This window comes from Martelella mediterranea (assembly GCF_004342225.1).
Lineage (GTDB): Bacteria > Pseudomonadota > Alphaproteobacteria > Rhizobiales > Rhizobiaceae > Martelella > Martelella mediterranea_B.
Genome location: NZ_SMAR01000005.1, coordinates 1 through 56,438, shown reverse-complemented (window position 1 = coordinate 56,438; position 56,438 = coordinate 1). Strand labels below are relative to the sequence as shown.

The following is a 56,438-nucleotide window of genomic DNA, read 5'->3' as shown; positions in this document are numbered from 1 at the left end:
ATTTTCTCCTGCCACTGGCCTGTGTGATTTTTGGCGCGATTATGCCGATTATGGAATTTGTCCCGTTCTCGTCATCTGTCACTGGTTTGGCGGTCACGCTGATCGCGTTTTCGATGCTCACCCGAGACGGTTTGTTTGCACTTCTGGCGCTGGTGCCTCTTATCGCTGTCACATGGGGCATTCAGACCGTCCTCGCAGCAGCCACCTGAACTGCAAGCTAACGCTACAGCATCGTCCTTTGTGCATCCGAGTGGATGCACAAAGGACGCTCTAAGCGGAACGACGCAAGCATCCGGACGTTGGTCGAGAGACATTCCGACACAGCGAGGACACCGTGAGCGCAGAGAAAACCAGAGAAAGCCAACAGCACCCACTGACGAATATCGCCCGGCAGGCCCTGAGCCAGACGCAAGGTGATCAGGTTTCAGTCGGTGATATGGTGCGGGCATTCGGCCATGCTTCATTTGTACCACTGCTGATCATACCAGCGCTGCTTGTGGTATCTCCGCTTGGCGGCGTTCCGGGGCTTTCTTCACTTTTCGGCATCATCATTGTTCTGATCGCTGGCCAGAGCCTCATCGGGCGAAAAAGCATATGGCTTCCCGGCCTCCTGGCCAACCGCAGCATAGAAAGTGACAAGGCCGCCTCTGCATTCAAGCGCATCATGCCGGTCACCCGCTTCATTGACCGGCACAACCGTGCACGCCTCTCGTTTCTGTTCCGTGACCCGTTTCTGCCAGCCCTGCCGCTGGCGTGTGTCCTTTCCGGCGCAGCGATGCCTTTTCTGGAGATTGTGCCCTTTGCATCTGCCTTTCTGGGGGTCGCGGTTATGTTGATCGCCTATTCAATGCTAAGCCGTGACGGCCTGTTCGCGCTCTTCGCGCTCGTACCTCTGGTTGTGGCCATTTGGGTCGCACGGTTCATCATTTTCTGAATGTGCAGTCCACGCCGCTGAACCGCCGGCAGATGCTTGTCAGCGCGGAATACGGCCTCTAAAACGGGCGCTATAGTTGCATGAAAGGATTTTGATATGACGAAAACCGTTTTGATTACCGGTGCAACGTCTGGCTTTGGTCGTGCTGCCGCCAGACGTTTTTGCGATGAAGGCTGGAACGTGATCGGCACTGGCCGGCGTGCTGAAAGACTGGAAGAGCTGAAATCCGAACTTGGTTCAAAATTTCATGGTCTCGTCTTCGATATTGCAGACGAAAAGGCCACAGCCGAGGCATTAAACAGCCTGCCCGATACCTTCAGGCCCATTGATGTTCTGGTCAACAATGCCGGCCTGGCGCTTGGCACGGCTCCGGCTCAGGAGACAAAGCTTCAGGATTGGCACCAGATGATCGACACCAACATCAAGGGGCTGGTCACAATCACACATCACCTTTTGCCAAAACTGATCGAACAAAAGGGCATGATCATCAATCTGGCGTCGATCGCAGCGCATTACCCTTACCCCGGCGGCAATGTCTACGGCGGCACCAAGGCGTTCGTACACCAGTTTTCTTACGGCCTGCGTTCTGATCTGCATGGAACCGGCGTGCGCGTCACGGCAATTGAGCCTGGCATGGCGGAAAGCGAGTTTACACTTGTGCGGACCGGCGGAAGCCAGGAAGCATCCGACAAGCTTTATGACGGCGCAAAGCCTTTAACACCGGAAGATATCGCCGAGCAGATCTTTTGGGTGGCCACTCTGCCTCCCCACGTCAACATCAACACACTGGAAGCCATGCCAGTCAGTCAGTCATGGGCACCGTTTCAGGTGCATCGGGGCAATTGAAGCCCACAAGTCTCTAGAGCGGTTCCGCCTTTCATGGAAACGCGCAACCGCTCCATCTCTTTGTTTTGACGCATTTTCGCGGACGTCAGATGTTTCCATCTGACTGCGAAATGCTCTAAAAGCCCGCGCACCGAAGCCGCGGGCTTCTAGACGCGTTTGATCAACCGATCTTCGGCGACAACGAGCCATCAGCATAGCGCTTTGCCATATCAGACATCGGGATCGGCCTGATCTTTTCGGCATTGCCAGCTGTACCGAAGGCCTCAAAACGCTCAATGCAGAGCTTTGTCATGGCTTCCATGGCGGGCTTGAGATATTTGCGCGGATCGAACTGTGAAGGGTCCTCTGCAAACACCTTGCGGATGGCGCCGGTCATCGCCATGCGGTTATCCGTATCAATGTTGACCTTGCGTACGCCGTGCTTGATGCCACGCTGAATTTCCTCAACCGGAACACCCCAGGTCGGCTTCATCTCGCCGCCATATTTGTTGATGATTTCCTGAAGCTCTTCCGGCACGGAGGACGAGCCGTGCATGACCAGATGCGTATCCGGCAGACGACGATGGATTTCCTCAATCACATTCATTGCCAGCACTTCACCATCCGGCTTGCGCGTGAACTTATAGGCCCCGTGGCTCGTGCCCATCGCAACGGCCAGTGCGTCGACCTGCGTATCTTTCACAAACTGAACCGCCTGTTCAGGATCGGTCAAAAGCTGATCCTGCTCGAGTTTACCCTCAAAGCCATGACCGTCTTCCTTCTCCCCCTCGCCCGTTTCAAGCGAGCCGAGAACGCCAATTTCTCCTTCGACAGAAGCTCCGGCCCAGTGCGCCATATCCGAAACGCGACGGGTAATGCCAGCATTGTAGGCATAATCCGCCGGTGTCTTCCCGTCGGCTTTGAGCGAGCCATCCATCATTACCGAGGTAAATCCATGCTGCAATGCCGTCAGGCAGGTGGCTTCATGATTGCCGTGATCGAGATGCATAACCACCGGAATATGCGGGTAAATCTCAACCAGACCGTCGATCAGCCTGGCCAGCACCACATCATTGGCATAAGCGCGGGCGCCACGGCTGGCCTGAATGATAACCGGTGAAGCCGTCTTCTCCGCAGCGGCCATGATCGCCAGGCCCTGCTCCATATTATTAAGGTTGAAAGCGGGCACGCCATAGCCGTTTTCTGCAGCGTGATCGAGCAATTGTCTTAGGGTAATCCGTGCCATGTCCGGGCCTCCGTTGAATACCGAAATATGTATCTGCCCCTCATACCCGGGCAGAACGACAAAAAGATTATGAAACGTCAAGGCTTTCACGCCTTGTATTGTTTGACGGAAAATAGACCATCGCACAAAAATAACAATCGGATTTTATATATAACACTAATACTGTTATATTAATCGTTTCAATGTGTGATATGTCACATGGATAATGATGTGATATCAAGTTGCAGGATGCGCTGAAGCCATGAAAGCAGATGAAAGACGCCTTGCCATCATGGCCATTCTGATGGAATCGCAGACAGAAACCGTCGAAGCGCTGTCCGAGCATTTCCGCGTATCGCGCATGACCATTCACCGGGACCTTGATGAACTGGAAGCCGCAGGGCAGCTCAGAAAAATACGCGGCGGCGCTTCGGTGCAGTCTTCCCCCATGTTTCAGGCCGACTTCCGCTTCCGGCAAAAAATGGCCGCAGCTGAGAAGGAACGGATTGCGGCTCTGGCGGCAAAGCGGATCGAACCCGGCATGACACTGATCATCGATGATTCATCAACAGCCGCGCACCTTGCCAGCCATCTGCAAACCCGCCTGCCCCTGACGGTGATCACCAACAATCTGAGTGTTATATCGGCGCTGGCCGGTCTACCCGGTGTCGATCTGATCACGCTTGGAGGCCAGTATAGCCGGAAGTTCAATGGCTTTTTCGGTCTTTTGACCGAAGATGCTCTCAATGGACTACGCGCCGATATGAGCTTCATCTCAGCATCTGCGATTTATGAGGGGGCAGCCTTTCATCAGGATCCGGAAGTGGTGCAGACAAAACGGCTGATGGTGAAGGGTGCGGAAAAACGTGTGCTTCTGGCAGATCACACAAAGTTCGGGCGACCGGGACTGCACTTTCTCACAGAACTTGAAACCTTTCATGCCGTTATCACCGGGACAGAACTGGATCAGTACCACCGGCAGGTGCTGTCGGAGAAAGGCATCGCGCTCCATTGTGCACAGGCATGACAAAGCGCTAGAAGAAGACTTGAATAAAGTCAGACAGGCACGGGAAGACGATGAGCGAGCCGGAAACAACGACCATCTATGAAGCGATCGGCGGCGCCGAAACTGTCGCTCGGCTGACGCAAAGGTTTTATGCGCTGATGGACACGCTGCCGGAGGCGAAAAACTGCCGTGCCATTCATCCTCAAGACTTGTCCGGATCTGAAGCCAAATTTCGTGACTACCTCACAGGCTATTTCGGCGGCCCTCCGGTTTATGTGGAAAAACACGGGCACCCGCGCCTGAAAATGCGACATATGCCAGCCCCGATCGGTGCTGACGAGCGTGACGAATGGCTGTTGTGCTTCCGTCTGGCGCTGGAGGAAACCGTTCCGGATGTCCGGCTTCGCGGCATCATCATGCCGCCGGTGGAAAAGCTGGCTTATCATATGCAGAACAAGGGGTGAGATGCATGCCATTCACGACACGGGTTCTTTTGTTTTTCGGCGGATTATCCGGTGCTGCAGGTGTCACGCTGGCCGCGGCTGCCTATCATGGCGGAAATCCTGTTCTGCAATCTGCAGCATTGATCTGCCTGGCCGACGGTCCGGCGCTGATCGGCCTTGCTGTCTTGTCCGAACGTTCGCGCGCGGCCCTGGCATCCGGTATTTTGATGATCTTCGGCACCGCACTTTTTGCCGGTGACCTGGTGGCCAACAGCTATGCCGGTTTTGGGCTGTTCCGGATGGCCGCGCCGGTTGGCGGCACGGCTGTGATTGCAAGCTGGCTGCTGGCAGCACTCACCGCATTTCTGCCAGCGAGAAACAACTGAAGTCTATTCACCTTCCGGAATCCGGCCAAAGCGTAAGAGGTTGCCATGCGGATCGTGAATGTAGAATTCCTTCATTCCCCATGGCCGGTCTTCAAAAGCACTCAGTCGCGCAATGTTCCGCATTGAAAATTCGGCATAGAGCGCGTCGATACCACCGCCACGAATATAGACGGAGGTATTTTCACATAAGCGCCGTTCCCCGGTCAGCCAGAAATGCAGCTCCAGCCCCGGACGGCGGAGAATGAGATAATTCTCCGCCTCATGGACGACCTCATCAAGGCCAAGTTTTTCCGCGTAAAACACTCTGGTTTCGGAAAGATCCAGTGACGGAAGAACCGGGAGTACAGAAATGTCTGCAGCGTCTGCCATCAGGAATCCAGAACGCTGCTAAAGCCCTCGAATTCCGGATGACCGACATAGTCGACCTTGGTCTGGCCCGCATTCTTGTGGGCATCGCGGAACTGTTCGGACTTCGTCCAGGCAATGAACGCGTCTTCGCTTTCCCACATCGTGTGGGAGGCATAAAGCGTATAGCCCTCTTCCTCAAAGGTTTTGCCCTTCAAAAGATGAAAGGAAATAAAGCCTGAAAGCTCTGAAAGTCTTGATTCCCGGCCTTTCCAGACAGCTTCAAAAGCCTCTTCAGAGCCGGTCGATATTTTGAAACGATTCATAGCAGTATACATCAAAGACCTCATGCCGATTGTTTTATGCTGCGGATATGGCGTGAACGGAAGTCGGCTTCAATGACCGTTCGACGCCTTAGCCTGGAATGACGGGCGGTGCGAACCAATCTGCCATTTGGGAAAGCGACCACTTCAGCCTGACTGAATGTGACGCCACAAATTTGAAAACGACCGGCATCAACGCGATGCAGGCCAATGGGTCGCGCCTCACGTCCGTTAACAACAATTGCGATCAATTCTGTCGCTCACTCATCGTCTGCAATGCACGCTCAAGCGAGGATTTAGACCCGTTTCGGAGCGGAACGAATGCCTTATTGAACTTCTTGCAGCCAGACTTCACCCGGACACAGGCATCGTGGCTGATGCAATCAATCGGACAGAACACGCAATCAACAGATGGAAGAACACGGTCAATCCGTGAGACCTTCTCACGCAGTCCGCCGTCATGGTGGATCAGCTCGGCACCGTAATCATCGGCAATGGCGCGCAGATGGGCAACCTGACAATCACGGCCACCGACATAAAGAAAGCTGCGACCGTTGAGATCCGCCGGTGCTTCAGCAACGCGACTGACATCAGCCTGAGCGCCCTGTGTGGTTGATACCCGGTTTTTACCCGCCTTCCGCTTGTTTTTCTTCGCCATCCTCTCCCTCCGAAATGCTTCAGGTTTCTTCTCTGTGATCGACCATATAAAACATGACAAAAAAGGTAAAGTATAAAGATGATAATTTCAGTCATGTTTTATCTACCGGTTTCGGAACAGCTTTTTTAAAAAAGCCCTACCGTCGACAAAAAAATATGCTTTATGTTGGCGCCGGAATGGCTCCCGCTGCGGCTAATCACTTAGCTTCGGGAGCCTGTCCCAAACCGGGCCGGCCGGCCCTTTCTCAGAATCGCTCCAATGGAGAGAAACTATGCTGACCAAGATCGACGACCTGCCAGAATCCGTAATCGGCTTCACCATTCATGGCGCATTGAGCGCCGACGACTACAACAATGTTGTAATTCCCGCTCTCGACGTACGGGATGCAGAAGACGGTATTGAACTTCTGCTGGTTACCGGAACGGATTTTCTCGGAACAGACCTTGGTTCGCAGATTGGCGCACAGCAGTTTCGCCGTGAAAAGCCGCTTCACATCAAAAAGATCGCGCTTGTTACCAACAATGTCGGATTTGCGCAGGGCGTTCAGATGTTCGCCATGTTAGCGCATGCAGAATTCAAGCTGATTCGCGATGAATTCCCGGACAAAGACTATGTTGGCGAAGCCGTCGCCTGGCTCGAAAAGTAAGCAATCGGGACTCAAAAACGCCGCCCTTGCACACTCTGTTGCTGGCGGCGTTTTTGTGCCCATTCTGCTTGTGGCGCCCCATGTCACGATCAGCGACAATCATCGGCGGCTGGTAAAGCGGCGCGCTCGTGTCAAAAAGGGCAGAGCATTAACGGCAGTAACGGTATCCGCCACCGCGTTTTATGACATCCAGATGCATGTGATCCTGATGCGTTGCGTCACTGCCCGGCGACAGGACGGTCGTGAAATAAAGACAGGCAGACGCACTGATTGTACGCTGGAAGGCACCGGTGATATTGCTGGCTTTCTTGCGCGGAACCATATCGACGCTCTGACCGTTCGAAAACGTCAGGCTGCGGATATCAATCGCGTTGCCTCTGGCATGTTCAGATATCTTTCCGCCTGAGCGATTGTTGCGATTGCGGCAGACATAAGCCGACGCCTGCCGGATTTCCGTTAACCGCACGTCAGTGCCCATTGCAACCTTCGCTGAAGGATCGACATAGCCGCGCGCCCAGCGCGCCAGCAGCAAAGCGGTTTCGCAACGCATTGTCGCGTCCGGCTCAAGATCGACACCTTCCAGCGCGACCGACACCTCAATCGGCTTATCGATCCCGCATACGCCTGCATCATTGATTGTTTCCAATGAACGAAACTCGGCTCCAAGCGCCTTCAGCGAAGAAATGCACTGCTGGAACGCTACATCATCCTCCGTCTGCAGCGATGCGGCGTCTTCCTGCTGGACTTTGGCTTCTGCCTTTTCCTCTCGTGCCGTCTCTGCCAGATCTGCTGGGCGCTTTGCTGGCACCGGCGGCTCGGCCGGGACCTCCTGAGCGAACACGGGAAGGCTCATCGTTATCAGCGCCAACGCTGTCATAAAGGTTTTCTGAAGTCCCAAGGCGATATCCTTTTGCCAGACATAAAATTCAAACGCTTCAAACAAGAGGCGGTTCCCAAGCATGCGCCAGAACGACAAAAGCCCCGGATGCTTACGCTCCGGGGCCTGTTAGCACAGTATTTAATACGAAAGGAATTTACTCGATGGCTTTGACGATATCTTCCGTCATCTTCTTGGCATCGCCCAGAAGCATCATTGTGCCATCCTTGTAAAACAGCTCGTTGTCGATACCGGCATAGCCAGAACCAAGCGAGCGCTTGACGAAGAGGCAGGTCTTGGCCTTATCGACATCAAGGATCGGCATGCCATAGATCGGCGAGGTCTTGTCATCGCGCGCAGCCGGATTGGTAACGTCATTCGCACCGATCACGTAAGCCACATCGGCCTGTGCGAATTCGGAATTGATGTCCTCCAGCTCAAACACCTCATCATAAGGCACATTGGCTTCGGCCAGCAGAACATTCATATGGCCGGGCATGCGGCCAGCAACCGGGTGAATGGCATATTTTACATCCACACCCTTTTCTTTCAGCACATCAGCCAGCTCCCGCAAGGCATGCTGCGCCTGGGCAACCGCCATGCCATAGCCCGGCACGATAATCACCTTGGTCGCATTTTCCATCAGGAAGGCGGCATCATCAGCCGAGCCCATTTTAACGTTGCGATCGCCCTTGTCTGCGCCACCGGCAGCCGCTGCGTCACCGCCAAAGCCACCAAGGATGACCGAGATGAACGAACGGTTCATCCCCTTGCACATGATATAGGAGAGGATCGCACCGGACGAGCCGACCAGCGCCCCGGTCACAATCAGCGCCATATTGCCAAGCGTGAAACCGATACCCGCTGCAGCCCAGCCCGAATATGAGTTCAGCATCGAGACGACAACCGGCATATCCGCGCCGCCAATCGGAACAATAATCAGCACACCAAGAACCAGAGCCAGCGCCACAATAAACCAGAAGTGCACCGGGTTTGCCGTGGCCGAGAGGCTGATCACGAAAATCACCAGAGCTGCCAGAAGGGCCGCATTGATGACATGACGCATCGGCAGCATGATCGGAGCGCCGGACATGCGGCCATCAAGCTTCAGAAATGCAATAATCGAACCGGTAAAAGTAATCGCACCGATTGCCGCACCGATTGCCATCTCAATCAGCGCACGCAGGTGGATATCGCCGGGAACGCCAATGCCGAAGCTTTCCGGGGAATAAAGCGCGGCGGCGGCGACAAGAACAGCGGCCAGCCCGACCAGCGAATGAAAACCCGCCACCAGTTGCGGCATCGCAGTCATGGGAATTGTGCGAGCAATGAACGCACCGATGCCACCGCCCAGCGCGAGAGCCAGAACGATGAAGATCAGAGACGCAAAGCTGGGCTGGGCCAGAAGAAGCGTTGTGCCGATGGCAATGGCCATACCGACCATACCGAAGATGTTCCCGCGACGGCTTGTTGAAGGATGGGACAGCCCGCGCAGTGCGAGGATGAAAAGCACCGCCGAGACAAGGAAAAGCAAAGCTGCAAGATTAACTGACATGTGGATTTAGCCTCACTTGTCCTTTTTCTTGTACATCGCCAGCATGCGCTGGGTGACAAGAAAACCGCCGAAAATATTGATCGCAACAAGAACGAGCGCGACGAAGCCAAAACCGGTCGCAACACCACTGGCTGAAAGCCCGACAGCTAAAAGCGCGCCTACGACAATGACTGAGGAAATGGCATTGGTAACGGCCATCAGCGGCGTGTGCAGTGCAGGCGTAACCGACCACACAACATAATAACCAACGAAGACGGCAAGAACAAAAATCGCCAGCTGAAAAATAAACGGATCAACAGTGCCGCCCGATGCACCATGTGCGACAGCCCCTGCAACATCGGCATTCAGGTTCATCAGAGTTTCTTTGGCGCTTTCAAGAGACTTGATCGCACCGTCAATCGAGGCATTGATATCGGAAACAGACATCAGGCTTCTCCCTCGGCGGTTTCACCGCCAAATTTGGGATGAACAACGGCGCCGTCATGCGTTAAAAGCGTTGCTGCGACCAGTTCATCGTCCCGGTTGATTTTGAGCTCACCGGTTTCTTTGTCGACCAGCGTTTCGAAAAATGTCAGCAGGTTCTTCGCGTAAAGCAGTGAAGCGCTGGCAGCAATCCGTCCGGGCAGATTCTGATACCCGATAACCGAGACACCCGCGACTGTTACCACCGAACCGGGCTCAGCCCCCTCGACATTGCCGCCTCGCTCAACAGCCAGGTCAACAACAACTGAACCGAGCTTCATCGAAGCCAGCATGTCACGTGTGACAAGGCGTGGCGCAGGGCGCCCCGGTATCAGCGCCGTCGTGATCACGATATCCTGTTTGGCGATATGCGATGCGATAAGCTCAGCCTGCTTGGCCTGATACTCAGCCGACATTTCCTTGGCATAGCCACCTGCGGTTTCAGCCGCCTTGAACTCGTCGTCCTCCACGGCGATGAATTTAGCGCCAAGAGAAGCGACCTGCTCCTTGGCAGCCGGGCGAACATCCGTTGCTGAAACGGCAGCCCCCAACCGACGGGCAGTCGCGATGGCCTGAAGACCGGCAACCCCTGCCCCCATCACGAAAACACGTGCAGCCGGAACCGTTCCGGCAGCTGTCATCATCATCGGCATTGCCCTGTCAAAGACTGCGGCGGCCTCAATGACGGCCTGATACCCGGCAAGATTGGCCTGCGATGACAGAACGTCCATAGACTGCGCACGGGTGATGCGCGGCATCAGTTCCATGGCAAAAGCGGAAAGGCCTTTTTCGCCCATCGCGGCCAACGCCGCCTCATTGTCATAAGGATCCATAAGCGCAACGACGACGGCTCCGGATTTATAAGCCGCGAAACTGTCCTCTTCAGGCCTGCGGACCGCAAAAATGATATCTGCCGAAGATGCGGCTTCTACCCCCGCAATTTCGGCACCTGCCGCGCGGAATGCATCGTCATCAATGCGCGAGGCAAGCCCGGCGCCGGCTTCGATAACAATATCGAAGCCGAGGGCTTTCAGTTTTTTGACTGTGTCGGGTGAGGCAGCGACGCGACTTTCCGCGAACGCCGTCTCTTTCGGCACATAGATTGTTTTTCCCACCATGAACTCCCAAAACGAGGATAAAACCTGAATAGCGACCGGCCGCGAAAGAGCGACCGGCGAGCCGGTTTCCCGATGAATCAATGAAACGTCTGTTGACGGTCAACGCAGAGTATAAATGCCGATTGCGCTTACGAGAATGAAAACGATCAAGCCGCCAATAAATCCGAACGGACCAACAAGGCCTGCGGCCATGGCAATCATCAGCGCAGCGACGAGAACACTTCCATATTTCGTACCCGCTATGAAAAACCGATAGGTTTTCTCGTGTTCCGGATAGTCCATGCTGGTCTTGTTTCCCGACAACTCAGTCGTATCTTCTGTCATTGCGTGCCCCTCTTCGTCATCTTCGGAACCGGTCCGTAAGGCCTAGCCCCGTCGAAATCCGGTCTCTTCCGGTCGCGCTACATGCGTATCGACCGCCTCCACTATTGCGAAATATCATATTTTTATAGTTTCGGGCAACGAAAGCAAAAGGCCGAAAAATCCCCGCAGCGACAGAAAAAGACACAGTTTCTGGCGGAAAAAGAAATTAGATTGCGACTTTTAGCAAAAATATTGATGAATAAATCCGAAAACGCGTTTTTTTGGATCATATTGGACGAAAGGCATGTTGCGCGGCCTTGACAACTTCCTTTAAGGAGTTCGGACGGTTTGGAGGACCTCCTAAAGAAGGCTGACATGAAAACACTGATAACAATAAGCCGTGCAATCGACAGGCTGAACACGTTCATCGGACATTCTGTGTCCTGGCTGCTGCTGGTGGCCGTTCTGGTGAGTGCAGGAAATGCGGTGAGCCGCAAACTTTTCTCCCTGTCATCCAATGCCATGCTGGAGCTGCAATGGTATCTGTTCGGCGCCGTTTTCATGTTGGCTGCCGCATATACGCTTTTGAAAAATGAGCACATCAGGATCGATATCCTGTCCGGCTCATGGAGCAAGCGAACACGCGACTGGATTGATCTGACGCTGCACATTGTGTTTCTCGTGCCTTTTGCAAGCATGATGGTTTATCTCGCATGGCCCTGGTTCTGGCGATCGTTTGCGAGCGGAGAACATTCGACCAATGCAGGCGGACTGATCCTCTGGCCTGCAAAATCCTTTATTCTGATTGGCTTCATACTGCTTTTGCTGCAGGCCTTTTCTGAAATCATCAAACGCGCAGGCGTTTTGAGCGGGCACCTTGCCAGCAACCAGACGCTCTACTCCGAATCCGGCAACGCCGCCCATATGATGACCGAAGAGGACAAGCCGGAATGATTGATCTGATCGCTCATAATCTCGCTCCCATCATGTTTATCACCGTGATGGCGATGCTTCTTCTCGGCTACCCGGTGGCCTTCACACTCGCCGCCGGCGGGCTGATTTTCTTTGTTCTCGGCGTTGAATTTTCGGCGATTTCGCCAGAAATCCATTTGTTCTGGCCACTGCTACAATCGCATCCCGATCGTTTTTTCGGCGGCATCATGTCCAATGAGACGTTGCTGGCCGTCCCGTTTTTCACTTTCATGGGGATCATCCTTGAACGATCCCGCATGGCTGAAGATCTGCTGGACACGATCGGACAGCTTTTTGGTCCCGTTCGCGGTGGCGTTGCCTATGCCGTGGTTTTGGTTGGAGCCCTTCTGGGCGCGACCACAGGGGTTGTTGCCGCGTCGGTCATGGCCATGGGCCTGATCTCGCTGCCGGTTATGCTGCGCTACAATTACGACCGGTCCTTTGCCACCGGCACAATCGCTGCCTCCGGTACGCTGGCACAGATCGTCCCGCCATCGCTGGTTCTGATCGTCATGGCCGATCAGCTCGGTCGTTCTGTAGGCGATATGTATATCGGTGCGCTTTATCCATCGCTTCTGGTGATTGCAGCATATTGCGCATATGTCTTCATCATGACGTTGATCCGCCCGAAGGCCGCACCGGCCATGCCGCCGGAAGCCCGCACACTTGGTAACGGTGTCACCTCACTTATCGCCATGTTTGCCGTTGCAGTCGGCCTCTACTTCCTCGGCTATCACGTTCTCTTTACAGGTTTCGATGACGCATGGCGGCTGGTTGCAGCGCTTTGCTTCGGTGTGTTGCTTGTCTACCTGTTTGCCATCGCCAATGACCGGATGAATCTGAATATTCTCTCACGCCTCTCGCAGCAGGTCATCATCGTTCTGGTGCCGCCGCTGGCGCTGATCTTTCTCGTGCTCGGCACCATTTTCCTTGGTATCGCCACGCCAACCGAAGGCGGTGCCATGGGCGCAACAGGCGCTCTGGCCCTGGCGCTGGCCAAGGGCCGCCTTGATATGGCAACGCTGAAAAAGGCGCTTGATTCCACCACGAAGCTTTCTGCCTTCGTGATGATGATCTTGATGGGCGCGCGCGTATTCAGCCTGACCTTTTATGGCATCAACGGTAATGTCTGGATTGAGGAGCTGCTCACCAGCCTGCCGGGCGGGGAATATGGCTTCCTGATCGTTGTCACGATAATTATCTTCATTCTCGGCTGCTTCCTCGATTTCTTCGAGATCGCCTTCATCATGGTGCCGCTTCTGGTGATGCCGGCTGAAGCCCTTGGCATCGATCTTATCTGGTTCGGCATTATTCTGGGCCTGAACCTACAGACCTCGTTTCTGACACCCCCCTTCGGCTTTTCGCTGTTCTATCTGCGCTCTGTCACTCCGGGCGGGGACTGGGTCGATAAAGCGACCGGTGCAACGATGCGCGGTGTGAGAACACTCGATATCTATAAAGGCATCATTCCGTTTATCGCGATCCAGTTCGCCGTCATTCTTGCTGTCATCTTCTTCCCGAAGCTGGTGACCCATTACAAAGACGAGATTGTCCGCGTTGACCCTGCATCGGTCACCATTGAAATGCCTTCACTGGGCGGAGAAGGCCAGAGCGACGACCCGTTCGGCCTTGACGGCGGCTTCGGGGGGACAGGCGGTGACGATCCATTCGCTCTGCCAAGTTTCGATGAACCGTCTGGCTCAGGTGACAATAGTGACGGCAATGACGGTCTTGATCTTGGCAACCCGCCGTCACTGAATTTCGACTGAAACGGCCATTTTAGAAACGCAAAGACCGTTGAGGGGGGTGTGCTCACCCGACTTAGCCAGATCTAGATACGAAAAAGCCCCGGACGTTCGCCGTCCGGGGCTTTTAATTGAAATTATATCAGTTCCGGGATTTTCAGCCCGAAATCTTCGAGAAATCCGCAACCGTGCCGGTCGCTTCCCGGATCATCGCCAGAAGTGCCAGACGGTTGGCTCTGACAGCCTCATCGTCGGCATTAACCAGAACATCCTCAAAGAATTTATCAACCGGCGCACGCAGGGCGGACAAGGCCTCCATGGCAGCGAAATAGTCCTCCTTTTCGGAGGCTTCACGCGCCTTGGAAGCGGCAGAAACAATCGCATCATAGAGCGCTTTTTCCGCATCCGTCTCGAAAAGCACCGGATCGACCTTTTCTGCCACCTTGGTCTTCTTCTTCTCTTCCGCGGCCAGCAGCTGGCTTGCCCGCTTTTCACCGGCCAGAAGGTTCTTGCCGTCTTCGGAATCGAGGAATTTCGTCAGCGCCTCGACCCGGCGCGCCACTGTTTCCAGATCATCGGCCTGCGGTGTCAGCACGGCGTCAATCAAATCATGACGCGCACCCAGGTCACGCAGGTAGACCTTGAAGCGATCGTGGAAGAAGGAGAGCAGATCAAGGTCAGCAAAAAAATCCAGAAGACTGATCCTGACCCCACGCTCCAGAATGATGCGGATCACACCCAGCGCCGCCCGTCTGAGAGCATAAGGGTCGCCGGAACCGGTGGGTTTTTCGTCGATCGACCAGAAGCCGGTCAACGTGTCGAGTTTGTCGGCAAGCGCCACCGTCAGCGATACCTTGTTGCGCGGAACACGGTCTGACGGGCCCAGCGGCTTGTAATGCTCTTCAATGGCTGCGGCCACATCTTCGCTTTCGCCTTGCAGAGCCGCATATTTGCGCCCCATCAACCCCTGAAGCTCGGGAAACTCTCCCACAGCTTCGGTGCGAAGATCGGCCTTGGCCAGCACCACGGCACGGTCAACCTCGCCCGGATCGGCGCCAACCAGCGGCGCCAGCTTCGAAGCCAGCGCCTGAATGCGGGCGACGCGCTCGCCCTGTGTGCCGAGTTTCGCGTGGAAAGTCACGCCAAGTGCATCGAGCTTCGCCATGCGCTGGTCGAGCGGCTTTTTCAAATCAAGGCCAAACTTTTCAGCCGATGCCGTCAGCCCGCCCATATCCGGCAGATCGCGCTGGTCGATATGCCAGAAATGAAGCGCATCGGAAAGGCGCGCACGCACGACCTTGCCGTTCCCGTAGCAGATTTCCTTGCCACCATCACTGGCGGCGATATTGGCAACCAGGATAAACTTGTTGGTCAGCTTTTCATCACCCTGCTGACGGGTCACAAAACACTTCTGATTGGTCTTGATCGTCAGCCGCGTGATTTCATCGGGGATCTGCAGAAAATCTTCTTCAAACGCGCCAAGCAGCACATGCGGATATTCCACAAGACCGGCGACCTCGTCCAGAAGGCCCTCATCTTCAACCACTTCAAGCCCGTTGGCGAAAGCAAGGTTGGCCGCATCGTCTCGAATAATGTGCTTGCGACGCTCGGCATCGAGCACAACCTTGGCCTTTTCCAGTCCGGCAGCATAGTCGTCAAACCGCTTGACTTCAAAAGGCTCCGGCGCATGGAAGCGATGACCGTAAGTGATATTGGAGGCAACGATGCCATCCACATCAAAGTCAATGACCTCGGTTTCCTCGATCTCAGTTCCAAACGTGCAGACGATAGACTGAAGCGGACGGACCCAGCGCAAAGCGCCCGGCTTTACCGAGGCAGCGCCCCACCGCATCGATTTCGGCCAAGGAAAATTACGAATGATGCCGGGCATGACATCACGAATGATGTCCTGTGCATCACGACCGGGCTTTTCGATGACAGCCACATAGAAATCACCCTTTTTCGGGTCTGACTGGATTTTCGCCTGCGAAACATCGTCCAGCCCGGCACCGCGCAAGAAGCCCGCAACGGCCTTCTCCGGTGCACCGACCCGCGGCCCCTTGCGCTCTTCGCGCACATCTGCCGATCTTGCGGTCAGGCCCTTGATATTGAGGGCAAGACGGCGTGGCGTGAAATACTCCTTCGCCCCCTCATAGGTCAGCCCCGCATCCACAAGTGCATCGGTCAAAAGCTTTTTCAGGTCGCCTGCCGCTTTTTGCTGCATGCGGGCAGGAATTTCCTCAGAGCGGAGTTCAAGCAATAAATCAGGCATCGGGGCTGTTTCTAACGTTTGTGGATTATCGGTGCGGCGGTGTTAGCAAGCTGCGCGGCAATTGTCATCCTCGAATGCGGAAAGCGGCCTACCAGCCGCCACCGCCGCCGCCGCCACCGCCACCGCCGGAAAAGCCGCCGCCGCCCGAAAAACCGGAAGACGACGAACTTTGCGTCGGCATGGATGACGACATGGTGGATGCCATAGACGAGGAGAAACTGCCGATATCGCGCGAAAGACTGCTATGGCTGAAGGTGCCATAATACCAGTAAGGCGCGTAATAACCGGTCGTGCCTGCGGCGACGGCTGCGGTCAGCCATTTGTCGAAGGTCTCCGACCACGGTTTTTCCACGCCAAGTGCGATGGCATAGGGCAAAAGCGTTTCGAAATGCTGCGGTGACATTTCCGGCGAGCCGGTCATGTTCATCCGGTCGGCCTCAGCCAGTGTCAGATACTGTTTCAACCCGGCAATTTCGTCCATCTTCTTGCGCCCCGCAGGCGTCGGCGCCCCCATGGCGAAGAAGAACAGGATATTCATCAAGACGATCCCGCCAAGCGAGGCAATCAGCATCCAGTCATGCGGCCCGAGATTGGTCGAGAAGATGGAAACCAGCAGACCGCCGATCACATTGACGACGACAAGGCCAAGGATACCGGCGAAAATCAGTTGTCCGATGACCGCGCCAATGCCCTTGCCGCGTCGGCTGAACATCTTGGCGAAGGTGCCTGAGAAAATACCGATGAAAATCGCCGCGAAGACCGACATGAACAGAACCGGCAGCACGGCCATATTCACTTCGCCGAACATGAACAGCGCAATCGCGGCCAGGACGGAAAGAAAAACGCCGCCCACGGTATAAAGCGCATTGGAAACGAAATAATCACCGCGGTGCTCGTTTGTGATCGCAGAGGTAAACTTGCTCGCCATCGACGAGACTTTCGAACTGTGCGCCTTGTCGATGATAAAGACACCGCCGGCGTCATCGACAGACTTCAGCAAGGCCTTCTGTCCCGACGGCAGCGCGGTGTCGAAGGGTTTGTCTGTGCGGGTAATCTTCATACCCTTTTTCGGCTTGTCGATGGTGACGAAGCCCTTCACGGCGAGGTCTACGACGGTCGCGGCGATCGCCTCAAAACGCGACGCACCGAACCCCTGGTTTTCGATATAGGAAACGAGCGCGGGCGACAGGCCTTCCGGCGGATCCCAGCGCGGCACGATGACGCCCGGTTTCGGATCGCGCCCGACCGAGAGCCAAGACCAGAGGTAATAGCCGAAAACGAGCAACAGACCGATGGCGCCAATGAAATAGTTGCGATAGTCGCTCAAAAACCACGCCACACTTTCGGACGCAGACGGCGCATCAATGACCCCTTTCGGCACGGCCACGACTACGGAAAGCCCCTCTTTCGGCGCAAGCGGCCGCGTCGTCATGAAGGTAACGACATTGCCATCAACCTGAGCCCGGGCGTTTTGCTCGGTAGAGCCGTAAGCGCCGGTATAATATGTCACGTCGTCAGGCGTCACGCCTTCCGGAAGTGTGATCCGGGCATAGGCCTTGTCGATCGGAAAGGCCCAGAAATTGCCGGTCGCGTTCCAGTAAATCTCGTCATGGTCATCGAAATAACGCACCTGTCGGTCGGTTTCGTAATTGATGACGAAGGAATGCTCGCCAAATGACAGGTTCGTATCGGCGGAGCCAAGATAGATGCGGATGCCGCCGGGAATGCTTTCGGTGTGGTGGGCCACCGGATCACCGTCGAGCAAGACCGATTTGAGATTGAAGGTCACATCGCCGGTGCGGCCGTCATCGGTTTTGAAGCGCAGCGGAAAATCGCGATAGATGCCGCGCCGGATCTGATCGCCCTCGGCATTGACGGTAATCATCTCGCTGACATCATAAACGCCGGACTTTTCGACGGTCACGTCGGAAACGAATTGCCGGATATATTCGGCCGCATGCGCGTGGGATAGCGCACCGGAGGCCATGAGAAGAGCAAGAGCCAGAATGGCAAACGCCATCCGCAACGTGACTGTGACCCTCAGTTCCGTAAAACGGAGGCTTCGGTTCGCTGTCGCCATTATCTTTCCTTCAGGTTGCGTATTTCACACCCAGCGAGGCCAGTGCGTCCCAGTAACCGGGATAGGTCTTGCCGACGCAGAGCGGGTCTAAAATGGTGATGCCAGCGATTTTCAACCCCGCGAGCGCAAAGCTCATGGCGATGCGATGATCGGCAAATGTGTCGATTTCAGCCGGCAGGCGCTGGCCGGCAAGGACCGGATCGGCGTGGACGATCAGGTCGTCGCCATCCTCTTCGGCCAGCCCCTCGCGGATATTGTTGAGACCGAGCGAGAGTGCACGGGTGCGGTCGCATTCCTTCACACGAAGATTTTCAATGCCCGTGAAGCGCACCGGCGTTTCATTAAACGCAGCCAGCACGGCAAGTGTTGGCACCGCATCCTGCATCTGCGACCCATCAATCTCGGCAGGCATATGTGGGAAAGCCGCGATGACGTTATAGGCTTTGGCATCCGGCTGGGTGAATTTTTCAGCCGGTGTGCCGATGTCGATCCTGCCACCGGTGAGTTTTTCTGCCGCCCAGAGATAGGTTGCGGCAGACGCATCCGGTTCAATGTGAAAATCTGCAGCCTGATAACCGGTTGGCTGAACCTCCCACGTCGCATCGTCAATCTGATCGACCTTCGCACCAAAGGCCCGCATCGCATCAAGTGTCAGCGCGATATAGCCGCGTGCACCAATCTCCGTGCCGGTCAGTGCTATTGTGACTGGCTCGGGTGCAAGCGGCGCCGCCATCAGCAGAGCGGAAACATACTGGCTCGAAAGGCCTGCATCAATTTCAACGCCCCCCGTTCCGAAAGCGCCCTTTCCGTTGATCGTGACAGGCGGGCAACCGGTGGGCGCATGGGCGTCAATGCCAAGACGGCGCAGCGCATTGACCAGCGGCCCGATCGGGCGTTTGCGCATATGCGCATCGCCATCCACGATGACGGTACCATCCACGCTGGCCGCAGCTGCGGTCAAAAACCGGGTTGCCGTACCGGCATTGCCAAGAAACAGAGGCTCGTGCGGCGCTTCAAGCCTGCCCGTCCCGGTCACGACAAAGGTTGTTTCGTCCGGTTCTTCGACGCTGACGCCCATGGCTTTAAGAGCATTTGCCATATGACGGGTATCATCGCTTTTCAGCGCACCGGTCAGACGGCTTACGCCTTTGGACAGCCCGGCAAGCAGAAGCACGCGATTGGTGATCGACTTTGAGCCCGGAGGACGAACGCGCCCTTCAAGCGCATGATCTGCCGGAATGACGGTAAGCCTGTCTGGATTCATCACTCAAACTTTCTCGAAAGCCTCGCTGAAAAACGAGACAAGAAATTCAGAAGGAAACGTCGGGAACGGCCCGGTCCGCCGCGTCTTCGATCTCGAAATAATCACGCTTGTGAAACCCGAACTGACCAGCAATAAGGTTGCTCGGAAAGCTTTCAACCCGGACATTCAGATCGCGGGTTGCACCGTTATAATAACGGCGCGCCATCTGAATTTCGGTTTCTGTTTTCTCAAGGGATGCCTGAAGATCAGCGAAATTCTGGTTGGCTTTCAGATCCGGATAGGCTTCAGAAAGGGCAAACAGCCGTCCCAGAGCCTGCGAAAGCTCACCTTCTGCCTCCGCTCTGCCGGCCACATCGCCAGAGGCGACGCTCTGCGCCTTGTTACGTTTTTCAACGACCTCTTCCAGCGTACCGCGTTCGTGGGCGGCGTATCCTTTCACGGTCTCGACCAGATTGGGGATCAAATCGGCACGGCGCTTCAGCTGAACATCGATGCCCGACCATGCTTCTTCCGCCGTCTGGCGGGCACGCACGAGCGCATTGTAAAGCGAGATAACAAAACCGATGATCGCAAATACGATCACGATCAAGACGATGAAGGTTATCAGCATCCGGCTCCCCCGATCATTCTCTTAAAGCGCGGGCTTCGATAAGCACGCAGCGTGACAGATTTGCGGCAATCAGGCTGTTTCCGGCTGGAAACCACCCGCATCGGTCAAAAGATACGCCTCGCCGCAGGCCTTTGCCAGTGTTCGCACGCGCAGAATGTAACTCTGACGCTCTGTCACCGATATGACACCGCGCGCATCCAGAAGATTGAAAATATGTGAGGCCTTGATGCACTGGTCGTAGGCTGGAAACACACATTTGCGCAGCATACCCGGATGATCCGGTGAACCGGCAGAAAGAAGCGCCTTGCATTCAGCTTCAGCATCAATGAAATGTCGGTGCAACATTTCAGTATTGGCGTATTCGAAATTGTGGCGGGAGTATTCCTGCTCCGTTTGCAGGAAGATATCACCATAGGTGACCTTTTCGTCGCCTTCGCGTCCGTTGAAGTTCAGATCATAAACGCTGTCGACTCCCTGAACATACATGGCGATACGCTCCAGACCATAGGTCAGCTCACCTGCAACCGGCGCGCATTCAATGCCGCAGACCTGCTGGAAATAGGTGAACTGCGAGACTTCCATACCGTCGCACCAGCATTCCCAGCCAAGCCCCCATGAGCCCGTCGTCGGGTTCTCCCAGTCGTCTTCAACAAAGCGAATATCATGCAGCAATGGATCGAGACCAATGGCCTTCAGCGAACCGAGATACAGCTCCTGCAAATCCGGTGGCGACGGTTTCAGAAGCACCTGATACTGGTAATAATGCTGCAAGCGATTGGGGTTTTCGCCGTAACGACCATCAGCCGGGCGGCGCGATGGCTGAACATAACCGACATTCCAGCGTTTCGGCCCAAGCGCTCGCAGTGTCGTTGAGGGATGCAGCGTTCCGGCACCCACTTCCATATCGTAAGGCTGAAGGATCGCACAGCCTTTTTCAGCCCAGTAGGACTGAAGCGTCAGAATGAGCCCCTGGAAGGAGCGCTTTGGATGCATATGGGGTGGAATCGCGTCATCGGACATGGCAAACGAACTTTGTCTTCATTGAAGGGTGAGCGCTGAGTGCCACGGAAGCGCGAAAGGGTCAAGCCAGAGCGACTTGCCATTCGCCGCAACAAAAACAAACAGCGGCGAATGGCGATTTTAAAACGGCTTACTCGGCCGGAGTTTCAAGCGGGCGGAATTCCCCCTCGGTCGGCGTTGCAAGACTCACCACCAAGATGGCGATGAAAGCGGCAATAAATCCGGGAATAATCTCATAAACGCCGGGGCCACCCATAAAGCTGCTGTTAAAGCCAAGCGCGATCCAGGCAATAACCGTCACCGCACCAACGACGAGACCGGCCACAGCCCCCCAGCCAGACATCCCACGCCATGTCAGTGCCAGAATGATCAGCGGCCCAAAGGCAGATCCGAAACCGGCCCATGCATGAGACACAAGTCCGAGAACCTGTGAATCCGGGTTCCAGGCAATGTATGCCGCGACCACCGCCACCAGGAACACGCAGATACGGCCGACATTCACCATTGTCCGGTCACTGGCTTCCCTGTGCAGAAACAGGCCGTAAAAATCCTCTGTCAGTGAAGACGATGACACCAGAAGCTGAGAGGAAATCGTACTCATGATTGCGGCCAGCAGCGCGGCCAGCAGGAATCCGGTGATCAGAGGGATAAAGAGTGTATTGGCCAAAACGATAAAGATCGTTTCCGGGTCAGCAACGTTGATATCATTGCCGACAACATATGAACGGCCAAAGATGCCGACGCCAATCGCGCCAAGCAGCGAAATGACCATCCATGTCATGCCGATATTACGCGCAGTGCCAACCTCTTTCACACTTCGCACCGCCATAAAGCGAACGATGATATGCGGCTGCCCGAAATAACCAAGCCCCCAGGCGACCGCAGACAGGAAACCAATAATCGTCAGCCCATGTGTCATCGACAGGAAGTTCGGGTCGACGCTGAACATCCGTTCTGCGGTCACGTCAAGACCGCCTGCCCGTATCACCACCACAATCGGCATGACCACCAGCGCCAGCATCATGATGCATCCCTGCACAAAGTCGGTGAGACTGACAGCCAGAAACCCGCCAATCAACGTATAGATCAGCACGATGCCCATCGTCAGGACAATACCCGTCTGGTAGCGCGTAAGCCCGCCAATATCGACCAGATCGCCGAAGGCGGTATCGAAAAGCTTACCGCCCGCCACAAGACCGGAGGCGGTATAAACCGCAAAGAAGACCACGATCACAACAGCGGAAACACTTCTGAGCGTAAGCGCCTTGCTCGGAAACCGGCTCGACAGAAATGCCGGGATCGTCAAAGCGTTATCGTAGCGTTCTGTCTGCTCGCGCAGACGCGGGGCAACGATGACCCAGTTGAAAAAAGCACCGACGGTCAACCCGATCCCGATCCAGCTCTGCGTCAGACCGCTGACAAACAGCGCACCGGGCAAGCCCAGCAGCAACCAGCCGCTCATATCCGAAGCGCCGGCAGAAAGGGCTGCAACAGCAGGGCTCAGCTGCCGCCCGCCAAGAATATATTCCTCGGAATTCGATGTGGATTTTCGCCATGCATAGAGGCCGATGCCCAGCATCAGCACAAAATAGAGGGTGAGACTGAAAATGACTCCAAAGCTCATTATTCTTTCCTTGCCTGGTGTTCCGACCGTTAGACGCGGGCAGGCTTTTAGAAAGCGCAGTCCCCCCACCTCTTTTTTTCAAGTTCACTTTAGGTGGACCAGACCAGCCAAAACCGGCCAGTGGGCGAACCTTAAAGTTTCAAAAACGACATGCCACGATAAGCTAAACCTAAAACGTACGACACATCTTATACGATTATCGCAATCACACCCGATTGCGATAATCGTAACATTCTTGATAATTATCAGGCAAGCACAAGCTGCATTCAAACGGAAACACCACCGTTCGCCTGCAATATTTCCACAAAAATTCAGGGAGATGTTTTCAGGACGCTGACGTTCTCAGTCAGCCTTCTTCACCCGGTACTCACCGGTGACAGGATCTTTCACGAGCGTCCCGGTTGCACCGTTCTTCTGCTCTGCACGCTTCTGTTCACCACGCGCGCTCAGCGCCTCGGCGTCGTTGATGAACTTGCGATAAAGCATATATCCGCCACCTGCAATTGCGGCGAGGACCAGAAACCGTCCCATATCAGTGCTCCCGGTTGGTAAGTTGGGTACAACCCTTAAAGGCCGTACCGGGACCATAATGCCCGTTCTTCAGCCGTTTCTGCAAGCCCGGCGACAAAACCAGCAGCCAGTTCGTCGCTATTAACGTGGCCGGAAATAACACCCGGCACCTTTTTCCCGAGAAGACTGGTCGGGCCACTGATGAGTTTCAGTTCAGCCTTGTTGCCATAGCGCTGTTTCAGCGTTGGTCGCATATCGCCGATGCCGTCGACCAGCCCCAGTTCAACGCCTTTTCTTCCGGTCCAGAAAAGACCGGTGAACAAATCAGGGTCGTCAGCCAGTTTCGCCCCGCGCCGCGCCTTCACCATGCCAGTGAACACGTCATGAATATCCGCCTGAAGGGTCTTGAGATACGCAATATCTCTTTCTTTCTCGGGCTGGAACGGATCGAGCATGACTTTGTTTTCACCGGCGGTATAGACACGCCGCTCAACGCCGATTTTACGGATCAGTTCGGTAAATCCAAACCCGCCTGAAACAACACCAATCGAACCGACAATCGATGTCGGATCGACAAAGATCTCATCTCCGGCAAGTGCGATCATATAACCACCAGATGCGGCAACATCTTCCACGAAGATCAGCACCGACTTGCCCTTTTCTTCAGACAAATCGCGAATTCGCTGATAGATCAGGCGCGACTGGACCGGCGAACCGCCAGGCGAATTCAAAGAAATCGCAACACAGGGCGCATTCTTCATCGAAAACGCCTTCTCGAGCGCTGTTGCGCAAGAGGCCAGATTAAGGTTTCTCCGGCCGGGCGAACCGCCCGCCATGATGGTACCGGAAAGCCGGACGACCGGGATTATGGTCTTGTCCTTGCGAAATTTCGCCGGAATCAGTTTCGCTTTCCAGTTGCTCATTGATGTTGCTTCCCGCCTTTAAAGTCACTTTTCTCTGGAGATGTATGCTCTTGCGCCACAAAGACAAGAGCATATCAAAAATCCGCAGGAGGCTTTTTGGCGCTCCTGCGGTTTCACTTTGCTTAAAGGCGGCTATCAGACAGGCCGTGACGCGAAAACGCCGCTGACCACCGCCGCCGTATTGGCATCCGGGCCATAGTCAGATTCGCCTTTTATATCCAGCATCTCCTGCAGCTTGGTCCGTGCCCGAGCGATCCGGCTTTTAATGGTGCCGATAGCGCAATGACAGATCTCAGCAGCTTCTTCGTAGGAAAAACCGGAAGCACCGACCAGAATGATGGCCTCTCTCTGGTCATCGGGAAGACGATTCAGCGCCTCTCTGAAATCCTTGAGATCCATCACCCCGTGCTGAGAGGGATGCGTCGACATACGCTCAGTGAACACATTATCGCTATCCTGAATCTCGCGACCGCTTTTGCGCATCTGGCTGTAAAACTCGTTCCGCAGAATGGTAAAAAGCCAGGCTTTGATGTTTGTGCCTTCAGTGAAGCTTTCCTGTTTCGCCCACGCCTTCATAATTGTGTCCTGCACAAGATCGTCTGCCAGATCCTGATGCCCGCAAAGCGACACAGCGAAAGCGCGCAGACTTGGCACCGTTTTCAGCATATCGCGCTTGAAAGTCGTCTCTTCTTCCCTGACCACAGCCATCAGCCCTCCGCATTACGGTTGGATGCTGATTCCGCCGCATCAAGGCGTTCGAGTAGATCGAGAAACCGATCCGGAATCTCTTCCTGCTCAACGGCGTCATAAAGAGCTTTGAGACGACGGCTGATTGCCTCGTCCGGGCTTTTCGCAACACCTGGCAGGGTCGTGCCTTCATCAAGGCCCTTACTGTTATTCTTCAATGGACTTACCCCGCATTGCATTCATTTTGGTTCTGAGCTTCAAACGCCACCAAAAATAAAAAGTTCCGTTCGGGGGAACTTTTTTCTGACGACTCCATTTAATGACATTGAGGGCCTAACATGGCTTAATTGCATACCAAGACCTTTTAACAGGCAGGAGAGTATTTACTATGTCACTTTCTACCCGTGTCGCTGCGCACCTTCCCTACCTCCGGCGCTACGCACGTGCCGTGACAGGTTCGCAGACCTCTGGCGACGCCTATGTTGCCGCCGTGCTCGAAGCCCTGATCGAAGATGTTTCGCTTTTCCCGCAAGACGGTGATGACCGGGTTGCGATTTATAAACTGTTTTCTCACCTTTTCAGTTCCACGACAGTTGAAATCGAAGATATAGATTCCCCCTATTCGTGGGAAAAGCGGGCGGCCGCCAATCTGCTGGCGCTGCCCGCCAAGCCGCGTCAGGCATTTCTTCTGATTTCGCTTGAGGGCTTCTCTCACAAAGAAACCGCTACGATCCTCGGCGTTGAAACAGATGCAGTTTCAGACCTTGTCGATCAGGCTTCAGCCGAAATCGCCAAACAGGTCGCCACTGATATCATGATCATCGAAGACGAGCCGCTGATCGCCATGGATATTGAGCAGATGGTGGAAAGCCTCGGTCATCGTGTCACCGGCATCGCCCGCACGCACAAGGAAGCTGTCGACCTCTACAACAAATCGCGCCCCAAGATGGTGCTGGCTGACATTCAGCTTGCCGATGGCAGCTCCGGCATCGACGCGGTCAACGACATTCTGGCCGAGGATACGCTACCGGTGATCTTCATCACCGCATTCCCCGAGCGCCTGCTGACCGGCGAGCGCCCGGAGCCGACATTTCTGGTGACGAAACCGTTTAACCCGGACATGGTCAAAGCACTGATCAGCCAGGCTCTTTTCTTCCAGGAACATACAGAAGAAGCTGCTTAAGCATGACGGGCTGATATTCAATCGCCTGATTATCAGCGAAGTCTACCGGGGCGACCGCAAGGTCGCCTTTTCTCGTTTGCAGGAGGAACCAGCCATGCTGACCTGCGTTTAATCTTCATACAATATGGAGGTTTGAGATGCTTTATTATGCAGTGGTATTCCTGGTTATCGCACTTATCGCCGCAGCACTTGGTTTCGGCGGAATTGCGGGCGCGTCTGCGGGTATCGCCCAAATCCTGTTCTTTCTGTTCCTGCTGTTCTTTGTTGTCGCGGTCATCGTCAATTTTGCCCGGCGCTGAAAGATCAGATATCTGACACACCTTGAAAAGCTCCGCTCAAACGCGGAGCTTTTTTCATATCAGACCAGAACAAGACACAAAAAAAGCGGCGTTTGTCCGCCGCTTTTTGATCGATCAGTCGGTTTGATTGCTCTAATTCAGGCGATCAAGCCAGCTGTCGACATCGCGTTCAGCCTCATCGCGCTCTTTGCCGTAGCGCTCCTGAATCTTACCGATCAGCTTATCGCGATTGCCATTAACAACATCAACGTCATCATTTGTCAGCTTGCCCCACTGGGCCTGAGCTTCACCACGGAACTGTTTCCAGTTCCCTTCGATCCGATCCCAATTCATAATTCAGCTCCTTTTAAATGTTCTGTCAGAGAACACATACTTAACGCGGAGCAGGCAGGCACAGTTCCGAAAAGACAGGAAAATCGAAAACTTCACCCTGTGTGCCGTAATTGACAACCTTATGAAAAAAGGGAAGTGATAACTGTAAATCAGTATTCTAATTTAAGCGGTAAAGAGTGCCGGTCATTTTCTGAAAGCTCTTGCCATAGTTTAAAGACCGCAACGGCTTTCCGGGTTAGACTGACCCACCTAAAGACTTTTTTATAAAACCATTCAGAACGCGCCAGGGCAAAATCGGAACGAGCCCACCGAAGCCTGAATTTCATGGCGCGCACAGGAGATTAAACGAGAGTGAACCGCTTTCTACCCATACTGGTTTTCCTTGTCGTTGCGGCCATTGGCTTTGGAATGTCGTTTTCCATGTACCGCACTTCGAATATCGAGCGAGAAAGCGCGCTTGACATGGCAGCCGATGACATCGCTGACAGACTTGCAAGCCGCTTTAACCAGCATATGTCTCTGCTGGAGGCAACCAAAGCATTCTTTACCGCGACCAATGGCGATGTAAGCCGCGCCGCTTTTAAAACATATGTCGCAGGACTGGACACCGAAGATCGCTATGACGGTATTCAGGGTATCGGCTTTGCACGGATGATATACACCGGCAATGAGGCCACAGCCCAAAAAATGATCGCCGAAAACTACGATTCCGGCATGGAGGTCTGGCCTGAGGAAACGGATCAGGATTTCCGTGCGCCAATCGTTCTTCTTGAGCCTGACGATGTGCGCAACCGCAATGCCATCGGCTACGATATGTATACGGAGCCCGTTCGACGCGAGGCCATGGCTGACGCTTTTGCCAATGACACACCGCGCGCGAGCGGCCCCGTTGAGCTTGTTCAGGAAATCACAGCAGACAAGCAGACAGGCTTTCTGCTGTACCTCCCATTTAAAGTCGACAATGGACCGGTTAACGCAGAGGGCAACCTGCCTCTGTCCGGCTTCATCTACGCACCGTTTCGTGCAGGTGACCTTTATGAAGCGGTTATCGATGTCGAACCGAACCTGCCGGTTGCCATTGAGGCACACGATCAGCAAGCCGCAGAAACACCGTTATTCAAATCAGAAAACTACGATACCGCACTTGAAGAAAGCGATGTCTCTGTTGAACGGACAATCGACATTGCCGGGCGCACCTGGGTGATTGATGTTACCCCGACAGAAGCCTTTGAACAGCGGCAGTTTGATGTAACGCCCTTTGTCATTGCCTCTGTCTCGTTGTTGCTCGCCGTCGCGCTGGCACTTTCCGCACAATCGCAGATCAAGGCTCTTGCGGCCGCGCGCGAAGTACAGCGGCTAACAGAAAAATCTTTGCAGGAACGCGAACTGATCCTTCAGGAAATGAAGCATCGGATCAAGAATTCGATTGCACGCATGCTCGCCATTGCCCGTCAGACAGCACACCATTCGGAAACCCTTTCAGATTTCATGGAATCCTATTCAGCAAGACTGCAGGCGATGTCGACCGCACAGGATGTCCTGACACGCTCGCATTGGGGACGTGCCGACCTGAAAGAACTGCTGGGCAAAGAACTGGAACAGGTTTTCGGAGAAATCCAGACGTCTTACGAAGTCGATGGCCCAACGCTTGAACTCGATGAAAAAGCGACACAGGCCTTCAGTCTGACATTCCATGAACTGGCAACCAATGCGCTCAAATATGGCAGTGTTTCCAGCGGGGCTGCCACGCTTTCAGTCAGCTGGCACTTTGAAGGTTCCGGCAAAGACCGCAAAGCCCGTCTGATCTGGAAAGAATGCGGCAGCGGATTTTCAGAGCCACCCAAACGCAAGGGATTCGGTACACGCCTGATCGATGCGAACATCATGGGTGAACTTCAGGGGAAGATTGAGCGTCACTACAGCCCGGAAGGGCTGACGGTTGAGATTGTTTTCCCGACCCCTGAAGAAGCCACCGGCCGGAAATCCCGGCGCGGGCTGAAACGGCGCTCAAGAAAGGACAGGCAGAACAGCTGATCAAGCCTCCCCTGCCTGCCATACCTCACATTCCATCTTGCGTTGGGGTGGCACGGCTTTCCCTGTCTGCCGTAAAGCCGTGCAAGAAGCCCCGAATGTCGGTGAGGCTTGCTTTTAAAGCGGCTTTCCTGCACCGTTCTTTTGGGATTTTCAGCACATAGGGAAGCATCTTCATGGTGAACTGGCTGGCAAAGCGCTGGGTGGCAGCAGCACTCTTCATGGGTGTGGGTTTCATTGCGCTCGGCCCGGCCATCGCCATATCTTTTTCAGGCTTTCTGACGCTGATATACCTGCACCTGCCGATCTATATGCTGCATCAGTTTGAAGAACATGCGGGCGACCGGTTCCGTCACTTCACCAATACGCGCCTGTTTGCCGGCAAGGAAGTCCTCAGACCTGTTGACGTGATTGTCGTGAACATACCACTGGTCTGGGGCGTAAACCTGTTTGCATTTTATACGGCGGTTTTTGTGAAAACGGGTCTGGGCCTCGTTGCGCCCTACCTGCTGTTGGTCAATGCGCTGCTGCATATTATCACCAGCCTCAGGTTCCGGTGCTACAATCCCGGAATTGCGACCGCTATCGCACTTTTCATCCCGTTAAGCCTCATCACTTTGATAGTTTCAGCAGGTGTCCCGGGCATAACGATGCGCGATCATTTCATCGCGCTCATCGCAGCGCTGTTCATTCACGTTGCGATCATGGCTCAGGCAGGCCTTCGCCTGCACCAAATGCACTAACGAAAAAACGCTTTTGCCTGTCAACGGCGCAAAAATCACTACAGATCGAAGAAAAAGATTTGGTGCCCCTTGCCGGATTGATAGCACCCATAGCATCATTGTTTTTATTTTATTTTTTCCAACTGACGCATTTAGTGATACACATAACGTTACCCATTTTGCGCCCCATAAACAATCAGGCGAACGGCTGTGAGCCCCGTCGAGATTTTGTAGAAACCGACCGAGAGCTCTCATGACCGCTCAGCGCTAGTGTTGCGCCCCGGCCGTGAAGTCCGAACAACGGAATACCATTTGAGAGAAATGGGCATCCCCGAAACGGCGATCAGACAGCCATTTCTTTGACGCGGCGCCCGTCGGCATCGAACAGATGAAGGCAGTCTTCTTCTGCGCCGAGAAAGACGAAGTCTCCGCGCTTGATGTTTGGTTCACCGGGAAGTTTGACCACAAAGGGCGTTTCCTCCCGACCGATGTCAACATAGGCAAGCGTGACCTCCCCCAAAGGTTCGGTCATCATCACCTTGCCGGCAAACAACGCGCGTTCTTCCGCCACCAGTGTCGTGTCTTCAGGTCTTAATCCAATATACCCCGGACCACCTGCCCCCGGCAGAGGTCGCGAAATGTGTATACGTTCGCCCGCCTCCAACGCGATCGCGAAGCCGTTGTCCTCCGGAGAAAAAACGCCGGGAACAATGTTCATGGATGGCGAGCCGATGAACTTGGCAACAAACAGGTTTGCCGGATTGCGATAAAGCTCCATCGGTGTTCCGAACTGTTCGATCATGCCCTGATTGAGGACCACGATCCGGTCGGCCAGCGTCATCGCCTCGACCTGATCATGGGTCACATAAACCATTGTCGTATCGCTCATGCGCTCGGCAAGACGGGCAATTTCGAGGCGCGTCGCTACTCTCAAGGCCGCATCGAGGTTACTCAATGGTTCGTCGAAGAGAAAAACCCTCGGGTCACGGGTAATGGCGCGTCCGATGGCAACGCGCTGGCGCTGGCCGCCCGACAGTTCCTTGGGCTTTCTGTCGAGGTAGGGAGTGATCTGCAGGATTTCGGCAGCCTCCCGAACACGCCGATCGATCTCGCTCTTGGGCGTGTTGCGTCCCAAAGACAGACCGAAGGCCATGTTTTCGTAAACGCTCATATGCGGATAGAGAGCATAGGACTGGAAAACCATGGCGATGCCGCGTTCTTTCGGCGTCAGGGAATTCACTACGCGCCCGTCAATTTCCAGCGTGCCGGCGGTAATCTCCTCCAGGCCCGCAATCATGCGCAGAAGCGTGGATTTTCCACAGCCGGACGGTCCTACGAAAACGACGAATTCGCCAGGCTGGATATCGAGGTCAATGCCGTGAAGCACCTCGACCGAGCCGTAGCTCTTTTTGACACCGGACAGGGTTACACCGGACATGGATCATTTCCTCTCGATTTTTCCGAAGAATGCGCTGGTGCCTTCCAATGAGATGACGCCATCTGACACGCTGTTCCTGAAACTTGGCACGTCAAGTGCACTGAACGTGCTCACATCGAAGGGCGGCTTATATTGCGCCGGCAAGCGCCCCAGATTGAATATACAGAGGACCTCCTCATCCGCGTGCACGCGGCGGAAAGCCAGGATCGCCTCGCCGCCAACGCTGGCCGGGAGCAGTTCGATATCCCCTTTGATCATCGCCGGATGAGCACGCCGGAAAGCGAGAAAAGCCCTGTAATGCGACAAGACGGAGGTCGGATCGGTTTCCTGACGGTTCACAGCCAGCGGCAGATGGTTGCTATCGACCGGCAACCAGGGGCGGGCTGGCGAAAAACCGGCATGATCCGCTTTGCTGTCCCAGGGCATTGGGGTACGGCAACCGTCACGACCCTTGAACTCGGGCCACAGCCGAATGCCGTAGGGATCGACGAGATCCTCGTAGGCCAGTTCGGCCTCGGTCAGCCCGAGCTCTTCACCTTCATAACAACAGACCGATCCGCGAAGCGAAAGCAGGAGCGAACCCATAAGCTTGGCAAGCTGGCCGATATCATCGGCATGTTCATGCCACCGGCTGACGTGTCGCGACACATCGTGATTGGAAAAGGCCCAGCATGGCCAACTGCCGGCTGCCTTTTCCTCAAAGCGGGCAATCCGCTTTCGGAAGATGTCAGCATCGTACTCGTCACCGAGAAAGTCGAAGGTGTACGCCATGTTGAGCTTGTCGTTGTTCGACGTGTATTCCGCCATCAGGTCAAGAGACTGAGGACCATAGCCGATCTCACCGACGCTCGCAGAGCCCGGATATTCGTTCAGCAAGGCCCGGAAACGGCGCAAGAAATCCACTGTTTCGGGGCGATTCTTGTCAAACAGATGGTTCTGGTAGTGATACGGCTCGATCTCTTTGGACTTCTCGACAAAGTCTGCCGGCGGATTGGAACGAAGGCGTGCGTCGTGACAGTAAAAGTTCGTCGTATCGAGCCGGAAACCATCGACGCCGCGTTCCAGCCAGAAGCGTACCGTATCCAGAATAGCGTCCTGCGCTTCCGGATTGAGCAAATTCACATCCGGTTGTTCAGCCAGGAAGTTATGAAGGTAGTATTGTCGACGCGTGCTGTCCCATTGCCAGGATGAACCGCCAAAGACCGAAAGCCAGTTATTCGGAGGTGAGCCGTCAGGCTGCATGTCAGCCCAGACGAACCAGTCCGCCTTTGGGTTGGTTCGGCTTGACCGGCTTTCGATGAACCACGGATGCTGGCTCGAAGCGTGGCTTAGAACCTGGTCAATCATGACCCGAAGACCGAGACGATGCGCCTCGGCAATCAAGGCATCAAAATCGTCAAGAGAGCCAAACATCGGGTCGACATCGCAATAATCCGAAATGTCATATCCGAAGTCCTTTTGTGGCGAGGCGAAAAAGGGCGAAAGCCAGATCGCGTCAACGCCAAGCGCCGCAACATAGCCCAGCCGGGCGGTTATTCCGGCGAGGTCCCCAATGCCGTCGCCATTGCTATCCTGAAAAGACCGGGGATAGATCTGATAGATGACGGCGCCGCGCCACCAGTCTTCATCGCTGGAGATAGAGGCGAAGCCATTCTTCATATCTTTGGAAGGCATAATAAAAGTCATCCTTTGACACCTCCGGCAGTCAGACCAGAGATGATCTTTCGTTGGAAAATGAGAACCAGCGCGATCAGCGGAACCGTGACAATCACCGAGGCGGCCATGATGTTGCCCCACGGAACCTCGAACTCGGTGGCGCCGGACAGGAGCGCGATTGCCACCGGAACGGTTCTGAGGTCATCGTTGGAAATAAAGGTGAGCGCGAACAGGAACTCGTTCCACGCGTGAATGAAGGCAAGCAGCCCGGTCGTGACCAGTGCCGGCCACATCAGCGGCAGGAACACTCGCGTCACGATCGTCCACGGAGAAGCGCCGTCAACGATCGCCGCTTCCTCGATTTCGACGGGCAGGTCGCGCATGAATGTGGTCAGGACCCAAACCGTAAACGGCAGAGTAAAGATCATATAGGCAAGGACGAGCGACCAGAGCGAATTATAAAGGCCGATCGCGCGAATGACTTCAAACAGCCCCGCCAGCACTGCGATTTGCGGGAACATCGATACCGACAGGATCGTCAGAAGCAGCAATCCGCGGCCCCGGAACTGAATGCGGGCCAACGCATATGCCGCAGTGACTGCCAAAAGAAGCGAAATCAGAACGACGACCGTGGCTACGAAGACGGAATTCAGGATGTTTCTCGGAAAGGTCCCGTTGCCTAGAACAGCCATGTAATTGGAGAGATTGAAATCAACCGGCAGATAGTTCACCCGGAACAGAGCCGTGCCGGACTTCATCGATGTCAGGGCGGCGTAGTAAAAAGGGAAAACCGACTGCAGCACAATGAATGCGACCAGAGCATAGAATGCAACTTGCTTGATCAGGCGCGGCATATCAGGCTCCTTTCCCGATATTGATCCGTCCGATACGGATGTAAGCGATGGTAATCAGCGCAACGACGAGAAACAGCAGTGTCGATGCGGCCGAGCCGTAGGCGAACTTGTCGAAAGCGAACAAGTTCTGCTGGGCAAACACCGACATGGTTTGCGTCTGCTCGTTGTTCGGCGTGAGGATGTAGATCAGATCGAAAATACGAAGCGCATCGAGCAGACGGAAAATGACGGCGACCATCAATGCGGGCCGGACCAGCGGCAGCGTGATGCGCCAGAAAACCTTGAGCGGCGAAACGCCATCAATATAGGCGGCTTCATAAATGTCGCCCGGAATCATCTGCAATCCGGCCAGAACAAGCAGAGCCATGAAAGGCGTTGTTTTCCAGATATCAACGATCAGCACCGCAATCATGGCCGTGTCGGGAGAGGCCGTCCAGGCGATGGGCGTCGATATAAGGTGAAGGTTGAGCAGTACATCATTGATGATGCCGAACTGGTCGTTTAGCATCCAGCCCCACATCTTGGCTGAAACCACCGTGGGGATTGCCCAGGGGATAAGCACCGCCGCACGCACCACGCCCCGCCCGGCAAATTTGCGGTTCAGGACAAGCGCGATAACAGTCCCGAAAACGGTTTCGAATGCGACGGACACGAAAGCAAAGCGCAGCGTGTTCCAGACCGCTTGCCACCACGCAGCATCGGCCAACAATCCGAAGGTAAGCGTTCGTCCGTTGGGCAGCGTTATGGATGAAAGATAGTTTGAAAAACCGACAAACTCTGCGGCAGCGAGGTTGCTGAGCGAAGCGTCCGTAAAGCTGTAGTAGATGGTCAGGAGAAGGGGCCACCCTGCCACGAATGCCAGGATGATCAACATCGGGGTCACAAAAAGTATCGCCCAGCGTCTTCGGCTGGCTGAGAGCTGCAGCTTCTGATTCATGGCACGCCGCCAATCCCGTCTGATTTTTTCAATGTATATGGAGAAGGAGGGCGCGGCGGTGGCTTGACCGCCGCGCTGATGGTCGATTACCAGCCGTTGCCGCGAAGCTGATAGAGCTTCAGTTCAAGCTCTTCCAGATTGTCCTGAGCAGAACCATTGCCTGAAAGCGTATTGTAGGCGGCAGTCCAGAACAGCGACGAAACTTCGTTGTATTTCGACTTTGTCACGTTCGATGGTCTGGAAACGGCGGTCTCAAGCGAATCTTCCCAACGCAAAGCGAAGGGTTGTTTGGCCTGCACTTCCGGGTCCTCATACAATGCGACGGCGGTCGGCGCGTTCGAGTTATACATCACGCGATATTTCTGCGCTTCGGGAGAAGTCAGGTATTTCACCAGTTCAACCGCCGCGTCCGGGTGCTCCGAATATTTGGAAACCGCGAGGTTGAAGCCGCCAAGGGTCGCGGCGGACTCGCCGTTTTCGCCGGCGGGAAGCGGCGCAACATCAAATTTGCCCTTAATGGCCGAATCGTCCTGCTCACCCAGAGCGTAGGCATATGGCCAGTTGCGCATGAAGACAGCATTTCCAAGTTGCCAGATGCCGCGCGTATCCTCCTCCTTGTAGGAAAGAGTTCCTGGCGGAGAGATAGTGCCGATCCATGATTTCGCGCGCTCGAGCGCTGCTGCGGCATTTGGGTTGTTGACGCTGATTTCCCCATCAGCTTCGACGATATTGCCGCCGCCGCTGGAGACAAGCCATTCCAGCCCGTCGCATGTCAGTCCTTCATAGGGCGCCCCCTGAAACAGAAAGCCCCACATGCTGGCGTTGCCGTCCGCTCTTTCAGCGTCCATGATTTCCCGAGCAGTCGTGGTCATTTCATCCCAGGTCTTTGGGACATCCTTGCCGTATTTCTCGAGCAGGTCCGTCCTGTAATAAAGTCCGGGGATAGTTGCATACCAGGGCAAGGCGACGAGCTTGCCATCGACGGTCTGAGAGCGGATGGTCGACGGGAAATACTCATCGATGACATCTTCGGTATAGGGCGTCAGATCAATGAACTGATCGGCAAGTTGCGGCGCCCAAACCACATCGGTGCGATAGACGTCGATGTCGGGATTCCCAGCCGCAAGCCAAAGCCGGTACTGAGAGAATTGATCGCTTGAGGAGGGCGGCAGAGAAACCACCTTGACCGTATGTCCGGTCTTGTCCTCGAAAGATTTCAATTGCTCCTGAAGAAGCCCGAGATCGTTCCCGACAAGCCCGGTCACAATCGATATTTCGTCGGCACGGGCTGCGGTCGAGGCGAGCAGCGACAAGGCGAGTGCCGCACCGCTTATGGTGCAACCGGCCAATAGAGATTTCATGGTTTTCGTCCTCCCAAGGTTCAAGATCCTGCTGCCTCAAACACGGGAGATTGCAGCGACGGCGGAGGCCGACTGCAGCCTACAGGACCCAAATTGACTATCCAATTCGTATTGGATGAGTCGTAACCTATTCCGTATTCATCAGTTGTCAAATACATTTTTTTGACGTTTTAATTGGAAATGGGACTCTTTTTGCTATATGTTTGATATAATTATGTTTCCAAATCGAATTGGAATTTAACCAGTTCGCCATTGTTGCGAGCCTCTACACCAAGTGCCTTTTGACATGAACCAGAAAGAACTCGCGACATTTCTCAATCTCTCCCAGACCACTGTTAGCCGCGCGCTTGCCGGCTATGCCGACGTGAGCGAAGAAACGAAGCGGCTCGTTCTTAAGACGGCCCTGGAACATGGTTATCGCCCGAATTCGTCAGCACGCCGGCTTGTCACCGGAAAGGCGGGCTCTATCGGCGTGGTCTTTCCGATGGAGAGAAATTTGATCGTCGATCCGCACTTTCTCGAGGTGCTCGCGGGATTGAGCGAAGCGCTGGGTGAAGTGGGAACCGACATTCTGCTGACGCCCACAATTGCGGCTCGCGAAATCGACACCTATGACCGTCTGGCTCGTGAAGGCGCCGTCGACGGCATCATCATCGTCGGCACAAAGGTCGAAGACGAGCGGGTCGAACACCTTGCCAAGCTTGACTTCCCGTTTGTCACCCATGGTCGAACGAAGCGCGGAAGCGAGCACGCTTATCTTGATATAGACAATGAAGGCGGATTTCGGCGGGCAACAGAACTTCTGCTTGACCTTGGCCATCAGAAGATCGGGCTGATCAACGGACAGCCCGACCGAAATTATGCAGATGACCGACTTATTGGCTACCGGAAGGCCTTGGAGGGCCGCCATCTGAATTTCGAGCCATCTCTTGTGGTTGCTGCGCCGATGACGGTGGAAAAAGGATATCAGGCTGCGCGTGCGTTTTTGACGCAAACCGTGAAACCCACGGCAATTGCCTGTGGCTCAACCGTTGTTGCCATAGGGGTCATGCAGGCTTTGCGGGAGAACGGACTCGATATCGGAAAAGATATCTCGATCGTTGCACATGATGATGGCCTATCCACCGTTCGCGCGGATCTGTCGAGCCTTCCGCTGACGACGACTTTCTCTCCTGTTCAAGCCGCCGGCAAGCGCATCGCCCAAATGCTGCTTGAACGCATTGGAGGTGAGGCCGTGACGGCACTTCAGGAAATATGGCCCGTCGACCTGATTGTCAGAACATCCACCGGTAAGGTTTGACGATCTTAGATCGCCACTATACCCGCAAGCCCTTCACCCAGAAATCCGGGTATCATCAGGACGCCAGAGCGTAAAATGAGTCCTTAGTCGCCTCCAAGCAGGCTTCCCAATTATACACGATGGAGGCGAACAGTTTCTTTTCATGGGCCACCGGCGGATGATCCGCGAGTGATGCCGAGGCCGCGTGAGTTGTTCGATCCATACCGGCATACCGATTACTACGCACAGGCACTCGACAGCAGCACGCGTTGGTTCCTTGCGGTTTCCACTTCGCCATCGCACCGCTTTTCGAACGCTTTGAAAAGGTCGTACCGTGCTGTCAGAGAGACCTCCCGTCAGCCAAACGCAATAGAGGCTTCGCGTTCAAGCTGACTGAAATCCATCCACGCCGCCCAGCACTTTCGGACGGTTGATCCTGGAAAACGCCGTACCTCTATCATCAAAGAGATGCAAAGCGTCCGGCTGAAAGGTAACAGGGTATGCGCCCCCGCGGCTCCAGAACGTATCACCGCTTGCTTTCACCATCAGCGACTGCCCCCCTGCCGCCTGCAACTGCAGCATGGCATGATCGCCAATATTCTCGGCAACCTCGATAGCGCAGGCAAAACCACCAGCATCGCCAGCGGGGTCGATATGTTCCGGGCGGATGCCGATCGTCACCGTGTCGCCGCTGCGCGTATCAGAAGCAGGGCGAACCGGCACGGAAACCCGAGCAAACCCGGGCACCTCCACAATAATCGCGTCGGCTTCCACGGCGGCGATGGCCCCTTCGAGAAAGTTCATCTTCGGCGAACCTATGAAGCCCGCAACGAACAGGTTTTGCGGCAAGTGATAGAGCTCCAGCGGGGTGCCCACCTGCTGCACATCGCCATGGTCAAGCACCACGATCCGGTCGGCAAGCGTCATCGCCTCGATTTGGTCGTGGGTCACATAGGCCATGGTGGTGCCAAGGTCGTCATGCAGTTTCGATAGCTCGAGCCGCATGTGGACACGCAGCGCCGCATCAAGGTTCGACAGCGGCTCGTCGAACAGAAACACCTGCGGGTCGCGGACGATCGCCCGGCCGATGGCAACGCGCTGGCGTTGACCGCCCGAGAGTTGACTGGGGCGCCGCTCCAGCAGATGCTCGATGTGCAGAATGCCGGCCGCCGCGCGCACCTTGCTATCGATCTCATCCTTCGGACGTTTGGCGAGCTTGAGGCCGAACGACATGTTTTCATAAACGGTCTTGTGCGGATAGAGCGCATAGGACTGAAACACCATGGCAATACCGCGCGCCTTGGCCGGAATATCATTGCAGCGCTTCTCCCCGATCAACAGATCGCCGCCGCTGACCTCCTCCAGCCCGGCAATCATGCGCAGCAGCGTGGATTTACCGCAGCCGGAAGGGCCGACAAAAACGATGAACTCGCCGTCGCGCACCTCAAGTTCAATGCCCTTGATGACTTCCAGCGCACCGTAGGACTTGCTCAGATTTTTCAGGGTAAAGCCGGCCATTGGTTTCCTCCTCGGCTGTTTCGCGTCTGTCAGGGCCGCGCGTCGAAGACAACGCCATTGCCGGTGATGAACTGGTTTGAATAAGGGTAGAAATGCTTCTCGAAGGGCATGCGCGGGGTGGCGGCATAGCGCACGGCAAAGCCCTCCGGCCTGAAAAAGGCTTCGGTCGCTGCCCGCAGATCCGCCTTCAGCGCCGCCTCTCCCGGCGCCTGAGAGAGATCGTTCCACTCGTCGGGATCATCGGCGAGGTTGTAGAGCTCCTCGCCGCCGTCCAGGTAGAGGCAGTATTTCCAGTCGCCGCGGCGCAGCATGCAACCGGCATATTCCGGCTGCTTCAACACGGCACTTTCGCAGAAGAGGTCACGGTCCGGCGCCTCACCTCCGGCGATGACCGGCGTGAGGTCACACCCTTCCAAACCGTCGGGCGGAGTAATTCCCGATGCGGCGCAAAAGGTCGGGTAAAGGTCGATCAGCCCGGCAAGCGCATTCGTCCGGCACCCGGCCTCTGCCACGCCCGGCCAGCGGATGATCAGCGGAACACGCGCGGAATCCTCATAGAAGACGGTCTTCTGCCAGAGCCCCCGCCGCGCCGCCATCTCACCGTGATCGGAGGCGTAGATGATGATCGTATCCTCGAAGAGACCGAGATAGTCGATCACATCCAGAAGCCGGCCGACGGCATCGTCGACCCATTCGACACAGCCGTAATAGGCAGCCAGCGCCCGGGCATTCACCGCATCATCGCCCCGGTGATGCGCCGTGCCGCTCGCCGCTGCCGCTTTCTGCACAAAGGCGGGCGCATGGGAAAGCCAGTCGGGATCATAGTCTGGTAGTTCCACCCTGCCCGCGAAGCGCTCGAAGAAGCGACGCGGCGGGTTGATCGGAAAATGCGGCTTGTCGAAATGGACGGCCAAAAAGAACGGCGCATCTCCCGGTCGTCCCGCATGACCCTGCAGCCATTTAGCCGCCTCGCTGACGCAGATTTCCGTCTGCGTCATGGCAAGGGGAATGCCTGAAGGGCCGGCATCGCCCAGGATATCACCAAGACCGGATTCGTTGGCGTGGCGGGCGGGATCCGGCTGGTGCGCCTGGCCGTAGAGATCGCCATAGGGGCGTTCCTGAAAGCCCTGGAACTGCTCGCCGTTGAAATGCGTCTTGCCCACAAGCGCGGTGCGGTATCCGGCGCTGCCGAGCGCGCGCGCCAGCGTTGGGCCGTTGGCGGGGAGGATGTGGCGATTGTCGTAAATGCCGGTCGTGCGGCAGTATTTTCCGGTCAGAAGGCTCGCTCGGCTGGGCACGCAGAGCGGGTTCTGGCAATAGGCGTTGTCGAAACGCATGCCGCCTGCGGCCAGGCGGTCGAGCGACGGTGTTTTCACCGGCGTGTCCGCACAATCACCCATCGCACGCACGCTGTGCTGGTCGGAAAACAGGAACAGAATATTAGGCTTCTTTTTCATGATCTCTTCCTCAGGCCTTGACCGCGCCGCCAAGCCGGAGACCACCCTTCTGCAGCGGCTTCTGGATCAGGAAATAGACAAGCAGCGTGGGCGCCGTGTACAGCAGCGCGAAGGCGGCAAGCTGGCCATACATGGCCTCGCCATATTCTCCGAAAAAGCTGTAGAGCGAGACGGCCATCGGATAATTGTCGCGGCTTTGCAGCAGGATGAAGGGTACGAAGAAATTGCCCCAGTTCTCGATGAAGGACAGAATGAAGATGGTCGCGATCCCCGGCGCCAGGAGCGGCACGACGATATAGGCGACGCCTTCCATGCGGGATGCCCCTTCCGTCCACGCCGCCTCTTCCAGATCGGTCGGAATGGCATCCATGAAGCCCTTCATCAGCCAGACCGCAAAGGGAAGCTCTGCGGCCGTGCGGAAGACGATGACGCCCGCAAGCGTATCGACGAGGCCGATATGGACGAACATCACATAGATCGGCACCATGATGGCGGTGATCGGCAGCGCGCTGGCAAAGACGATCGTGTAGATATACTGCTTTCCGTAGCGCAGCCTGTAGCGCGACAACGGATAGCCGGCAAAGAGCGCGAGGATGACCACCAGGCACGACGTCCCGGCCGAAATGATGACGCTGTTCATGAAGGGACGGATCGCGACATCCTCCGTCAGGATCGCGCCGAAATTCGTCAGGCTCCAGCGGGCCGGCAGTTGAATGGCAAGCGTCGCCTCGGCATCGAAGGCCGCCAGCACCATCCACACCATCGGCACGACGAAGGCGATGGCAACGAAGGTGAGCGCGATATCGGCGGCCAGCCGGTCGCGGGTCTTGGCCTTGGCAAGATTAGCCATTGCGCGCTTCTCCCACTTTGAACAGACGGACATAGATGAGGGAGGCGATGACGCCGAAGCCAAGCAGCAGGACGGCGATTGACGAGCCGTAGCCGATAAGGCCGAAATCATAGGCCTGATTGTACATCAGGAGCGGCAGCGTTTCCGAGCGCGTGCCGGGCCCGCCCGCCGTGGTGATCCAGATGATACCGAACACACCGAGCGTGTTGAGCGTGGTCAGCACCACATTGATGGCGATCACCGGGCGGATGATCGGCAGGATGACGCCGAAGATCGATTGCATGCGCCCTGCCCCGTCGATCTCGGCGGCTTCAAGCACTTCGCTTGAAACATCCTGAAGAGCTGCGGAATAGACGAGCATGGAAAAGGCACAGCCACGCCAGATGTTGATGACGATCACCGCGGCAAGCGGCGCCGTCAGAAGCCATTGCTGGTGGGCAAAGCCGAAAATATCGAAAATCTGGTTCATGCCGGATTCGTCGCCGCGCAGGAAGGTGTACCAGAGAAAGCCCGCAACGACTTCCGGCACCACCCAGGCGGTGATGACGATGACCGAGGCCAAACTCTGGATGGCAGGCGTCGCCATCTGCCGCACATAGGCAATGCAAAAGCCGACAATGTTCTGCCCGGCAACGGAGAGGCCGACGAACACCGCCGTCCGTCCGAGCGCCGCCCATGTGCGCGGATCGGTAAAGAGATAGTAGTAGTTCTCAAAGCCGATGAAGGCCGGATTGCGTGCTGCGTAGCCCGACAATCCGAGATTGGTCATGGATGTGTAGATGGCCCAGATGATCGGCACCAGAAAGAAGGCGACGATCATCAGGGTGGCCGGGGCAAGCGGCACAATGCGCATCAGCACTGCTGCCGGCCCTTGGCCCGTTCCGCTTGCCCCTTGCGCCATGTCAGTTCGCTTTTTCGACGTTCGATGAGCCGGCAAGACGGGTGAGCTGGCGGTCGAAGCGGCCGGCGGCGTCTTCGACGCTGTCTCCGCCGACCGTTACGGCCTCCATCGTCTCCTGGATGAGGGAGGAGACCTGCGGATAGATTTCCAGCGCCGGGCGGAAATTGGTCACCTCAACCAGTGAGGAGAAGAAACCGGCGGTCGGATTGGTCTCGAGATAGGTCTCGTCCGCGATGACGTCCTTGCGCACGCCGATCGATCCGGCGCGAATGGCATAGGTCAGGCTGTTTTCGAAATTGGCGACCGTGGTCATGAAATCAAAGGCGAGATCCTTGTCCTCGGCCTTCGGGCTCATGGCGATGGTCCAGCCGCCGGACATGGAGGTGAAGCCGTTGCCCTGGCCATTCTGCGTCGGGATCTTGGCCATGCCGAGCGTCTCGTTCCACGCCGCCCAAGGCGCGGTGCCACCCTCGATCCAGCGCGCCCAGATCCAGTTGCCGTCGATGAACATGGCAACCTTGCCCTCGGGCACGCGCTGTTCGACCAGAACGTTCTGGAAGCTCGAATCCTGAAGATCGGTATCGGAGACGAGATAGCCGTTGTCATAGGCGGTTTTCAGGAAGGCCAGCGCATCGCGGAAGCCCTTGGATCCAACGATCCATTTCTGCGTTTCCGGATCGAAAAGCGTTGCAGAGAGCCCGCCCGGCGTGCCAGAGATCAGGTTCATCAGACCCCGCATCGTGCTCGCCTCGTTGCCGGCCTTCGTCACATAGATATTGATCGGATCGACGCCGGGGAGGTTTTCCTTCACCTTGGCCGCGGCATCGAGAATGTCCTGCCAGGTCTTCGGCTGCCAGTCAGCCCCCACTCCGGCCTTTTCGAGAAGGTCCTTGTTGTACCAGATGGCCTGGGTGTCGGTGCCGAGCGGAATGCCGTAAACCTTTCCGTCGACGAAAGACTTGCCGTTCTGGACCGCGATCTGGGAGAACTGATCCCACTCGTCCCAGCCGGAGAGCCGCTCGTCCAGCGGCTCGAGATAGCCCGCGGCGGCATCCGCGGTGATCTGGAAACCATCCTCATAGATAATGTCAGGCGCCGTCGATGCCGACTGGTTCATCAGCGAAACCTTGGTGTAGTAGTCGCGCGCCGACGAACTGATCGCGTTGAGCTCGATCGTGTCGCCGGGGTGTTCGGCTTCGAATTCGGCCTTGGCCGCCTCCATGACCGCCGACACATAGGGCGATTCGCGATAGACAACGGACAATTCCTCCGCCTGCGCCAGGGCAGGTAGACCACAGGCAAAGCCAGCGGCCAGCAGCGTTGACAGCTTCAAGTGAGCACGAAAATTCATGTTGTTTCCTCCCTAAATGACCTGCAAACGATATCACATATTTTTCACTGGTCAACAAAGCCTCACACCAAATTTCACGCTGAATCCGCGAATTCCGCCTCAGAAATAGCCTTTTACGGGACTTCTCTTTGGCGTATTGACTAAATTTGAGGCGCGTGCCAATGATGTGGACATGCAATCGTTACCAGATAAGTGATATGGCAGAACAAAGAGACACTATGACGCCCGTCGTCCTGGCGGTGGATATCGGGGCCACCAAGATCGCCGTCGGCCTCGTGCATGCTGATGGCGCAATCGCCTTTCAGTCTCGCGAGCGCTCGCCCGTCAGGGCGGAGCCGAGCCTGGCGCTGATCGAGCGGCTCGGCAGGGCAGCCGAGGTCCACGCCAGAAAGAACGGGCTCACCATAGAGGGAACGGGCATTGCCTGCGGCGGTCCGCTCGACCTCGAAAAAGGCCTGGTCCTGTCTCCGCCCAACCTGCCGGACTGGGATCGCATACCGCTGACAACGCAGATGGAAACCAGCTTCGGCGCGAAGGCCTATCTGCAGAATGACGCGGCGGCGGGCGCAATCGCCACGGCGCTCTGGGACAACCCCGACGCGGTGAGGGACGTGACCTATATCACCGTCTCTTCGGGGATTGGCTGCGGCGTCATCACCGATGGCTTTCTTTATACTGGCCATACCGGCAACGGGTCGGAGCTCGGCCACATCCCGCTGATTTACGATGGCCGCGCCTGTAACTGCGGCCTGACGGGATGTTTTGAAGCCTATGTCTCGGGAACATCGATCGGCAAGCGCTACACCGAGGCCAAGGCCACGTGCACGGCGACGCCGCGCCCCTATTCCGCGCGCGACGTCGCCGATGCGGCGCTTGCCGGCGACGAGGAGGCCCTTGCCTTCTGGCACAGTTCGATGGGCATGCTTGCCCGTGCGGTGCGCGCGGCCGCCGATCTGTTCGATCCCGCCCTGCTGGTGATCGGCGGCGGCGTGACCGAGGCCGATGGGGAGCTCTTCGCGCCCGCGATGGCGCTCGTCGGCAGCAGCATGGCCGCCGGCGTCGGTCAACGCCTGACGGTGCGCAAGACGGGCTTCGGCCGCAATTCGGGCGTCGCTTCTGCGGCCTCCGTCGCATGGAACGAAATCGGCAGCGCCACGGGCGTCAAGGTGAGGATCAGAGAATGACGGCAAGCCTGGAAGAAGAGATGGCGGCCCATTTTGCCATGAACGCGGAAATGCGGGCTCGCCTTCCCGATATCATCGCCATCGCGGACGCGATCTGGCAGAGCGTCTGTGCGGGCGGTTGCGTCTATGTGTTCGGCAATGGCGGTTCGGCCGCGGAAGCGTTGCATTTCAGTGGCGAGCTGATCGGCCGCTATAAATCCAACCGGCGCCCCCTGCCCGCGACCTGCCTCTCCGCCGATGTTTCGGCGCTCACCTGCATTGGCAACGACTTTTCCTTCAATGCCGTTTTCGCCCGTCAGGTCACGGCCCTTGCCGGACCGCGGGATATCGTCATTGCCTTTTCCACAAGCGGACAGTCGGAGAATATCCGCTCGGGAATTGCCGCCGGCTGGGCAAAAGGCGCCAAAACCGTTCTCTTCACCGGCCAGAACGGCGCCGAAATCGCGAAGGATTGCAGCCTCGCCTTCATTTCACCCCACACGATGACCGCCCGCATTCAGGAAATGCACCAGCTTGCCATGCACCTGATCTGCGCCCGTCTGGAAACACTCGTCGCGGAGAGCGAAAATGTCTGAGCAGAAATCGCGTTTTGCCACCATTCACATGGTCGGCCATGCCCATCTCGATCCCGTCTGGCTGTGGCGCTGGACGGAAGGCTATCAGGAGGCCCGCGCGACGCTTGCCGCAGCCGTCGCCCTTCTTGAGGAATTCGAGGATTACGTCTTCACCTTCGAGCAGGTCGCCGTCGTCGACTGGATTCGCGAGAGCGACCCCAAGCTCTTTGCCCGGCTTCGCGAACTCGTTGCATGCGGACGCATCGCCATGGTCGGCGGCTGGTGGGTCGAGCCGGACTGCAATCTGCCGAACCTCGAATCCTTTGTGCGCCAGGGGCTGATCGGCCAGCGCTATCTGCTTGAGCATTTCGGCGGCATCGCCAATGTCGGCCTCAACGCCGACCCCTTCGGCCACTCCGCGGCCCTGCCGCAGGTACTTGCCGGCCACCGGATCGCCTCCTACTGCTTCCTGCGCCCCGGCCCGCACGAAATCGACATGCCGCATACGCTGTTTGAATGGCAAGGTCTGGGCGGCGCCTCGGTTGCCGCCTACCGGATCCCGCATGAATACTGCACGACCGCAGAAGACGTCGACCGGCATATGGAATCCGCCATCAGCAAGATCGGCGCGGCGCTTGAGGACGAGGCCATGGTCTTCTATGGCGTCGGCAATCATGGCGGCGGCCCGACCCGGCGAAACCTGAAGAGCATCGAGGCGCTTAATGCAGACGGCCGGTTCGGCAAGCTGATCATGTCCGGCCCCGACCGCTATTTTGAGGCGCGCCGGAAGAACGGCAAGCCCATGCCGGTTCACGAGGGCGAGCTTCAGCGCCACGCCGCCGGGTGCTACGCGGCCTTTGCGAAGATCAAGCAGATGAATCTGAAGGCGGAAGCAGCCCTATTGGAGGCGGAGCGGTACGCCACGCTTTCCGCGGCCACACAGGGGGTCCCGTACCCCCGCGAAAAGCTCGACGAGGCATGGAAGACGCTGCTCTTCAACCAGTTCCACGACATCCTGCCCGGAAGCTCGATCCTTCCCGCCTGCGAAGACGCGGTCCATGCCCTTGGCGGCGTGATCGCGACGGCAGACAGGGTCACCAACCGCGCCCTGCAGATCGCCGCTCGCGACATCGCCATACCGGCAGACGAGGAAACGCAGCCGGTCATCGTCTTCAACCCGCATCCATTCGAAGCCGAGATCACGGCCGAGCTGGAACTTTCCTTCCTGCCGGGTAACTGGATCGTCAGCGCCGAGGATGGCGAGGAGACGCCCTGGCAGAAGATCAGAGCCGATGCGACGATCCGCGAGGAAGACATCTTCCGCGACCGCTATCGCGCTCGCATTGCCTTTCCCGCCAGGGTGCCGGCCTTTGGCCACAGGCTCTATCGCGTGCGAAGAACCGATGCGCCGCAAGCCATACCGCAGGTCCAGGCACGCGCTCACGGCATCACCATCGAGAACGCGCATCTGCGGGTGACGATCAACCCGCAGACCGGCTGGCTTGACGAATTCGTCACTCTTGCCAACGGGCAGGATCTCGCCCCTGCCAAAGGCGCCATCCATACCGTCGTATCGGCCGATGGTTCCGACACCTGGGGCCACCGGGTCGAGACCTATGTGGGCCAGGGCCGCCAGTTTGAAGTCGAGAGCATCCACATCGAGGATGCCGGCCCCGTTCGCGCCGCCATCCGCGTCAATGTCCGTCTCGGACGCTCTCGCCTGACCGAGCTCTTCGTGCTCGACAGCGATGCCCGATCGCTCGAAATCCGCACCGAGATCGACTGGCACGAAGAACTCCACCTTCTGAAACTGCGCTATCCGACGGCGATATCGGCCAGTACCGCGCGCTACCAGATGCAATATGGCTATGTGGAGCGGCCCGCAGACGGGCTCGAATATCCCGGCCAGCGCTGGGTCAGCGTCGCCGGTTCGGATGGCAAGCGGATCAGCGTGATCAACAACGCCAAATACGCCTATGACTGCGTCGACGGCGATATCGGCATCACCGCCGCGAGAAGCCCTGTCTTTGCCTGGCATGATCCGCGCGAGTTGCGTGACAACGAGCATTATCACTATCAGGATCAGGGCCTGCAGCGCTTCAGCGTGCGGCTTTTGCCCCAGACGGGCGACGATATGGCAGAGGCAAACCGGCTTGCCGAAATGATGGTCATGCCGCCCCGCGTGATGATGGAAAGCTTCCATCCTGGCGACATGCCCGCCGCGCGCGGGCTGATTTCCGGCCTTGAGGAAGCGCCCGGCCTTCGGCTGACGGCGCTCAAACCCTGGGAAGACGATCCTGCGGCAACCGTTATGCGTTTCGTCAATGACACGTCCGGCCCGATTGCGGCCCGGCTTGGGCTTGACTATGCCGGCGGCCATCTGCTCTCGCTCGACCTCGAACCTTTCGAAATCCGTACGCTGGCCGTCACGCCTTCCGGCAAGATCGTCACCCTCGATCTTCTCGAGTTCGAGCCCGACCGCCAACTTAACCTCCTGTCCGAAGGTATCTGACCATGGCCCGCCAACCCGAAATCTGGCCGCCCCTCCTCACGCCGTTTCTGGAAAACGGGGAGATCGATCTTGATGCCATTCAGGGCCTCGTCGATTTCTATATCGAGCGAGGCGTTGCCGGCCTGCTGGTTACAGGGCTTTCTGCTGAACCGCTATCGATGAACGATACCGAGCGCACCGAGATCATCGCTGCTTCAGTCCGCGCCGTGTCGGGGCGCGTTCCCATTGCCGCTTCGGTGTTCTGCGAGGATAACGAAGCCTGGCCTGAGGCAATTGCGCGCGTAAGGGCAATCGGCGGCGTCGATTGCGCTGTGCTTTTGACCGGACACCTCGTCGAAGAGGGTGAAAACGACGACGCTCTTCTCGCATGCCTTGAGACGATCATCGCCGATTGCAGCGGCGATCTCGGTCTCTACGAGGCGCCCCGCCCCTATAAGCGACTAATTTCAGACAAGGCGCTTGAATACGCGGCTCAGAGCGGACGCTTCACCTTTTTGAAGGATACCTGCTGCGATCTTGCGCGAATCAAGCGCCGGATCGACATTGTCAGCGGCAGCCGGCTGAAGCTTATGAACGCCGAGGTGGCAACATTTCGGGCCTCGTTCAAGGCCGGTGCGGACGGATTCTGCGGTCTCATGGCCAATGTCTTTCCGGACATGCTTGAGCGGGCGGCGACCGAGGAGACCGATGCGCTCTCACTGCTGCTGACCGCCGGGGATATGGCGCTGGAGCAGAGCTATCCCGGATCTGCCAAGGCACTGCTCAGCGAAAATTATGGGGTCGGCCTGACCAGTTTCTCACGCGTTTTGGGGCGGCTGACGACGCGCAGCGACTGCACCGGTCTTTTCGCTCTTGATGAATACTTCAACAGATACCAGAAAACGCGCTAAAAGAGCATTTTTGATGAGGCACGTACTCCATGGCAGATAAGCGCGTCACGATCGGCGATATCGCGGAGGCGGTCGGTCTTTCGACCTCGACCGTCTCGCGCGCACTCAGCGGCAAGGGTTATGTCGCGGCAGACGTCAAGGCGCGCGTCGTCGCGGCGGCGCAGAAGATCGGCTATGTGCCCGACCTCAATGCCCGCAATCTCAGGCAGGGCTCCAGCACACAGATCGGCCTCGTGGTCTCGAGCATTCTGGACCCCTTCTATGCCGAACTTGCCACCGGTTTTCAGGAGGTTGCGCGAGCAGAGGGCTATGAGGTCATCCTGATCATCGACCGGGCCGATCCGAAGGAGCAGAGGGCGGCAGTGAAGTCGCTGATCGCCATGGGTGTTTCGGCAATCGCGATCACGCCGGTCTCCGCAGAAGCGGTGGCAAGCGTGCGCGATTTCGGCCGACCGGTCCTGCAGGTCGACCGCTCCGTCAGCGACGACAACGCCCTTGTCGCAGGCGACAACCGAGCCGGCGGCAAGATGGCGACCGAACATCTGATCGGCTTCGGTCATGAACGGATCGCCCTCCTCATCGATCACGACCAGTGGACGACAGGACGGGCGCGCATCGAGGGCTGGCGCGAAGCCTTCACGGAGCGTGGACTTGCCGTGCCGGAAGACCTCATTTTCAAGCTCGGATCCTCCGACGCGGAAATCGCCTCCGGTCTTGACCGTTTTGTTGGGGCGCTGAAATCGAGGTCGATCACCGCGATCTTCTCGGCCAACAGCGTCGTCTCGCAACGCCTTTACGTGGCGCTTGGCAAGCACGGTGTGCGCGTTCCAGAAGATGTCTCGGTGGTAGCCTATGACGATGCGCTCTGGATGACCATGGTGACCCCGACCATCAGCGCCGTCAGCCAGCATGTCGAAGAAATGGGTCGTCATGCTGCGGAATTGCTCATCCGACAGATCGGCGCGGGCCGTAAAGGCCCTTGGCCCGTTCGCACCTTTGTTCAACCGAGCCTGATAGCGCGCTCCAGCGTGCTCGCTCTGCATAACGGGTGATGATCGAGCCCCAGCCTCTGACACGGCAAAGACCGTGAGCGTCGATGCCGGCAAGCCGCAGGCGCCGAAGCACCGGCCGGCCGCTCAGTCGTGCCAACCAAGGCGCTGGGAGATCACGCGCGCTTGGTAGACGACGATCTTGGCCAGATCCGGGATTTCGTTTTCGAGAATCTGCCAGGCCGGGCCGTTGACGCTGATGCCGGCGAATACGCGGCCGTTCTGATCGTGGATCGGAGCGCCGAGACATCGCAGTCCTGGCTGATGCTCCTCATTGTCCACGGCATAGCCCTTCTCGCGAATTTCGGCCAGAGCCCTTCGCAGATCATCGGGATCAGTCATTGTCTGGTCGGTGTAGCGCGACAGGCCCGCCGCAATCACACGCTCGACGGCGTCTTCCGTCTGAAAAGCGAGGATCGCCTTGCCGATGCTCGTGCAATGCACCGGCGCGTTCTCGATCATGCCCGCTTTGGTATGGCTTTCGTTTCCGGTCCCCACACGATGGATGACAACGGCCTGCATCCCGTCGAAAACAGCCAGATGAACGGTCTGGCCGGTCATGTGCTGAAGAGATTCCATCATCGGCCGGGCTTCCCGGCGCACATCGAGATTGGCGAGCACAATATCGCCGAACTCGAACAGCCGGAGTCCCAGGCGATAACTGTCGCGCTCCCTGTCCTGATCCAGAAACCCGACCTCCCGCATGGAAGCCACCAGCCTGTGCGTCGTGCTCTTGGGAAACCCAGTCCGCTGGCATATCGTCGCAAGCGACAATGCACGGTCGTTGACTGAAAAGCACTCCAGGATGCGCACCACCTTCGACAGCGACTTCAACCCCTCGTCGCCTCTGCCTTTCCCCCGTGCTGTCTGATCGTCTTTCATTATTACCCCCAAAAGCGTTCCGTGAACCCGCTTGCCATAATAAGGAATTCAATCCTGATATACGGAACATCTAAATCGTTTCAGTCTCAAGATAGATTTTGAAACGAGTTTATCGAGAGACACCATAACCGATCTTCGCCGTGCCGTAAATCCCACTATTCGGAACGCTATTCTTTTTTTTGGGATTCAGGTTGACAGATTCAGTCTCTAGTGAGAGCATCAGTTCGCGGTACAGCGTTCCATTATGCGGTATTGCTACAGGGAGGTTTGATCTGACGCTCAACGCCATTGCGATGCGGCGGGGCCGTTTCTGACCACAAAGGACATCGGCTTTCCTGCCCGCGTCAAACAAAGGGGGATTCTGGACCGCAGGGCCTTGTCGGCTCTTTTCGGAACCCAAAAGGAAGATTGGGAGGAGAATTCAATGAATATTCTGAAGACGCTTCTGGCGACGACCGTGATCGTCGTCGGCGGTATTTCGGCAGCGTGCGCCGAATACCCGGAACGGCCGATCACGCTGATCGTGCCCTGGGGCGCAGGCGGCGGAACGGATGCCACCGGACGGATCCTGGCAACGCTGATGGAAGAAGAGCTGGGCCAGCCGATCAATGTCGTCAACCGAACCGGCGGCGGCAGCGTCATCGGCCACAAGGCAATCGCCGACGCCGATCCCGATGGTTACACGCTGGGCATCATCACCACGGAACTGTCGATGTTCCATTGGCTCGGCACATCCGAGCTGACCTACAAGGATTTCACGCCGCTCGGCCTTTATAACGCCGACCCGTCCGCCGTGGTCGTCAGAACTGACGGCCCGTTCGACAGCATGGACGCGCTTACCGCCGCGATCGAGGAAAATGCCGCGGCGATCCGGGCCGGCGGCGCCAATCAGGGCGGCGTCAATCACCTGGCCTATGTCACGCTGGTGAACGAGCTTGACGGCAACAGGGCATTCTGGGTGCCGACCGAAGGCGCCGCTCCTGCCCTGCAATTGCTGGCATCCGGAGCGATCGATGTCGGCGTCGTCCAGCTTCCCGAGGCTCAGGGATTGATCGATGCCGGCGAACTCAAGGCGCTGTCGATCCTCGGCACCGAGCGCGATCCGGCACATCCGGACCTGCCGACCATCAAGGAAAGCACCGGTATCGACTTTCCGATCAATGGCTGGCGTGGCCTCGGCGGGCCAAGCGACCTCCCCGACAACGTCAGCGCGACGCTGATTGAGGTCATGGCCGATGTCGTCAGCAGCCCCGCATTCGCCGACCTGATGGCCAAGCGCTCCTACGGCGTCGTGTGGGAAGGCGGCGACGCCTTCGTCGACTACCTCGCCCAGCGTGACGAGGCCTTCGGCAAGGCCATGAACGCCGCCGGTCTCGTCAAGGACTGACGGACCGAACCGCGCCGCCGAAGGCACTCCATTCGACATCTGAAACTCGGTTCTTTTCGGCCGTATCCCGGCCGGAGTGCCTTCGGCCGTCTGCTCGCGACACCAACGGAAAGGAGTGAGGCCATGAGTGACACCTCACCAGAAGACGACAATGCAGATCGCGTCGCCACCGGCGTTCCGGACACCGTCCTCGGATTGCTTTTCGTGATCGGTGGCGTGGTTCTGGCTGTCACCGGAACGCGGATGGAAGGGCTCGGCGGCATGACCATCGGCGGGGGAACCCTGCCCATCATCATCGGCTGCGCCTTCGTTCTGGCGGGCGGCATCCTGGCGTTTCAGGGACGCGCGGAAATCGCGATGCTGCGCCGTCATGCAGCCGTGCTGTTCAAACGCAAGGATTTCACCTGGTTTCCGGTCACAGTGCTGGTGAGCCTTGGCCTCTACATCCTGCTTCTGGAATCCGTCGGCTTCCTGCCGCTTACCTTCCTGTTCATCCTGCTGATGATCCGCATCGGCGGCGGCGGCCTGGTGCGCGGCGGCCTCTATGCAGCATTTCTGACGGTGTTCATCTACTTCCTCTTCGTCAACGGACTTCGCGTTCCGTTGCCGGTCGGCATTCTCGGGTGAGGAGAAACGACCATGCATGTCTTTCTCGAAGCAATCGAACTTGTCATCACGCCCTATACATTGCTGGTGATCTGCGCCGCAGCGACTTTCGGCCTTTTCGTCGGGGCCATTCCCGGCCTCACCGCCACGATGGCGACGGCGCTGCTTGTGCCTTTCTCCTTCTACATGGATCCGGTTCCCGCCATCGCAGCAATCGTGGCCTGCACCACGATGGCCATCATTGCGGGCGACATCCCCGGAGCGCTGATGCGCATTCCCGGCACCCCGGCCTCCGCGGCCTATGTCGACGAGGCCTATGCCATGACCAAGGCCGGGCGGCCGGCGAAGGCGCTGGGCATTTCCATCTGCTCGTCATCGGTCGGCGGCATGATCGGCTTTGTCGCCCTGCTCTTCATCGCGCCGGCCCTCGGCAAGATCGCACTGCAGTTCTCGAGTTTCGAATATTTCTGGCTGGCCATGCTGGGGCTGTCATGCGCGGCGCTGATCAGTTCGGGAAGCAAGGTCAAGGGAACGCTTTCGCTGCTTCTCGGCCTGTTCATCGCAACCGTCGGCCTCGACCCGCTGACTGCCACGCCACGCTTTTCCTTCGGCTGGACGGAACTGATGGGCGGCATCAGCTTCATACCGGCCATGATCGGCATGTTCGCCCTGTCCGAAATCCTCCGGCACAAGGCCGGCGAGCCTGGCAAGCGCGAACCGGTCATGAAGATCGGCAACCCGCTTGCCGGTATGGTGGGCACGCTTTGGCGTCACAAGTTCAATGTGCTTCGCGGCAGCGCGTTCGGCACGGTGATCGGCGCTCTGCCCGGCGCCGGCGGCGATCTCGGCGCCTGGATTTCCTATGCCATCTCGAAGAAATTCTCGAAAACGCCGGAAAAATTTGGGACCGGACATTCCGAAGGACTGGTGGAGGCCTCCGCGACCAACAATGCCGCGCTGAGTTCGGCGTGGATCCCGGCCATGGTCTTCGGCATTCCCGGCGATGCTGTCACGGCCATTGCCGTAGGTGTCCTGGTGATGAAGGGCATGAATCCCGGCCCGACAATCTTCATCAACAATCCCCAGAACTTCTACGCGGTCATGATCGTCTTTGCGCTGGCGAACCTGCTGATCATCCCGCTCGGATGGCTTGCCGTACGCTTTTCGCGCTCGATCTTCCGCCTGTCGCGCACCTATCTCAACGCCTCCATTCTCGCCTTCTGCATCGTCGGCTCCTACGCGGTCAACAACTCGGTCTTCGGTGTCGGCGTGATGCTGGCCATGGGCGTGATCGCCTTCATTCTCGAGAGCAAGGGGTTTCCGATCGCTCCGATCATCCTGGGCATCGTGATCGGCCCGCTCGTCGAGAAAAACTTCCTCACATCAATGATCATCGCCGACGGGAACTTCCTGGGCTTCTTCGAACGCCCGATCGCCGCCGGACTAGGCCTCTTCACGATCGTCATCTGGGTGCTGCCCCTGATCGTCAGAGGCGTCAGCCAAACCCGCAAGCTTGCCGGCGCGACCGGCGGGATCGCCAATGCCGACCGGGGCTCGCAGTAAGGCGCGAGAAACCGGCAACACGAAAAGAAAGGAGATGACGGAAAAGTAATACCGACGACACACCCGTACCGGGACAACCATCGTTTGGAAAACTCCAGAAAGAGACTGAAATGTATAACAAGGACACTTACGGCCGCGTTCTCATCCCGCTCGTCACCCCTTACGGCGAAGACCAGAGCGTCGATCACGGCAAACTCGCGGCACTCGCAACCCATCTGGTCGACAACGGCTTTGCCGACTCGCTCATCCTGTCAGGCACGACCGGCGAGTTTCACACACAGACATTCGCCGAACGGGTCGCCATTCTCGAAACGGTCAAGAAGGCGGTCGGCGGCCGCGTTCCGCTGATCGCCGGCGTCGGCTGCACCTCGACGATCGAAACGATCGCGCTCGGCAAGGAGGCAGAGAAGCTGGGCTTCGACACGGTCATGGTCGTAGCGCCCTACTACACCAAGCCGGCACAGCAGGAGATCCACAACCACTTCGTCAAGGTCGCCGAAGCGCTTTCGGACCTCAACATCATGCTCTACAACATTCCGATCTTCACCGGCGTCAACATTGACCCCGATACGGTCGGCAAGCTTGCAGCGCTCGACAATATCGTGGCAATCAAGGAGGAGGCAGAACTCAATCCCAAGCAAATGACCGCTTTCCTCAACGCCACTCCGGAAGACTTCATCGTCTACAATGGCGACGACACCATGGTTCTCGAAGCCTTCACGCAAGGCGGCGAAAAGCGGATCGGCGGTGTCGTATCCGGCGCTTCCCACGTAGTCGGCGACTATATCCGCAAGATGATCGACACTTTTCTGGCAGGCAATATTGCCGAGGGCGCGGCGATGCAGCGCAAGCTCTATCCATTGCTGAAGGTCATGGGAATCAACGGTCGCACAAACCCGGTATGCCTCTGGAAGGATGCCATCCGCCTGACCGGCGGGGATGCAGGCCTGCCGCGCCTGCCCCTGACCCCGGGCACGCCAGAAGAAGTCGAAGCTGTTCGAAAAGCCCTTTCCGACTTCGGCATCCTCTGACGCAACCACCGGGAGAGGACGCTGGCGGGCGTCCTCTTCTGGAGCCCCGAACCGATTTGACACAGCCAGCTGCAAGGCCACAGGACAACAGATAATGAAAAAAGGTACATCATTCCACGGGATCATTCCACCCGTCGTCTCGACCTTCACCAAAGACGAGGAGATCGATACGGCACTCTATCGCCGCGAGGTTCGCTACCTGCTGGATGCAGGCGTCCATGGCATTTCGCCCGGCGGAAGCACCGGCGAGGGCGCGGCGCTCACGAATGCCGAGCTGGTGCAGATGATCGAGATCATCAAATCTGAAAACCGTGCGGGCGTTCCCATCGTCGCCGGCGTCGCCCGCTGCTCCACCGCTGCGGCGATCGAAACCGCGATGGCGGCCAAGAAGGCCGGCGCGGATGCGCTTATGGTCACGCCGACATTCTATAATGTCCTGGTGCCGGACGCGGCCGGCAACAAGCGCTTTTACGGCGCAATTTCCGAGGCGGTCGGCCTGCCGATCATCATCTACAACGTCGTGCCCCAAAACGAGATCTCGTCCGAACTCTTTTCCGAGCTGCTCGACATCGAACATGTCATCGGCGTCAAGCAGAGCGTCGGCGGCATCATGGCCATGTACGACATGCGGATCGCCTGCGGCGACCGCGGCATGGTTTATGCCGCAACCGACGAAATGCTCCATTCCTGTTTCGCGCTCGGCGCCGATGGCGCGATCTCTGCCATTCTGGCTCTTTTCCCCCGGCTTTCGGTTCGCATGTGGGACCTGACGCGGGCCGGAAAATACGACGAGGCGCTCAAGACCCAAAATCGCCTCTACCCCCTTTGGAAGATCGTGCGTGGACCGCAATTCCCTGCCCGCATGAAGGCGGCAGCCGGGCTTCTCGGGCGCGATTGCGGCTTCTCGAAAAGCCCGATGTCCGATGTGCCGGAAGAACTGGTCGACCGGATGTCGGCAATTCTGAAAGGCGTGAAAGACGAATAGATGCAGGAGATATTACATGAAGTGGTGACGACAGGGGTAACCGCAAATCAACCGACGACTCTGTGACAGCGAGAAATTTGATTTGGAGGCGGTGGTGCGAGCGAGGTGACTGGCGTGCCGCCCTTGATCTCCAGCTGCGCAGGCTCGCAGGTTGTGCACGCCGCATCAGGCCAGATCCACAACCACCGACCGGCCTTTTTCTGCTATTGCCACCTCCTTTTCTCATTTTGGGCAGGTAAATGTCTTCAATTTGTAGGCCGATTCAGGATCACTTTACGGCCCCTTTTGAGCCTGTCCGGAAGGCGGCGCCATGTCGGCCAGTCAGGCCACTCCCTGATTTCTCGAACGCTGTCGGTCTGCGTAAGCAACTGCGATGTCCGGGATGGGGTGGAAACCAGAATGGCAGGTCTTGTGCCGGTGCTTCATAGAACCAGACATTCAGTGTCTACACTGGCGCTTCTGGCTAGATATCGAACGGCCTAAGCGGGTAGTTCACCCCTCCACGGGCCTCTCCAGTGGGCCCCGGATTTGTCGAACAAGCAGGGGCACAGCGGGCGCATGGAGCATTTCGACAAATCGTTCATGCACGAATCCGGCGGCACGGTAGAATTCGAGTGCCAGGGGATTCGCCAAGACGAAGATTCTGCGTTCACCCCATCGGTGGGCTAACTCGGCAACAGAATCAACGAGCGCCTTCCCGATACCCCTTCGCCAATATGGACTTCCCCTTCAAAAGTGGAGGGCTTCTGTTAGATAAGACTGACAGGAGACTTGGAATTGAAGCAGCGAGAATTTACAGAAGAGTTCAAACG

General features: G+C 56.9%; 55 protein-coding genes and 1 pseudogene (1 of these 56 running past the window's edge). 24 read left to right on the top strand and 32 right to left on the bottom strand.

Annotation, left to right across the window (positions count from 1 at the left end):
• The 3 genes from EDC90_RS05000 to EDC90_RS04990 form a co-directional block, all read left to right on the top strand.
• A protein-coding gene (locus EDC90_RS05000) for an exopolysaccharide biosynthesis protein (protein WP_245510937.1) crosses the window boundary here: on the top strand, positions 1–209 show its 3' end. It extends 403 nt beyond the left edge of the window; only the last 209 of its 612 coding nucleotides appear in the window; its start codon lies off the left edge, out of view; the stop codon is at positions 207–209.
• A 125-nt stretch (positions 210–334) separates the two neighbouring features.
• A complete protein-coding gene (locus EDC90_RS04995; RefSeq protein ID WP_132309209.1) occupies positions 335–934 on the top strand; it encodes an exopolysaccharide biosynthesis protein in 600 nt (199 codons plus the stop codon).
• Positions 935–1,030: 96 nt separating this feature from the next.
• Complete coding sequence (locus EDC90_RS04990; protein ID WP_132309207.1) at positions 1,031–1,780, top strand: SDR family oxidoreductase; 750 nt, start codon at positions 1,031–1,033, stop codon at positions 1,778–1,780.
• A gap of 160 nt (positions 1,781–1,940) precedes the next feature.
• Here EDC90_RS04990 and fba read toward each other — a convergent pair whose 3' ends face one another.
• Positions 1,941–3,005 carry a class II fructose-bisphosphate aldolase gene (fba, locus tag EDC90_RS04985; protein WP_132309205.1) on the bottom strand — a complete coding sequence of 355 codons (1,065 nt, stop codon included), beginning with the start codon at positions 3,003–3,005 and terminating at the stop codon, positions 1,941–1,943.
• Positions 3,006–3,246: 241 nt separating this feature from the next.
• Between fba and EDC90_RS04980 the strand changes: the two genes are divergently transcribed.
• Genes EDC90_RS04980 through EDC90_RS04970 form a run of 3 tightly spaced genes read left to right on the top strand, consistent with a single transcriptional unit; the run spans position 3,247 to position 4,819 of the window.
• The gene (locus EDC90_RS04980) at positions 3,247–4,011 is read left to right on the top strand and encodes a DeoR/GlpR family DNA-binding transcription regulator (protein WP_132309203.1); all 765 of its coding nucleotides are present in this window, start codon (positions 3,247–3,249) and stop codon (positions 4,009–4,011) included.
• 50 nt (positions 4,012–4,061) lie between these two features.
• A complete protein-coding gene (locus EDC90_RS04975; protein ID WP_132309201.1) occupies positions 4,062–4,454 on the top strand; it encodes a group II truncated hemoglobin in 393 nt (130 codons plus the stop codon).
• 5 nt (positions 4,455–4,459) lie between these two features.
• Positions 4,460–4,819: a DUF423 domain-containing protein gene (locus EDC90_RS04970; protein WP_132309199.1), complete on the top strand. Its 360-nt coding sequence runs from the start codon at positions 4,460–4,462 to the stop codon at positions 4,817–4,819.
• Between the two features lie 3 nt (positions 4,820–4,822).
• Here the strand turns inward: EDC90_RS04970 and EDC90_RS04965 are convergent, their stop codons facing one another.
• The 3 genes from EDC90_RS04965 to EDC90_RS04955 all read right to left on the bottom strand — a co-directional run bounded on the left by EDC90_RS04965 (position 4,823) and on the right by EDC90_RS04955 (position 6,145).
• Complete coding sequence (locus tag EDC90_RS04965) at positions 4,823–5,188, bottom strand: bleomycin resistance protein (protein WP_132309197.1); 366 nt, start codon at positions 5,186–5,188, stop codon at positions 4,823–4,825.
• Positions 5,188–5,502 (bottom strand): antibiotic biosynthesis monooxygenase family protein, encoded by a 315-nt coding sequence (locus EDC90_RS04960; RefSeq protein ID WP_132309195.1) that lies wholly within the window; start codon positions 5,500–5,502, stop codon positions 5,188–5,190. Before EDC90_RS04960 ends, EDC90_RS04965 begins: the two co-directional genes overlap by 1 nt.
• Positions 5,503–5,734: 232 nt before the next feature.
• A complete protein-coding gene (locus EDC90_RS04955) occupies positions 5,735–6,145 on the bottom strand; it encodes a DUF2325 domain-containing protein (protein WP_132309193.1) in 411 nt (136 codons plus the stop codon).
• A 271-nt stretch (positions 6,146–6,416) separates the two neighbouring features.
• Between EDC90_RS04955 and EDC90_RS04950 the strand changes: the two genes are divergently transcribed.
• Positions 6,417–6,791 (top strand): STAS/SEC14 domain-containing protein, encoded by a 375-nt coding sequence (locus EDC90_RS04950; protein ID WP_132309191.1) that lies wholly within the window; start codon positions 6,417–6,419, stop codon positions 6,789–6,791.
• Positions 6,792–6,939: 148 nt separating this feature from the next.
• Here the strand turns inward: EDC90_RS04950 and EDC90_RS04945 are convergent, their stop codons facing one another.
• The 5 genes from EDC90_RS04945 to EDC90_RS04925 form a co-directional block, all read right to left on the bottom strand.
• Positions 6,940–7,734 carry an extensin-like domain-containing protein gene (locus tag EDC90_RS04945; RefSeq protein ID WP_165972741.1) on the bottom strand — a complete coding sequence of 265 codons (795 nt, stop codon included), beginning with the start codon at positions 7,732–7,734 and terminating at the stop codon, positions 6,940–6,942.
• 91 nt (positions 7,735–7,825) lie between these two features.
• On the bottom strand, positions 7,826–9,223 hold the full coding sequence (locus EDC90_RS04940; protein ID WP_132309187.1) for an NAD(P)(+) transhydrogenase (Re/Si-specific) subunit beta: 1,398 nt from the start codon (positions 9,221–9,223) through the stop codon (positions 7,826–7,828).
• 12 nt (positions 9,224–9,235) lie between these two features.
• Positions 9,236–9,577, bottom strand: coding sequence for a proton-translocating transhydrogenase family protein (locus tag EDC90_RS04935; RefSeq protein ID WP_132309440.1), 342 nt, complete (start codon positions 9,575–9,577; stop codon positions 9,236–9,238).
• Between the two features lie 71 nt (positions 9,578–9,648).
• Positions 9,649–10,803: a Re/Si-specific NAD(P)(+) transhydrogenase subunit alpha gene (locus tag EDC90_RS04930; protein ID WP_432419987.1), complete on the bottom strand. Its 1,155-nt coding sequence runs from the start codon at positions 10,801–10,803 to the stop codon at positions 9,649–9,651.
• Positions 10,804–10,902: 99 nt separating this feature from the next.
• Entirely contained in the window at positions 10,903–11,127 is a 225-nt protein-coding gene (locus EDC90_RS04925) for an aa3-type cytochrome c oxidase subunit IV (protein ID WP_132309185.1), read from the bottom strand.
• A 354-nt stretch (positions 11,128–11,481) separates the two neighbouring features.
• On the opposite strand from EDC90_RS04925, the gene EDC90_RS04920 reads away from it, so the two are divergent.
• Together EDC90_RS04920 and EDC90_RS04915 are read left to right on the top strand one after the other, a co-directional pair.
• On the top strand, positions 11,482–12,060 hold the full coding sequence (locus EDC90_RS04920; RefSeq protein ID WP_132309183.1) for a TRAP transporter small permease subunit: 579 nt from the start codon (positions 11,482–11,484) through the stop codon (positions 12,058–12,060).
• Entirely contained in the window at positions 12,057–13,847 is a 1,791-nt protein-coding gene (locus EDC90_RS04915; protein WP_132309181.1) for a TRAP transporter large permease, read from the top strand. The genes EDC90_RS04920 and EDC90_RS04915 overlap by 4 nt, the downstream gene beginning before the upstream one ends.
• Positions 13,848–13,980: 133 nt before the next feature.
• On the opposite strand, the gene glyS is transcribed toward EDC90_RS04915, so the two are convergent.
• The 10 genes from glyS to EDC90_RS04865 all read right to left on the bottom strand — a co-directional run bounded on the left by glyS (position 13,981) and on the right by EDC90_RS04865 (position 25,031).
• On the bottom strand, positions 13,981–16,095 hold the full coding sequence (gene glyS, locus EDC90_RS04910; protein WP_132309179.1) for a glycine--tRNA ligase subunit beta: 2,115 nt from the start codon (positions 16,093–16,095) through the stop codon (positions 13,981–13,983).
• An 88-nt stretch (positions 16,096–16,183) separates the two neighbouring features.
• Entirely contained in the window at positions 16,184–18,115 is a 1,932-nt protein-coding gene (locus EDC90_RS04905) for a DUF2207 domain-containing protein (RefSeq protein ID WP_132309436.1), read from the bottom strand.
• 70 nt (positions 18,116–18,185) lie between these two features.
• Positions 18,186–19,439: a 3-phosphoshikimate 1-carboxyvinyltransferase gene (locus tag EDC90_RS04900; RefSeq protein ID WP_132309434.1), complete on the bottom strand. Its 1,254-nt coding sequence runs from the start codon at positions 19,437–19,439 to the stop codon at positions 18,186–18,188.
• 46 nt (positions 19,440–19,485) lie between these two features.
• Positions 19,486–20,049 (bottom strand): LemA family protein, encoded by a 564-nt coding sequence (locus EDC90_RS04895; protein ID WP_132309177.1) that lies wholly within the window; start codon positions 20,047–20,049, stop codon positions 19,486–19,488.
• A 69-nt stretch (positions 20,050–20,118) separates the two neighbouring features.
• Entirely contained in the window at positions 20,119–21,069 is a 951-nt protein-coding gene (locus EDC90_RS04890) for a glycine--tRNA ligase subunit alpha (protein WP_132309175.1), read from the bottom strand.
• Positions 21,070–21,199: 130 nt separating this feature from the next.
• Positions 21,200–22,693, bottom strand: a complete 1,494-nt coding sequence (putP, locus tag EDC90_RS04885) for a sodium/proline symporter PutP (protein ID WP_132309173.1) — start codon at positions 22,691–22,693, stop codon at positions 21,200–21,202.
• 342 nt (positions 22,694–23,035) lie between these two features.
• Positions 23,036–23,224, bottom strand: a complete 189-nt coding sequence (locus tag EDC90_RS04880; protein ID WP_132309171.1) for a hypothetical protein — start codon at positions 23,222–23,224, stop codon at positions 23,036–23,038.
• A 35-nt stretch (positions 23,225–23,259) separates the two neighbouring features.
• Entirely contained in the window at positions 23,260–24,126 is an 867-nt protein-coding gene (locus EDC90_RS04875) for a S49 family peptidase (RefSeq protein WP_132309169.1), read from the bottom strand.
• A 135-nt stretch (positions 24,127–24,261) separates the two neighbouring features.
• Positions 24,262–24,834 carry an RNA polymerase sigma factor gene (locus EDC90_RS04870; RefSeq protein ID WP_132309167.1) on the bottom strand — a complete coding sequence of 191 codons (573 nt, stop codon included), beginning with the start codon at positions 24,832–24,834 and terminating at the stop codon, positions 24,262–24,264.
• Positions 24,834–25,031, bottom strand: a complete 198-nt coding sequence (locus tag EDC90_RS04865; protein WP_132309165.1) for a NepR family anti-sigma factor — start codon at positions 25,029–25,031, stop codon at positions 24,834–24,836. Before EDC90_RS04865 ends, EDC90_RS04870 begins: the two co-directional genes overlap by 1 nt.
• A 170-nt stretch (positions 25,032–25,201) precedes the next feature.
• On the opposite strand from EDC90_RS04865, the gene EDC90_RS04860 reads away from it, so the two are divergent.
• Both EDC90_RS04860 and EDC90_RS04855 read left to right on the top strand, forming a co-directional pair.
• Entirely contained in the window at positions 25,202–25,996 is a 795-nt protein-coding gene (locus EDC90_RS04860) for a response regulator (RefSeq protein ID WP_132309163.1), read from the top strand.
• Between the two features lie 137 nt (positions 25,997–26,133).
• On the top strand, positions 26,134–26,295 hold the full coding sequence (locus EDC90_RS04855) for a DUF1328 domain-containing protein (RefSeq protein WP_132309161.1): 162 nt from the start codon (positions 26,134–26,136) through the stop codon (positions 26,293–26,295).
• A 132-nt stretch (positions 26,296–26,427) separates the two neighbouring features.
• Here EDC90_RS04855 and EDC90_RS04850 read toward each other — a convergent pair whose 3' ends face one another.
• The gene (locus tag EDC90_RS04850; RefSeq protein ID WP_132309159.1) at positions 26,428–26,628 is read right to left on the bottom strand and encodes a CsbD family protein; all 201 of its coding nucleotides are present in this window, start codon (positions 26,626–26,628) and stop codon (positions 26,428–26,430) included.
• Between the two features lie 351 nt (positions 26,629–26,979).
• Between EDC90_RS04850 and EDC90_RS04845 the strand changes: the two genes are divergently transcribed.
• Together EDC90_RS04845 and EDC90_RS04840 are read left to right on the top strand one after the other, a co-directional pair.
• Positions 26,980–28,662, top strand: coding sequence for a CHASE domain-containing protein (locus EDC90_RS04845; RefSeq protein ID WP_132309157.1), 1,683 nt, complete (start codon positions 26,980–26,982; stop codon positions 28,660–28,662).
• Positions 28,663–28,835: 173 nt separating this feature from the next.
• Entirely contained in the window at positions 28,836–29,402 is a 567-nt protein-coding gene (locus tag EDC90_RS04840; protein ID WP_132309155.1) for an HXXEE domain-containing protein, read from the top strand.
• A gap of 322 nt (positions 29,403–29,724) precedes the next feature.
• Here the strand turns inward: EDC90_RS04840 and EDC90_RS04835 are convergent, their stop codons facing one another.
• From EDC90_RS04835 to EDC90_RS04815, 5 genes are all read right to left on the bottom strand, one after another.
• Complete coding sequence (locus tag EDC90_RS04835; protein WP_132309153.1) at positions 29,725–30,819, bottom strand: ABC transporter ATP-binding protein; 1,095 nt, start codon at positions 30,817–30,819, stop codon at positions 29,725–29,727.
• A 3-nt stretch (positions 30,820–30,822) separates the two neighbouring features.
• Positions 30,823–32,493 (bottom strand): alpha-glucosidase, encoded by a 1,671-nt coding sequence (locus EDC90_RS04830; protein ID WP_165972738.1) that lies wholly within the window; start codon positions 32,491–32,493, stop codon positions 30,823–30,825.
• Positions 32,494–32,501: 8 nt separating this feature from the next.
• Positions 32,502–33,329: a carbohydrate ABC transporter permease gene (locus EDC90_RS04825; RefSeq protein ID WP_132309151.1), complete on the bottom strand. Its 828-nt coding sequence runs from the start codon at positions 33,327–33,329 to the stop codon at positions 32,502–32,504.
• A 1-nt stretch (position 33,330) separates the two neighbouring features.
• On the bottom strand, positions 33,331–34,266 hold the full coding sequence (locus EDC90_RS04820) for a carbohydrate ABC transporter permease (protein WP_132309149.1): 936 nt from the start codon (positions 34,264–34,266) through the stop codon (positions 33,331–33,333).
• Positions 34,267–34,352: 86 nt separating this feature from the next.
• On the bottom strand, positions 34,353–35,627 hold the full coding sequence (locus EDC90_RS04815) for an ABC transporter substrate-binding protein (RefSeq protein ID WP_132309147.1): 1,275 nt from the start codon (positions 35,625–35,627) through the stop codon (positions 34,353–34,355).
• Positions 35,628–35,913: 286 nt separating this feature from the next.
• On the opposite strand from EDC90_RS04815, the gene EDC90_RS04810 reads away from it, so the two are divergent.
• Positions 35,914–36,927: a substrate-binding domain-containing protein gene (locus EDC90_RS04810; protein WP_132309145.1), complete on the top strand. Its 1,014-nt coding sequence runs from the start codon at positions 35,914–35,916 to the stop codon at positions 36,925–36,927.
• A gap of 363 nt (positions 36,928–37,290) precedes the next feature.
• Here the strand turns inward: EDC90_RS04810 and EDC90_RS04805 are convergent, their stop codons facing one another.
• From EDC90_RS04805 to EDC90_RS04785, 5 genes are read right to left on the bottom strand one after another with little or no spacing between them, the layout of a single operon-like run.
• Complete coding sequence (locus EDC90_RS04805) at positions 37,291–38,424, bottom strand: ABC transporter ATP-binding protein (protein WP_132309143.1); 1,134 nt, start codon at positions 38,422–38,424, stop codon at positions 37,291–37,293.
• A gap of 29 nt (positions 38,425–38,453) precedes the next feature.
• Positions 38,454–39,881: a sulfatase-like hydrolase/transferase gene (locus tag EDC90_RS04800; protein ID WP_132309141.1), complete on the bottom strand. Its 1,428-nt coding sequence runs from the start codon at positions 39,879–39,881 to the stop codon at positions 38,454–38,456.
• A 10-nt stretch (positions 39,882–39,891) separates the two neighbouring features.
• Positions 39,892–40,731: a carbohydrate ABC transporter permease gene (locus tag EDC90_RS04795; RefSeq protein ID WP_024708646.1), complete on the bottom strand. Its 840-nt coding sequence runs from the start codon at positions 40,729–40,731 to the stop codon at positions 39,892–39,894.
• Complete coding sequence (locus EDC90_RS04790; protein ID WP_132309139.1) at positions 40,724–41,632, bottom strand: carbohydrate ABC transporter permease; 909 nt, start codon at positions 41,630–41,632, stop codon at positions 40,724–40,726. The genes EDC90_RS04795 and EDC90_RS04790 overlap by 8 nt, the downstream gene beginning before the upstream one ends.
• Before the next feature lies 1 nt (position 41,633).
• The gene (locus EDC90_RS04785) at positions 41,634–42,983 is read right to left on the bottom strand and encodes an extracellular solute-binding protein (protein ID WP_132309137.1); all 1,350 of its coding nucleotides are present in this window, start codon (positions 42,981–42,983) and stop codon (positions 41,634–41,636) included.
• Positions 42,984–43,201: 218 nt separating this feature from the next.
• Between EDC90_RS04785 and EDC90_RS04780 the strand changes: the two genes are divergently transcribed.
• The 5 genes from EDC90_RS04780 to EDC90_RS04760 are packed head-to-tail and all read left to right on the top strand — an operon-like array spanning position 43,202 to position 49,175.
• Positions 43,202–44,167 (top strand): ROK family protein, encoded by a 966-nt coding sequence (locus tag EDC90_RS04780; RefSeq protein WP_165972737.1) that lies wholly within the window; start codon positions 43,202–43,204, stop codon positions 44,165–44,167.
• Entirely contained in the window at positions 44,164–44,742 is a 579-nt protein-coding gene (locus tag EDC90_RS04775) for a D-sedoheptulose-7-phosphate isomerase (protein ID WP_165972736.1), read from the top strand. The genes EDC90_RS04780 and EDC90_RS04775 overlap by 4 nt, the downstream gene beginning before the upstream one ends.
• Positions 44,735–47,233 (top strand): alpha-mannosidase, encoded by a 2,499-nt coding sequence (locus EDC90_RS04770; protein ID WP_132309131.1) that lies wholly within the window; start codon positions 44,735–44,737, stop codon positions 47,231–47,233. The genes EDC90_RS04775 and EDC90_RS04770 overlap by 8 nt, the downstream gene beginning before the upstream one ends.
• A 2-nt stretch (positions 47,234–47,235) precedes the next feature.
• The gene (locus EDC90_RS04765) at positions 47,236–48,123 is read left to right on the top strand and encodes a dihydrodipicolinate synthase family protein (RefSeq protein WP_132309129.1); all 888 of its coding nucleotides are present in this window, start codon (positions 47,236–47,238) and stop codon (positions 48,121–48,123) included.
• Positions 48,124–48,152: 29 nt separating this feature from the next.
• Entirely contained in the window at positions 48,153–49,175 is a 1,023-nt protein-coding gene (locus tag EDC90_RS04760; protein ID WP_132309127.1) for a LacI family DNA-binding transcriptional regulator, read from the top strand.
• An 84-nt stretch (positions 49,176–49,259) separates the two neighbouring features.
• Here the strand turns inward: EDC90_RS04760 and EDC90_RS04755 are convergent, their stop codons facing one another.
• Positions 49,260–50,054, bottom strand: coding sequence for an IclR family transcriptional regulator (locus tag EDC90_RS04755; RefSeq protein WP_132309125.1), 795 nt, complete (start codon positions 50,052–50,054; stop codon positions 49,260–49,262).
• Positions 50,055–50,478: 424 nt separating this feature from the next.
• Between EDC90_RS04755 and EDC90_RS04750 the strand changes: the two genes are divergently transcribed.
• The 5 genes from EDC90_RS04750 (at position 50,479) to EDC90_RS04730 (ending at position 55,626) form a co-directional block, all read left to right on the top strand.
• On the top strand, positions 50,479–51,441 hold the full coding sequence (locus tag EDC90_RS04750) for a tripartite tricarboxylate transporter substrate binding protein (RefSeq protein WP_132309123.1): 963 nt from the start codon (positions 50,479–50,481) through the stop codon (positions 51,439–51,441).
• A 123-nt stretch (positions 51,442–51,564) separates the two neighbouring features.
• Positions 51,565–52,068: a tripartite tricarboxylate transporter TctB family protein gene (locus EDC90_RS04745; protein ID WP_132309121.1), complete on the top strand. Its 504-nt coding sequence runs from the start codon at positions 51,565–51,567 to the stop codon at positions 52,066–52,068.
• Between the two features lie 12 nt (positions 52,069–52,080).
• Complete coding sequence (locus EDC90_RS04740; RefSeq protein WP_132309119.1) at positions 52,081–53,610, top strand: tripartite tricarboxylate transporter permease; 1,530 nt, start codon at positions 52,081–52,083, stop codon at positions 53,608–53,610.
• A 110-nt stretch (positions 53,611–53,720) separates the two neighbouring features.
• Positions 53,721–54,641: a 4-hydroxy-tetrahydrodipicolinate synthase gene (gene dapA, locus EDC90_RS04735; RefSeq protein WP_132309117.1), complete on the top strand. Its 921-nt coding sequence runs from the start codon at positions 53,721–53,723 to the stop codon at positions 54,639–54,641.
• A 94-nt stretch (positions 54,642–54,735) separates the two neighbouring features.
• Positions 54,736–55,626, top strand: a complete 891-nt coding sequence (locus EDC90_RS04730; protein ID WP_132309115.1) for a dihydrodipicolinate synthase family protein — start codon at positions 54,736–54,738, stop codon at positions 55,624–55,626.
• 492 nt (positions 55,627–56,118) lie between these two features.
• Here EDC90_RS04730 and EDC90_RS21530 read toward each other — a convergent pair.
• A pseudogene (locus tag EDC90_RS21530) lies at positions 56,119–56,334 on the bottom strand (GNAT family N-acetyltransferase); the annotation flags it as partial.
• Positions 56,335–56,438 lie beyond the last annotated feature (104 nt).

Bases quoted from the DNA above. Each gene is read 5' to 3' on its own strand.
- EDC90_RS04990 (WP_132309207.1), top strand. From the start codon at position 1,031: ATGACGAAAACCGTTTTGATTACCGGTGCAACGTCTGGCTTTGGTCGT.
- fba (WP_132309205.1), bottom strand. From the start codon at position 3,005: ATGGCACGGATTACCCTAAGACAATTGCTCGATCACGCTGCAGAAAAC.
- EDC90_RS04980 (WP_132309203.1), top strand. From the start codon at position 3,247: ATGAAAGCAGATGAAAGACGCCTTGCCATCATGGCCATTCTGATGGAA.
- EDC90_RS04975 (WP_132309201.1), top strand. From the start codon at position 4,062: ATGAGCGAGCCGGAAACAACGACCATCTATGAAGCGATCGGCGGCGCC.
- EDC90_RS04970 (WP_132309199.1), top strand. From the start codon at position 4,460: ATGCCATTCACGACACGGGTTCTTTTGTTTTTCGGCGGATTATCCGGT.
- EDC90_RS04965 (WP_132309197.1), bottom strand. From the start codon at position 5,188: ATGGCAGACGCTGCAGACATTTCTGTACTCCCGGTTCTTCCGTCACTG.
- EDC90_RS04960 (WP_132309195.1), bottom strand. From the start codon at position 5,502: ATGTATACTGCTATGAATCGTTTCAAAATATCGACCGGCTCTGAAGAG.
- EDC90_RS04955 (WP_132309193.1), bottom strand. From the start codon at position 6,145: ATGGCGAAGAAAAACAAGCGGAAGGCGGGTAAAAACCGGGTATCAACC.
- EDC90_RS04950 (WP_132309191.1), top strand. From the start codon at position 6,417: ATGCTGACCAAGATCGACGACCTGCCAGAATCCGTAATCGGCTTCACC.
- EDC90_RS04940 (WP_132309187.1), bottom strand. From the start codon at position 9,223: ATGTCAGTTAATCTTGCAGCTTTGCTTTTCCTTGTCTCGGCGGTGCTT.
- EDC90_RS04935 (WP_132309440.1), bottom strand. From the start codon at position 9,577: ATGAACCTGAATGCCGATGTTGCAGGGGCTGTCGCACATGGTGCATCG.
- EDC90_RS04930 (WP_432419987.1), bottom strand. From the start codon at position 10,803: ATGGTGGGAAAAACAATCTATGTGCCGAAAGAGACGGCGTTCGCGGAA.
- EDC90_RS04925 (WP_132309185.1), bottom strand. From the start codon at position 11,127: ATGACAGAAGATACGACTGAGTTGTCGGGAAACAAGACCAGCATGGAC.
- EDC90_RS04920 (WP_132309183.1), top strand. From the start codon at position 11,482: ATGAAAACACTGATAACAATAAGCCGTGCAATCGACAGGCTGAACACG.
- EDC90_RS04915 (WP_132309181.1), top strand. From the start codon at position 12,057: ATGATTGATCTGATCGCTCATAATCTCGCTCCCATCATGTTTATCACC.
- glyS (WP_132309179.1), bottom strand. From the start codon at position 16,095: ATGCCTGATTTATTGCTTGAACTCCGCTCTGAGGAAATTCCTGCCCGC.
- EDC90_RS04905 (WP_132309436.1), bottom strand. From the start codon at position 18,115: ATGGCGTTTGCCATTCTGGCTCTTGCTCTTCTCATGGCCTCCGGTGCG.
- EDC90_RS04900 (WP_132309434.1), bottom strand. From the start codon at position 19,439: ATGAATCCAGACAGGCTTACCGTCATTCCGGCAGATCATGCGCTTGAA.
- EDC90_RS04895 (WP_132309177.1), bottom strand. From the start codon at position 20,049: ATGCTGATAACCTTCATCGTCTTGATCGTGATCGTATTTGCGATCATC.
- EDC90_RS04890 (WP_132309175.1), bottom strand. From the start codon at position 21,069: ATGTCCGATGACGCGATTCCACCCCATATGCATCCAAAGCGCTCCTTC.
- putP (WP_132309173.1), bottom strand. From the start codon at position 22,693: ATGAGCTTTGGAGTCATTTTCAGTCTCACCCTCTATTTTGTGCTGATG.
- EDC90_RS04880 (WP_132309171.1), bottom strand. From the start codon at position 23,224: ATGGGACGGTTTCTGGTCCTCGCCGCAATTGCAGGTGGCGGATATATG.
- EDC90_RS04875 (WP_132309169.1), bottom strand. From the start codon at position 24,126: ATGAGCAACTGGAAAGCGAAACTGATTCCGGCGAAATTTCGCAAGGAC.
- EDC90_RS04870 (WP_132309167.1), bottom strand. From the start codon at position 24,834: ATGGCTGTGGTCAGGGAAGAAGAGACGACTTTCAAGCGCGATATGCTG.
- EDC90_RS04860 (WP_132309163.1), top strand. From the start codon at position 25,202: ATGTCACTTTCTACCCGTGTCGCTGCGCACCTTCCCTACCTCCGGCGC.
- EDC90_RS04855 (WP_132309161.1), top strand. From the start codon at position 26,134: ATGCTTTATTATGCAGTGGTATTCCTGGTTATCGCACTTATCGCCGCA.
- EDC90_RS04850 (WP_132309159.1), bottom strand. From the start codon at position 26,628: ATGAATTGGGATCGGATCGAAGGGAACTGGAAACAGTTCCGTGGTGAA.
- EDC90_RS04840 (WP_132309155.1), top strand. From the start codon at position 28,836: ATGGTGAACTGGCTGGCAAAGCGCTGGGTGGCAGCAGCACTCTTCATG.
- EDC90_RS04835 (WP_132309153.1), bottom strand. From the start codon at position 30,819: ATGTCCGGTGTAACCCTGTCCGGTGTCAAAAAGAGCTACGGCTCGGTC.
- EDC90_RS04830 (WP_165972738.1), bottom strand. From the start codon at position 32,493: ATGCCTTCCAAAGATATGAAGAATGGCTTCGCCTCTATCTCCAGCGAT.
- EDC90_RS04825 (WP_132309151.1), bottom strand. From the start codon at position 33,329: ATGCCGCGCCTGATCAAGCAAGTTGCATTCTATGCTCTGGTCGCATTC.
- EDC90_RS04820 (WP_132309149.1), bottom strand. From the start codon at position 34,266: ATGAATCAGAAGCTGCAGCTCTCAGCCAGCCGAAGACGCTGGGCGATA.
- EDC90_RS04815 (WP_132309147.1), bottom strand. From the start codon at position 35,627: ATGAAATCTCTATTGGCCGGTTGCACCATAAGCGGTGCGGCACTCGCC.
- EDC90_RS04810 (WP_132309145.1), top strand. From the start codon at position 35,914: ATGAACCAGAAAGAACTCGCGACATTTCTCAATCTCTCCCAGACCACT.
- EDC90_RS04805 (WP_132309143.1), bottom strand. From the start codon at position 38,424: ATGGCCGGCTTTACCCTGAAAAATCTGAGCAAGTCCTACGGTGCGCTG.
- EDC90_RS04800 (WP_132309141.1), bottom strand. From the start codon at position 39,881: ATGAAAAAGAAGCCTAATATTCTGTTCCTGTTTTCCGACCAGCACAGC.
- EDC90_RS04795 (WP_024708646.1), bottom strand. From the start codon at position 40,731: ATGGCTAATCTTGCCAAGGCCAAGACCCGCGACCGGCTGGCCGCCGAT.
- EDC90_RS04790 (WP_132309139.1), bottom strand. From the start codon at position 41,632: ATGGCGCAAGGGGCAAGCGGAACGGGCCAAGGGCCGGCAGCAGTGCTG.
- EDC90_RS04785 (WP_132309137.1), bottom strand. From the start codon at position 42,983: ATGAATTTTCGTGCTCACTTGAAGCTGTCAACGCTGCTGGCCGCTGGC.
- EDC90_RS04780 (WP_165972737.1), top strand. From the start codon at position 43,202: ATGACGCCCGTCGTCCTGGCGGTGGATATCGGGGCCACCAAGATCGCC.
- EDC90_RS04775 (WP_165972736.1), top strand. From the start codon at position 44,164: ATGACGGCAAGCCTGGAAGAAGAGATGGCGGCCCATTTTGCCATGAAC.
- EDC90_RS04770 (WP_132309131.1), top strand. From the start codon at position 44,735: ATGTCTGAGCAGAAATCGCGTTTTGCCACCATTCACATGGTCGGCCAT.
- EDC90_RS04765 (WP_132309129.1), top strand. From the start codon at position 47,236: ATGGCCCGCCAACCCGAAATCTGGCCGCCCCTCCTCACGCCGTTTCTG.
- EDC90_RS04760 (WP_132309127.1), top strand. From the start codon at position 48,153: ATGGCAGATAAGCGCGTCACGATCGGCGATATCGCGGAGGCGGTCGGT.
- EDC90_RS04755 (WP_132309125.1), bottom strand. From the start codon at position 50,054: ATGAAAGACGATCAGACAGCACGGGGGAAAGGCAGAGGCGACGAGGGG.
- EDC90_RS04750 (WP_132309123.1), top strand. From the start codon at position 50,479: ATGAATATTCTGAAGACGCTTCTGGCGACGACCGTGATCGTCGTCGGC.
- EDC90_RS04745 (WP_132309121.1), top strand. From the start codon at position 51,565: ATGAGTGACACCTCACCAGAAGACGACAATGCAGATCGCGTCGCCACC.
- EDC90_RS04740 (WP_132309119.1), top strand. From the start codon at position 52,081: ATGCATGTCTTTCTCGAAGCAATCGAACTTGTCATCACGCCCTATACA.
- dapA (WP_132309117.1), top strand. From the start codon at position 53,721: ATGTATAACAAGGACACTTACGGCCGCGTTCTCATCCCGCTCGTCACC.
- EDC90_RS04730 (WP_132309115.1), top strand. From the start codon at position 54,736: ATGAAAAAAGGTACATCATTCCACGGGATCATTCCACCCGTCGTCTCG.